55 protein-coding genes, 4 tRNA genes and 1 riboswitch (1 of these 60 cut by a window edge) are annotated in these 56,427 nt (G+C 57.5%); of the genes, 40 read left to right on the top strand and 19 right to left on the bottom strand.

Features of this window, described 5'->3' with window-relative positions; translation table 11 throughout:
* Position 1: 1 nt before the first annotated feature.
* The gene (locus ACEE09_RS06485) at positions 2-394 is read right to left on the bottom strand and encodes a type II toxin-antitoxin system death-on-curing family toxin (RefSeq protein ID WP_449083149.1); all 393 of its coding nucleotides are present in this window, start codon (positions 392-394) and stop codon (positions 2-4) included.
* 356 nt (positions 395-750) lie between these two features.
* Here ACEE09_RS06485 and upp point away from each other — a divergent pair, with 356 nt between their 5' ends.
* From upp to ACEE09_RS06505, 4 genes are all read left to right on the top strand, one after another.
* Complete coding sequence (gene upp / locus ACEE09_RS06490; protein ID WP_449083151.1) at positions 751-1,389, top strand: uracil phosphoribosyltransferase; 639 nt, start codon at positions 751-753, stop codon at positions 1,387-1,389.
* A 453-nt stretch (positions 1,390-1,842) separates the two neighbouring features.
* The gene (locus ACEE09_RS06495) at positions 1,843-2,616 is read left to right on the top strand and encodes a winged helix-turn-helix domain-containing protein (RefSeq protein ID WP_449083153.1); all 774 of its coding nucleotides are present in this window, start codon (positions 1,843-1,845) and stop codon (positions 2,614-2,616) included.
* Between the two features lie 148 nt (positions 2,617-2,764).
* The gene (locus tag ACEE09_RS06500) at positions 2,765-3,544 is read left to right on the top strand and encodes an alpha/beta fold hydrolase (protein ID WP_449083155.1); all 780 of its coding nucleotides are present in this window, start codon (positions 2,765-2,767) and stop codon (positions 3,542-3,544) included.
* Between the two features lie 19 nt (positions 3,545-3,563).
* The gene (locus ACEE09_RS06505) at positions 3,564-4,097 is read left to right on the top strand and encodes a SixA phosphatase family protein (RefSeq protein ID WP_449083157.1); all 534 of its coding nucleotides are present in this window, start codon (positions 3,564-3,566) and stop codon (positions 4,095-4,097) included.
* A 39-nt stretch (positions 4,098-4,136) separates the two neighbouring features.
* Here ACEE09_RS06505 and ACEE09_RS06510 read toward each other — a convergent pair.
* Positions 4,137-4,225, bottom strand: a tRNA-Ser gene (locus tag ACEE09_RS06510).
* Between the two features lie 182 nt (positions 4,226-4,407).
* On the opposite strand from ACEE09_RS06510, the gene ACEE09_RS06515 reads away from it, so the two are divergent.
* Positions 4,408-4,812 (top strand): DUF4190 domain-containing protein, encoded by a 405-nt coding sequence (locus ACEE09_RS06515; RefSeq protein WP_449083159.1) that lies wholly within the window; start codon positions 4,408-4,410, stop codon positions 4,810-4,812.
* Positions 4,813-4,979: 167 nt separating this feature from the next.
* Here ACEE09_RS06515 and ACEE09_RS06520 read toward each other — a convergent pair.
* A tRNA-Ser gene (locus ACEE09_RS06520) sits at positions 4,980-5,070 on the bottom strand.
* 222 nt (positions 5,071-5,292) lie between these two features.
* Here ACEE09_RS06520 and ACEE09_RS06525 point away from each other — a divergent pair.
* The 3 genes from ACEE09_RS06525 (at position 5,293) to ACEE09_RS06535 (ending at position 7,435) form a co-directional block, all read left to right on the top strand.
* Entirely contained in the window at positions 5,293-5,796 is a 504-nt protein-coding gene (locus ACEE09_RS06525) for a dehydrogenase (protein WP_449083161.1), read from the top strand.
* A gap of 122 nt (positions 5,797-5,918) precedes the next feature.
* Positions 5,919-7,085: an acyltransferase family protein gene (locus ACEE09_RS06530; RefSeq protein WP_449083163.1), complete on the top strand. Its 1,167-nt coding sequence runs from the start codon at positions 5,919-5,921 to the stop codon at positions 7,083-7,085.
* A gap of 113 nt (positions 7,086-7,198) precedes the next feature.
* Complete coding sequence (locus ACEE09_RS06535) at positions 7,199-7,435, top strand: hypothetical protein (protein WP_449083164.1); 237 nt, start codon at positions 7,199-7,201, stop codon at positions 7,433-7,435.
* An 88-nt stretch (positions 7,436-7,523) separates the two neighbouring features.
* Here the strand turns inward: ACEE09_RS06535 and ACEE09_RS06540 are convergent.
* Positions 7,524-7,598 (bottom strand) — tRNA-Thr (locus ACEE09_RS06540).
* A 145-nt stretch (positions 7,599-7,743) separates the two neighbouring features.
* Between ACEE09_RS06540 and ACEE09_RS06545 the strand changes: the two genes are divergently transcribed.
* The 4 genes from ACEE09_RS06545 to ACEE09_RS06560 all read left to right on the top strand — a co-directional run bounded on the left by ACEE09_RS06545 (position 7,744) and on the right by ACEE09_RS06560 (position 12,801).
* Entirely contained in the window at positions 7,744-8,880 is a 1,137-nt protein-coding gene (locus ACEE09_RS06545) for a histidinol-phosphate transaminase (protein ID WP_449083166.1), read from the top strand.
* A 151-nt stretch (positions 8,881-9,031) separates the two neighbouring features.
* Positions 9,032-10,204: a thiamine pyrophosphate-dependent enzyme gene (locus ACEE09_RS06550; protein ID WP_449083168.1), complete on the top strand. Its 1,173-nt coding sequence runs from the start codon at positions 9,032-9,034 to the stop codon at positions 10,202-10,204.
* 3 nt (positions 10,205-10,207) lie between these two features.
* Positions 10,208-11,209: an alpha-ketoacid dehydrogenase subunit beta gene (locus ACEE09_RS06555; RefSeq protein WP_449083170.1), complete on the top strand. Its 1,002-nt coding sequence runs from the start codon at positions 10,208-10,210 to the stop codon at positions 11,207-11,209.
* Positions 11,210-11,226: 17 nt separating this feature from the next.
* On the top strand, positions 11,227-12,801 hold the full coding sequence (locus tag ACEE09_RS06560) for a dihydrolipoamide acetyltransferase family protein (protein WP_449083172.1): 1,575 nt from the start codon (positions 11,227-11,229) through the stop codon (positions 12,799-12,801).
* A gap of 417 nt (positions 12,802-13,218) precedes the next feature.
* On the opposite strand, the gene ACEE09_RS06565 is transcribed toward ACEE09_RS06560, so the two are convergent.
* The 5 genes from ACEE09_RS06565 to ACEE09_RS06585 all read right to left on the bottom strand — a co-directional run bounded on the left by ACEE09_RS06565 (position 13,219) and on the right by ACEE09_RS06585 (position 17,473).
* Positions 13,219-14,235, bottom strand: a complete 1,017-nt coding sequence (locus ACEE09_RS06565) for a hypothetical protein (RefSeq protein WP_449083174.1) — start codon at positions 14,233-14,235, stop codon at positions 13,219-13,221.
* Complete coding sequence (locus ACEE09_RS06570) at positions 14,225-15,448, bottom strand: sensor histidine kinase (protein ID WP_449083176.1); 1,224 nt, start codon at positions 15,446-15,448, stop codon at positions 14,225-14,227. The genes ACEE09_RS06565 and ACEE09_RS06570 overlap by 11 nt, the downstream gene beginning before the upstream one ends.
* 147 nt (positions 15,449-15,595) lie before the next feature.
* The gene (locus ACEE09_RS06575; protein ID WP_237185161.1) at positions 15,596-16,309 is read right to left on the bottom strand and encodes a response regulator transcription factor; all 714 of its coding nucleotides are present in this window, start codon (positions 16,307-16,309) and stop codon (positions 15,596-15,598) included.
* 170 nt (positions 16,310-16,479) lie between these two features.
* Entirely contained in the window at positions 16,480-17,256 is a 777-nt protein-coding gene (locus ACEE09_RS06580; RefSeq protein ID WP_449083178.1) for a hypothetical protein, read from the bottom strand.
* A 61-nt stretch (positions 17,257-17,317) separates the two neighbouring features.
* Positions 17,318-17,473, bottom strand: coding sequence for a hypothetical protein (locus ACEE09_RS06585; protein ID WP_449083180.1), 156 nt, complete (start codon positions 17,471-17,473; stop codon positions 17,318-17,320).
* 41 nt (positions 17,474-17,514) lie between these two features.
* On the opposite strand from ACEE09_RS06585, the gene ACEE09_RS06590 reads away from it, so the two are divergent.
* From ACEE09_RS06590 to ACEE09_RS06605, 4 genes are all read left to right on the top strand, one after another.
* Complete coding sequence (locus tag ACEE09_RS06590) at positions 17,515-19,242, top strand: long-chain-fatty-acid--CoA ligase (RefSeq protein WP_449083182.1); 1,728 nt, start codon at positions 17,515-17,517, stop codon at positions 19,240-19,242.
* Between the two features lie 241 nt (positions 19,243-19,483).
* Entirely contained in the window at positions 19,484-20,338 is an 855-nt protein-coding gene (locus ACEE09_RS06595) for a MetQ/NlpA family ABC transporter substrate-binding protein (protein WP_449083184.1), read from the top strand.
* 224 nt (positions 20,339-20,562) lie between these two features.
* The gene (locus ACEE09_RS06600) at positions 20,563-21,615 is read left to right on the top strand and encodes a methionine ABC transporter ATP-binding protein (protein ID WP_449083186.1); all 1,053 of its coding nucleotides are present in this window, start codon (positions 20,563-20,565) and stop codon (positions 21,613-21,615) included.
* Between the two features lie 59 nt (positions 21,616-21,674).
* Entirely contained in the window at positions 21,675-22,274 is a 600-nt protein-coding gene (locus ACEE09_RS06605) for a methionine ABC transporter permease (protein ID WP_449083249.1), read from the top strand.
* A gap of 84 nt (positions 22,275-22,358) precedes the next feature.
* Here ACEE09_RS06605 and ACEE09_RS06610 read toward each other — a convergent pair whose 3' ends face one another.
* Complete coding sequence (locus tag ACEE09_RS06610) at positions 22,359-23,108, bottom strand: HAD family hydrolase (protein WP_449083188.1); 750 nt, start codon at positions 23,106-23,108, stop codon at positions 22,359-22,361.
* Between the two features lie 87 nt (positions 23,109-23,195).
* Between ACEE09_RS06610 and ACEE09_RS06615 the strand changes: the two genes are divergently transcribed.
* The 12 genes from ACEE09_RS06615 (at position 23,196) to ACEE09_RS06670 (ending at position 36,700) form a co-directional block, all read left to right on the top strand.
* Positions 23,196-23,558 (top strand): hypothetical protein, encoded by a 363-nt coding sequence (locus ACEE09_RS06615; protein ID WP_449083190.1) that lies wholly within the window; start codon positions 23,196-23,198, stop codon positions 23,556-23,558.
* 202 nt (positions 23,559-23,760) lie between these two features.
* Complete coding sequence (locus tag ACEE09_RS06620; protein WP_449083191.1) at positions 23,761-24,876, top strand: histidine phosphatase family protein; 1,116 nt, start codon at positions 23,761-23,763, stop codon at positions 24,874-24,876.
* A complete protein-coding gene (locus ACEE09_RS06625) occupies positions 24,876-25,316 on the top strand; it encodes a VanZ family protein (RefSeq protein WP_449083193.1) in 441 nt (146 codons plus the stop codon). Before ACEE09_RS06620 ends, ACEE09_RS06625 begins: the two co-directional genes overlap by 1 nt.
* A gap of 98 nt (positions 25,317-25,414) precedes the next feature.
* Positions 25,415-26,206, top strand: coding sequence for a DeoR/GlpR family DNA-binding transcription regulator (locus ACEE09_RS06630; RefSeq protein ID WP_449083195.1), 792 nt, complete (start codon positions 25,415-25,417; stop codon positions 26,204-26,206).
* Positions 26,203-27,165: a 1-phosphofructokinase family hexose kinase gene (locus ACEE09_RS06635; protein ID WP_449083196.1), complete on the top strand. Its 963-nt coding sequence runs from the start codon at positions 26,203-26,205 to the stop codon at positions 27,163-27,165. The genes ACEE09_RS06630 and ACEE09_RS06635 overlap by 4 nt, the downstream gene beginning before the upstream one ends.
* A 55-nt stretch (positions 27,166-27,220) precedes the next feature.
* Positions 27,221-29,218 (top strand): PTS fructose transporter subunit IIABC, encoded by a 1,998-nt coding sequence (locus ACEE09_RS06640; protein ID WP_449083198.1) that lies wholly within the window; start codon positions 27,221-27,223, stop codon positions 29,216-29,218.
* Between the two features lie 29 nt (positions 29,219-29,247).
* Positions 29,248-30,945, top strand: a complete 1,698-nt coding sequence (gene ptsP, locus ACEE09_RS06645) for a phosphoenolpyruvate--protein phosphotransferase (protein ID WP_449083200.1) — start codon at positions 29,248-29,250, stop codon at positions 30,943-30,945.
* Between the two features lie 123 nt (positions 30,946-31,068).
* The gene (locus tag ACEE09_RS06650) at positions 31,069-31,347 is read left to right on the top strand and encodes an HPr family phosphocarrier protein (RefSeq protein WP_135013272.1); all 279 of its coding nucleotides are present in this window, start codon (positions 31,069-31,071) and stop codon (positions 31,345-31,347) included.
* A gap of 93 nt (positions 31,348-31,440) precedes the next feature.
* On the top strand, positions 31,441-32,802 hold the full coding sequence (locus ACEE09_RS06655) for an AAA family ATPase (protein ID WP_449083202.1): 1,362 nt from the start codon (positions 31,441-31,443) through the stop codon (positions 32,800-32,802).
* Position 32,803: 1 nt separating this feature from the next.
* Positions 32,804-33,292 (top strand): hypothetical protein, encoded by a 489-nt coding sequence (locus ACEE09_RS06660; protein WP_449083204.1) that lies wholly within the window; start codon positions 32,804-32,806, stop codon positions 33,290-33,292.
* A gap of 172 nt (positions 33,293-33,464) precedes the next feature.
* A complete protein-coding gene (locus tag ACEE09_RS06665; RefSeq protein WP_449083205.1) occupies positions 33,465-34,565 on the top strand; it encodes a lipid II:glycine glycyltransferase FemX in 1,101 nt (366 codons plus the stop codon).
* A gap of 80 nt (positions 34,566-34,645) precedes the next feature.
* A complete protein-coding gene (locus ACEE09_RS06670; RefSeq protein ID WP_449083207.1) occupies positions 34,646-36,700 on the top strand; it encodes a threonine/serine exporter family protein in 2,055 nt (684 codons plus the stop codon).
* Here ACEE09_RS06670 and ACEE09_RS06675 read toward each other — a convergent pair.
* Positions 36,697-37,377 carry a uracil-DNA glycosylase gene (locus tag ACEE09_RS06675; protein ID WP_449083208.1) on the bottom strand — a complete coding sequence of 227 codons (681 nt, stop codon included), beginning with the start codon at positions 37,375-37,377 and terminating at the stop codon, positions 36,697-36,699. The two genes, ACEE09_RS06670 and ACEE09_RS06675, sit on opposite strands and share 4 nt — an antisense overlap.
* A 62-nt stretch (positions 37,378-37,439) precedes the next feature.
* Between ACEE09_RS06675 and ACEE09_RS06680 the strand changes: the two genes are divergently transcribed.
* The 5 genes from ACEE09_RS06680 (at position 37,440) to ACEE09_RS06700 (ending at position 43,009) form a co-directional block, all read left to right on the top strand.
* Positions 37,440-37,682: a DUF3263 domain-containing protein gene (locus ACEE09_RS06680; RefSeq protein WP_449083210.1), complete on the top strand. Its 243-nt coding sequence runs from the start codon at positions 37,440-37,442 to the stop codon at positions 37,680-37,682.
* A gap of 104 nt (positions 37,683-37,786) precedes the next feature.
* Positions 37,787-38,581 (top strand): LytR C-terminal domain-containing protein, encoded by a 795-nt coding sequence (locus ACEE09_RS06685; protein WP_449083212.1) that lies wholly within the window; start codon positions 37,787-37,789, stop codon positions 38,579-38,581.
* 334 nt (positions 38,582-38,915) lie between these two features.
* Complete coding sequence (gene groL, locus ACEE09_RS06690; protein WP_449083214.1) at positions 38,916-40,541, top strand: chaperonin GroEL; 1,626 nt, start codon at positions 38,916-38,918, stop codon at positions 40,539-40,541.
* A 149-nt stretch (positions 40,542-40,690) separates the two neighbouring features.
* Positions 40,691-41,827: a 23S rRNA (uracil(747)-C(5))-methyltransferase RlmC gene (gene rlmC / locus ACEE09_RS06695; protein ID WP_449083215.1), complete on the top strand. Its 1,137-nt coding sequence runs from the start codon at positions 40,691-40,693 to the stop codon at positions 41,825-41,827.
* Between the two features lie 93 nt (positions 41,828-41,920).
* Positions 41,921-43,009 carry an isochorismate synthase gene (locus ACEE09_RS06700; protein ID WP_449083217.1) on the top strand — a complete coding sequence of 363 codons (1,089 nt, stop codon included), beginning with the start codon at positions 41,921-41,923 and terminating at the stop codon, positions 43,007-43,009.
* A 45-nt stretch (positions 43,010-43,054) separates the two neighbouring features.
* Here ACEE09_RS06700 and ACEE09_RS06705 read toward each other — a convergent pair whose 3' ends face one another.
* Complete coding sequence (locus tag ACEE09_RS06705) at positions 43,055-43,855, bottom strand: 4'-phosphopantetheinyl transferase family protein (protein ID WP_449083219.1); 801 nt, start codon at positions 43,853-43,855, stop codon at positions 43,055-43,057.
* An 87-nt stretch (positions 43,856-43,942) separates the two neighbouring features.
* Here ACEE09_RS06705 and ACEE09_RS06710 point away from each other — a divergent pair, with 87 nt between their 5' ends.
* Positions 43,943-44,863, top strand: a complete 921-nt coding sequence (locus ACEE09_RS06710; RefSeq protein WP_449083221.1) for an RNase H family protein — start codon at positions 43,943-43,945, stop codon at positions 44,861-44,863.
* Here ACEE09_RS06710 and ACEE09_RS06715 read toward each other — a convergent pair.
* From ACEE09_RS06715 to ACEE09_RS06730, 4 genes are all read right to left on the bottom strand, one after another.
* A complete protein-coding gene (locus ACEE09_RS06715; protein WP_449083223.1) occupies positions 44,860-45,150 on the bottom strand; it encodes a WXG100 family type VII secretion target in 291 nt (96 codons plus the stop codon). The two genes, ACEE09_RS06710 and ACEE09_RS06715, sit on opposite strands and share 4 nt — an antisense overlap.
* 269 nt (positions 45,151-45,419) lie before the next feature.
* The gene (locus ACEE09_RS06720; protein ID WP_449083251.1) at positions 45,420-46,835 is read right to left on the bottom strand and encodes an ATP-binding protein; all 1,416 of its coding nucleotides are present in this window, start codon (positions 46,833-46,835) and stop codon (positions 45,420-45,422) included.
* A gap of 85 nt (positions 46,836-46,920) precedes the next feature.
* Positions 46,921-47,631: a response regulator transcription factor gene (locus ACEE09_RS06725; protein ID WP_449083225.1), complete on the bottom strand. Its 711-nt coding sequence runs from the start codon at positions 47,629-47,631 to the stop codon at positions 46,921-46,923.
* A gap of 125 nt (positions 47,632-47,756) precedes the next feature.
* The gene (locus ACEE09_RS06730) at positions 47,757-48,002 is read right to left on the bottom strand and encodes a hypothetical protein (RefSeq protein WP_449083226.1); all 246 of its coding nucleotides are present in this window, start codon (positions 48,000-48,002) and stop codon (positions 47,757-47,759) included.
* Between the two features lie 108 nt (positions 48,003-48,110).
* On the opposite strand from ACEE09_RS06730, the gene ACEE09_RS06735 reads away from it, so the two are divergent.
* Positions 48,111-48,629: a DUF3027 domain-containing protein gene (locus ACEE09_RS06735; RefSeq protein ID WP_449083228.1), complete on the top strand. Its 519-nt coding sequence runs from the start codon at positions 48,111-48,113 to the stop codon at positions 48,627-48,629.
* 153 nt (positions 48,630-48,782) lie between these two features.
* Here the strand turns inward: ACEE09_RS06735 and serC are convergent, their stop codons facing one another.
* Positions 48,783-49,877, bottom strand: coding sequence for a phosphoserine transaminase (gene serC, locus ACEE09_RS06740; protein WP_449083252.1), 1,095 nt, complete (start codon positions 49,875-49,877; stop codon positions 48,783-48,785).
* 354 nt (positions 49,878-50,231) lie between these two features.
* On the opposite strand from serC, the gene ACEE09_RS06745 reads away from it, so the two are divergent.
* From ACEE09_RS06745 to ACEE09_RS06755, 3 genes are all read left to right on the top strand, one after another.
* Positions 50,232-50,924, top strand: a complete 693-nt coding sequence (locus tag ACEE09_RS06745) for an iron dependent repressor, metal binding and dimerization domain protein (protein ID WP_449083230.1) — start codon at positions 50,232-50,234, stop codon at positions 50,922-50,924.
* A gap of 422 nt (positions 50,925-51,346) precedes the next feature.
* Positions 51,347-51,492: riboswitch (cyclic di-AMP (ydaO/yuaA leader) on the top strand.
* Positions 51,493-51,497: 5 nt separating this feature from the next.
* Entirely contained in the window at positions 51,498-52,130 is a 633-nt protein-coding gene (locus ACEE09_RS06750; protein ID WP_449083232.1) for a C40 family peptidase, read from the top strand.
* Positions 52,131-52,361: 231 nt separating this feature from the next.
* Positions 52,362-52,619, top strand: coding sequence for a hypothetical protein (locus ACEE09_RS06755; RefSeq protein ID WP_449083233.1), 258 nt, complete (start codon positions 52,362-52,364; stop codon positions 52,617-52,619).
* Positions 52,620-52,672: 53 nt separating this feature from the next.
* Here ACEE09_RS06755 and ACEE09_RS06760 read toward each other — a convergent pair.
* Positions 52,673-52,745 (bottom strand) — tRNA-Arg (locus ACEE09_RS06760).
* A gap of 98 nt (positions 52,746-52,843) precedes the next feature.
* Positions 52,844-53,206 (bottom strand): hypothetical protein, encoded by a 363-nt coding sequence (locus tag ACEE09_RS06765; RefSeq protein ID WP_449083235.1) that lies wholly within the window; start codon positions 53,204-53,206, stop codon positions 52,844-52,846.
* A 204-nt stretch (positions 53,207-53,410) separates the two neighbouring features.
* Between ACEE09_RS06765 and pcrA the strand changes: the two genes are divergently transcribed.
* Entirely contained in the window at positions 53,411-56,092 is a 2,682-nt protein-coding gene (gene pcrA, locus ACEE09_RS06770) for a DNA helicase PcrA (RefSeq protein WP_449083237.1), read from the top strand.
* Between the two features lie 81 nt (positions 56,093-56,173).
* A protein-coding gene (locus ACEE09_RS06775; RefSeq protein WP_449083238.1) for a sarcosine oxidase subunit gamma family protein crosses the window boundary here: on the top strand, positions 56,174-56,427 show its start. It continues 343 nt past the right edge of the window; the window shows 254 of its 597 coding nt (coding positions 1-254); the start codon lies at positions 56,174-56,176; the stop codon falls past the right edge of the window.

Genomic DNA, 56,427 nt, shown 5'->3' on the forward strand with positions numbered 1-56,427 from the left:
ACTAGGGCTGTGAGCTGTGGGGTGTCGCCCACTGTTCGAGCTGCTGGGCTATCTGCTCAAAGGTCAGTGAGTGCTCTGCTACCTGAACAACAAACTGTGCTTGCTCGTTATCTTCAAGCACCTCTAGGGGGAGAATATCCCAGTCATTCAGATACATGAACAGGACGGTGCAGGTGTAGGCGGTGCGCTTGTTGCCGTCCGTAAAAGGGTGATTCTGTACCAGCGCCTCTAGGAGGGCTGCGGCTTTGTTGAAGATACCGGGGTAAAGTTCGTGCCCTGCGTAGCTGGTGGCAGGGCGGGCTAGGGCGCTTTCTAGCAGGTGCTCCCCACCGGGTTTGAGGTGCTGGCCCGGTGCTAGGCGGGCGTGTACTGCTAGGGCTTCAGATAGGGCCACATATCGCATAGGGGGGGCGGGTGGGTGCGCTACTGGGTAGCCAGGATAGCGTTTACTCCCTCTAGGCGGTCGAGGACGGTTTCTAGCGCGTTCTGGAAGTCCTGGGTGGTGGCTGTGGTTTGGTGAGCGGTTGTGGTCATGGGGGCGCTCCTTTCGCTGTTGGTCTGCTGGTGTGGGTTAAGCCTAGCGTTAAGGGCGGGGCGGTGGCTAGGTGCTGGTGGTGTGTCTGCGAGCGCTCGCATACGGTTGGGGGTCTGCTGCTCTGCTCGTTGCGGTGGTGTTGGTGACTGGTCGAGGGCTGGGGTAGCTGTGGGCCGGTGGGGCTTGGGTCTGCGGGCCGGTGGTAGTTTTTAAGTATGCGTATTAAAGTTCTAGACCACCCCCTGGTAGACCACAAAATCACTGTTCTTCGCGATGAGACCACTCCGTCCCCGATTTTCCGCCAACTTGTTGATGAGCTGGTGACGCTATTAGCCTACGAAGCTACCCGTGATATTCGTGTAGAGCCACGCGAGGTCAAGACCCCTGTTGCAACTACTATGGGGTCGCACCTTGCGAGCCCCCGCCCCCTGATTGTGCCGATTCTGCGCGCTGGGCTGGGCATGCTAGAAGGTATGACCCGCCTGATTCCTACCGCAGAAGTAGGTTTCTTGGGTATGGCCCGCAATGAAGAAACCCTGGATATCGTCACTTATGCGGAGCGTCTGCCTGCAGACCTGACGGGCCGTCAGGTGTTTGTGCTTGACCCTATGCTGGCTACCGGTGGCACTCTGATTGAGGCGATTAAGTTCCTGCGCGCTCGCGGGGCTGAGCAGGTGACCTGCCTGTGCCTGTTGGGTGCCCCTGAGGGTATCGAGGCTCTTGAGAAGGGTCTTGAGGGCTTTGAGGATGTTGATCTTTTCTTGGCGGCTCAGGATGAGCGTTTGAATGATAAGGCCTATATTGTGCCTGGTTTGGGTGATGCTGGGGATCGCCTTTACGGGGTGGCTGAGTAGCGCCTTGTTGTGCTGTGCAGGGGGTGGCTTTCCTGTGGGTAAGCTGCCTCCCTTTCTTGTGGGGCGGACGAGTGTGTTTGGGGTGGTCTTTGACGGGAAAAATATTGCATGGTGAGATTTTTTCACTAGAGGGTATTGACAAATAATTTTTAGACGTTCTAGTTATTTACTTGCTTTATCAGGTAAAAATATGCAGAAAATCGGGGCTGATATTGCTTTATTTAGACTCTTAGGGTGAAAAAGTATGCTGTTGAATGTAAGGTTTTTCATGTTTACTGGCCCCTATTGAGGGGCTAGACTCAAATTAACGTAAAAAATAAGCGATTGTTACTTGCTTTAAGTACACATTCAGACAACGATTAAAAGCGGACAGTAGGCCTTCTACACAGGGTTTGCTCTCTAGTGGAACCACACACTCATTGCTCAACTCATTACAGGGAGAAGGTAGGCAAAATGTCAGGTGCACCGGGGTATGTTCACATCTCGCAGCGCAACCGTTCTGCCGCTCAGCGCCAACAGGGCGCAGCTGGTCATCAACGTGGTATCGCAAAGCAGCAACCCGCTAACCTTCGCCCTATGACCTATAAGCATGAGCCTCCACGCGTAGCTGCCCAGGAGAACGAGGCTCGCGGTTTCGTTATTTATGTGGGCCTGAGTGAAGAAGCCGCTGCCCAGCAGGGAACTTCTTTGGTGCGTATCGTGCAAGACACCCGTGCTTATGTGCAAGATCAGGTTCCTGGCGCTGAATCCTATGCGGCAGTGGCTCTGGCTCCTGCTGATGCGCAAGGTAGCGACCTTGAGGTCGTCCGTAACGCACTGGGTGACCCTACTGCCGTGCACTACCAGCCGGAGGTGGTCCCTGCGTCCGCTCATCACGGTAGCGAGGACGACAAGCCCACTCACTCTGTGGGTGTCTTGATTGATCTTTCCCGTCGTGAGGTCTACTTGGACGGCGAATTGCTGAACCTCACCTACAAAGAGTTTGAGCTTCTTAACTACCTGGTCGAAAATGGTCAGCGTACCGTAGCCCGTGAGGAACTTCTGACCAGCCTCTGGCACGATGCCGAAGAAATCCCCAACGAGCGCACTATTGATGTGCATATTCGCCGTCTGCGTTCTAAGCTAGGGCGCCTATCAAACACCGTGCGTACTGTGCGCGGTCAGGGCTACCGTTTCTATGAGCACCCCGAGGTTGTTGTCTGGGCAGCACCGGAATACTCCATCTAAACCCAGCCCCCTCAACGTAGCCCCTGCACCGGGGGCGGGCACCGCAACCAGCTCTCCAGCCTGGTAAGCGGTGCCCCTTTTTTTGTGTGAGGACGCCCCCGCTCACCTGCTGGGGGTCAGGTAAGTGAGCGGTAGTAGAGTAGATAGCATGACTGTTCCCACTCTGAAAACATCGCTCGTTGGTTCTGGCCCCCTTAAAACTGTCTTTTTGCATGGTTTGTTGGGGCGGGGTAAGAACTTTACCCGTATCGCTAAAGGCCTGGGGGAGGGCGTGCAAACCCTGCTTGTTGATTTGCCGAATCACGGGGCTAGCTTCTGGACAGAGAGCTTCGACTACCGGCAGATGGCTGATTTGGCGGCTGAAGCTGTTGAAGAGTTCGGGGCCGGTGAGCCTGTGGTGCTCATGGGGCACTCGATGGGCGGGAAGATCGCTATGCTCTTGGCTCTGCGGCACCCGCACCTGGTGAGCAAGCTGGTGGTCATTGATATTGCTCCCGGTGAGTCTAAGGGGAGTTTTGAGATTCTCATGGATTCTATGCTGAATCTGCCGATTGATACGTACACTACCCGCTCCCAGGCGGAGGCTGATTTGGCTGTTAACGTGCCGGTGGCCGGTACTCGGGCTTTTCTTTTGCAGAATTTGACCATGTCCAATGCTGGAAATTCCTGGGAACCTAACCTGACCATGCTGCGCCGTCATTTGCCTGAGATTATGGGCTGGCCAGGGGCTGAGGGTTCCTTTGAGAAGCCGGTCCTGTGGATAGCCGGTGGCGAATCGCCCTACATTACAGATGCTGATCTAGAACCTATGAAGGAGCTCTTTCCCCGGGTTCGCCGGGTGGTGATTAAGGGGGCTGGGCATTGGGTGCATTCTGAGAAGCCGGAAGAGACCATTTACCTGCTCAAGAGTTTTCTGGGGGTCAGCTAGAGCCGAGTAGGATGGTTCTATGACCGATTTCGCCTTGCCTCGTCACGATGCCCGCACCCTCATCATCATGCGTCATGCTGAGGCTGATTGGGGCCTTGATGATTTCAACCGGCCCTTGACCCGCCGCGGCAGTGAGCAGGCCAGGCGGGCAGGGCAGTGGCTGAAGCAGGAGGGTTTGGTGCCTGAGATGCTGGTGAGCTCAGCGGCCCTGCGGACGCGGCAGACCACAACCTGGGTGTCCGATGCTTTGGGGGAGAAAGCTCCTACCGCTAGCCTTGATGAGCGTCTCTATAATGCGCCTGCTTCGGCTCTACTGACCGCTATTAACCGCACCCCTTCAGGGGTGCAGTCCCTGATGTTGATTGCTCATCTGCCCGGTGTGCAGGACGCCGCCCTACAGTTGGCTCGCCCCGATTCAGATTATGAGGCACTTATGGATGCCTCCTACGGTTATGCCCCCTCGTCCCTCACCGTTTTTCAGGTGGTAGGAGATTGGGACCAGTTGGTTGAGGGTGAGGCGCGTCTGACTCATTTTGCGACATTTGGGGAATAGAAAAACCCCGGTTGACCAGGTCAACCGGGGTTTCGTGAGCGGAGACGGGGGGATTTGAACCCCCGGTCGAGTTTAACCCCGACCCTTCATTAGCAGTGAAGTCCATTCGGCCGCTCTGGCACGTCTCCATAGTCTGTGCAGAGGCTCGTCAACGTGGCCTAGCAACACAGCTCTACCCATACTAGCCATAAAAGTAGCCGGGGTCAAAACCTTAGGAGTTAGTTTAGTAAGGCGAACTCTAGGGGCTTAAAAATGTGGACTGGTAAACTAGAGTGGTATCACCCCAAAACCTCACCATCAGGAAATAGGTATGTCAGAGTCTTACACCCCAAACACCCCAAACGCTTCTCAGAACTCCGAGCAGACACACGGCTCCTACAGCGCTCCTGCTCAACAGCAGCCTTCCTCAACTGAAACCTATACCCAGCAGCCTTACGGCCAGTGGGCCCCTGTTAGCCCTGAAGGGCAGAAACACTCGCAGAATGCTCTGCTGTTTGGCATCCTGGGCATCGTCGTCTCAGGTCTTGGGCTAATCTTCGGCCCCCTGGCTCTTTCCCAGGCCCGTAAGGCGGAATCATACGGTGTTGAGGCTACTGCTGGTAAGGTGACCGGCTGGATTGGTCTGGGCCTGGGTATTATCGCCGTACTTTTCTTCCTTATTTATCTTGTCTTTATTGTCGTATTTATTGGTGCAACGGCCACCAGTGGCTACTAACGGGAGCTTATTTAATAGCTAGAGGTGGGGTAGGCGTTAAGGCCTGCCCCACTTTTTGTATCTTGGTCTCTTGTCTCTGTCTTTTTGGCTTTAGCCCGGTAGCCCCATAGTGGGTAGCTTCAGCGAGGGCATGAAAAAACCCGCTCCCTTGCGGAAGCGGGTTTTCGTGGCGGATGGTGTGGGATTTGAACCCACGAGACGGGGTTGCCGCCTACTGGTTTTCAAGACCAGCTCCTTCGGCCGCTCGGACAACCATCCAAACTGTGCTCAAGCACTTCTACAATGTTACACAGCTGTGGCTTTAAAGCAAAATACTAGTGCTTGTGCCCTTGCTCTCCTTAGAGAGCGAACCTGCTTAACCGCTCACCCCTCAAGAGCCTGGCGATGAGGGAAGTCCGAGGTAAGATGCCGTTCCATCCTCCTACCCCAGGGTAGATATTAGAGTAACCTAAGCATGTAGTCCTCGTAAAAGGAGCACCCGTGGGTATCAAAGACTTCCTACACCATCGCAGGGATGACGCCGAACTCGGCAAAGGCCTCTGGCGCCGCGCCCACGACCGCTTTGTGCGAGGCCTCAACCGTTTCCACCAGATCCTTGAACGCATCCCTGCCGGGCCTACCTTCGACCAGCTCGTACCCCTTGCTAATGACCTGGCAGACCTGCTACCGCGCGTCCGCACCATCGCAACCGAGGCACAGCGCCTGGCCCCCAGCGCATCAAATGATATTCCTGCCTCACCCACCGGCATCTACTCCGACCTGCACCGGGCCCTCTCCAAGGCCGGCAATTCCCTAGCCCTTTGCGCTGAAGCCCTGGCCATGTTGCACTGCACCGGTGAGAGCACCGTCTCAACCGCCACCATCGCCCGCCGAATCGAAGCAGTAGAGCAACACCTTAAGGACGCCCAAGCCCACCTAGATGCCGCCCGGGAAGAATCGCTTACCTCAGTGCCCTCACCAGGTGCCATCAGCTCTAGGGTCTAGCTATCCCCTAAAAAGCGCCTGCCCGCCTGTGGCCTGAGCCGGTAAGGTAGTGGGGTGCCCCTTCGCGCTTTCTCAGGGCACCGCTAGACATCGCACCGAAATGAGAAGGGGACTTCTAGGCTATGAACCGCTACGCCCACATTGACGCAATGCGCGCTTTTGCGGTACTTCTGGTGGTTTTCTCCCACGCCGGGCTGACCTTCGTGCCAGGTGGGTCAGGTGTCACGATTTTCTTTGCAATCTCTGGTTTCATCATCACCTACCTGCTCTTGCGAGAACGCGATAAGACTGGTGGCTTTGATGTAGCGGGCTTCTATATTCGCCGCTTGCTCAAGATTGCCCCGCCCCTGATTCTTGCGATTGTGATCCCTACGCTGATATATCGGGCGATGGGTGGGGCCGTCGACACCCTGGACTTTCTAGGGCAGATTTTCTTCTTCTTTAACCTGCGCTACCTAGACTCGCAGATTACGGTGCTACCGGGTACGCATGTGATGTGGTCTCTGTCGATTGAAGAACAGTTCTACCTGGTCTTTGCCCTGATTTGGCTGGTGCTGGTGCGCTGGGGAGCCTACCGGCGGGCCCTGACTGTGCTCGGGGTGGCTGTGGCGCTCTATTCTTCGCTCTCGCGCTGGGTGCTCCATGATGCAGGGGCAAGTGCCGACCGTATCTATTTTGGTACCGATACCCGCATGGAGGCTATCGCTATCGGTATGCTCACCGCCCTCTGGTATCACCGCTATGCTAGGGACGAGATAGTGTTGGGTCGCAAGATAACTGGCCGCCACTACCGGCCAGGTGCCCTGGCCTGGGGCGGACGCACCATTCCGCTTCTAGGGCGCAACTGGGTGTTCTGCGCCGCCCTGGGGGTTTACCTACTGACCTTGGTGATTCGTGATGATACCTTCCGCGATACGGTGCGCTATTCCCTCCAGGCCTGGGCTGCTTCTGCCATCATGCTCTGGGGCTTAGTTGCCTCGCGTCAGCCTCTAGGGGCTGCGGTGCACCGTTTCTTGGCCTGGCGCCCCCTACAGCTCATTGGCCTCTCAAGCTACAGCATCTACCTGGTGCACGATGTGCTCTTCAAAGCCCTAGAACCCCACCTGCACGGGCTACCCAACCCAGCACAGGTTGCCCTGCTGGCCCCCCTGGGGGTAGCTGCCGGTGTGGCTATCTACCTGGTGGTTGAAGTGCCGGTTATGCATTTCAAAGACCGCCACTTCGGGGCAGGGTGGAAGAAAGAGCCCGGGGCCGTTGATACGGCAGGGCCCATGGGCACCAAAAGCTAGTAGGTGCCACGAGCTAGTAGGCAGCAAGATCTAGTAGGTACCCAAGAGCTAAAGTAGCCCCTCACTACGGGCTGCTGCGATAGCTGACCGGGGCCGGCGGTAGGATAGGTGGTGTGAAGAATTACTTTGGTTTCCAAACACGCAGGACACCCGGCGGCGGCTTTTCTGCCGGGTTCTTGCTGCTCTTTGCCCTGCTTCTTATTCCTTCAGGTGCGCTCTGGGGCTTCTACCGTTGGCTTTTTGCTAACGATACTCACCTGCTGGTGGTGCCTTTTTTGGCGGCAGTGACCGCCTGGATTTGGGCTTACCTGATTGGTTATGGGGCTGATAACCACATGGGGGAGGACTAGCCCACCAGCTACCCCAGGCTGAAGGGGGGGCATAAAAAATCTCGCATCGACTTCACCTGAACCGGCGCTTGATGCGAGATTTTAGTTATGGAGCCCCCAGTCGGATTTGAACCGACGACCTTTTCTTTACGAGGGAAATGCTCTACCCCTGAGCTATGGAGGCCTGTTCTCACCCCTGATTGAGGGGGCGAACGAAAGAAAACTTTACCAGATATACAGGCCTGCAACCACTGACTGGGTGTATCACTGGCTGAAAGAAGGGCGCCCCAACCCTAGGTTTTATGGCTCTCACCACTAGAATGGGTGGCATGACAAGTTCACAGCGTTCCGGGCTGAACCCCCGCCCGGTCTTTACCCAGCTCCCTCAGTACGCCGCAGGCAAGCCCCCGGCGCAGGTAGAGGGCCTGACCCAGTACAAGCTCTCATCCAATGAGAACCCCTTCGGACCAGTAGCCTCAGTGGCTGGTCTCTTAGCTGAGTTCGATACTGTGCACCGCTACCCCGACCCGCTCTCCACCGCCTTGCGCACCTCCTTGGGGGAGCACCTGGGGGTTAACCCTGATGATATTGTCACCGGTGCAGGTAGCCTGGGCGCTTTAACCCAGATTCTGGCTACTTTCGCAGGGACCCACGCCGATGGCGTCCAAGACGAAGTGATATATGCCTGGCGCTCTTTTGAGGCTTACCCGATTTGTGTGGGCCTAGCCGGTGCTAAGAGTGTTCAGGTGCCTAACCTGCCTAATGGTGCCCACGACCTTGATGCTATGGCAGCAGCGGTAACTGACCAGACCCGCGTCATTCTGATCTGCACCCCCAATAACCCCACCGGCCCGGCCGTCACTGAAAGCCAGGTGCGTAACTTCCTGGTTAAGGTGCCCAGCGATGTGCTGGCGGTTATCGACGAGGCTTACTTTGAGTTCTGTGCGGCCTCTGAGATCCCTGAGGGGCAGGAGCCTCCCGTCAATGGTCTGGACGTATACCCCGACTACCCCAACGTCGCTATTTTGCGTACCTTCTCTAAGGCCCAGGGACTAGCGGGTCTGCGCGTGGGCTATTCCATCACCCACCCTGAGGTCACCGCCCACCTGCGCGTAGGTGCCACCCCCTTTGCGGTGAGCGCCCTGGCAGAGCGGGCCGCTATTGCATCTATCGAGCACACGGATGAGGTCATGGAACGCGTAGAGCACCTGGTTGCTGAGCGTGAAAAGATGGTTACCGGGCTGAAGAACCTGGGCTACTGGGTGCCAGAAACCCGCGCCAACTTCGTCTGGCTGCCCCTGGGGGAGCACTCCACTGCTTTCGCCGCCCTGGCTGAGGCCAATGCCCTGGCTGTGCGTGCTTTTGCTGGGGAAGGGGTGCGGGTGAGCATCGGTGAGGACCAAGCTAACGCCCGCCTGCTTAAAATTGCTGAAGAGTTCGAAGAACGCACCACCGAGCCCCGCTAAGAGGGCAGGACGCAGGCGGGCGGGGAAACCTGCCCGCCCACCCCTAAAGGTAGGTGCAATTATTCCCTCAAAAGCCTAAAAATAGACTCTTCCTGCCTGCAGCAGGCGTAGGGTTAAGCAAAGGTAGTAACAGAGCAAGACCGGAGACTCCATGTCACAGACGCACACCCCCACCAACCGCTGGGGAACGCCAGAGCGTATCCAGCTCCTGAACGAAGCAGGTGAAGTTACCCCTCACACCAGCTTCTCCACCTATGCCGACGAGCTGACCGGCGACGATCTCAAAGACATGTACCGCACCATGGCCCTGACCCGCCGCTTCTGTGAGGAAATGACCTCCCTGCAGCGCCAGGGGCAGCTGGCCCTGTGGGTTCCCTCCACCGGCCAGGAGGCGGCCCAGGTGGCGTCCGCCCGTGCCCTTGCCGCCAATGACTACATTTTCCCCTCTTACCGGGAGCACGGGGTTCTGCTAGAGCGCGGCATCACCCCCGAAGAAATTACCCCTCTCTTCCGGGGCACCGCCACCTTAGGGTGGGATGCTAAAAAACATAACGTGCACCCCTACACCCTGGTGCTGGCAGCCCAGGTGCTGCACGCCACCGGCTACGCTATGGGCCTGAACCTTGACGCTGAGATTCAGGCAGAAACCGGCCAGGCCCAGACCGGCCAGGGGCAGGGCACCGACCCGGCAGGTGATACCGAGAAACCTGCTGTTGCCGTCTACTTTGGTGATGGTTCCAGCACAGAAGGCGATGTGCATGAGTCCATGGTCTTTGCCGCCAGCTATAACGCGCCCGTCCTTTTCTTTGTGCAAAACAACCGGTGGGCTATTTCTGTGCCCTTTAGCGTGCAATCTCGTGTGCCTATCTCAACCCGCGCCGCAGGCTACGGCTTTGAGGGCCTGCGCGTGGACGGCAACGACGTACTAGCTGTCTACGCTGTCACCCGCTACGCCATGGAAAAAATTAGGGCAGGGGAGGGGCCGGTGCTCATTGAGGCCGAAACCTACCGTATGGGTCCCCACACCACAGCGGATGACCCCACCAAGTACCGCCCCGAAGATCACCAGGCCACTTATGAGCCCCTAGACCCCATGGCGCGCCTGGAAGCGCACTTGCGCTCTACCGGCCAGGCAGACGATGCTTTCTTCCAGGAGATCGCTACCTTCACCCAGGAGCAGGTCAAGGGCGTGCGCTCTTACGTTCTGGCCAGTGAAGCTGAAGATTTTGAGACTTACCTGGACCGCGCCTACGTGGCCCCCCACCAGCAGGTTGAGGACGACCGCTCCTTCTACCGCGCCTACAACGACGGCTTCGAGGACTAACCTATGGCAGAGCAGAACCCCCAGCAGACAACCGAAACCCTGACCCTAGCTAAGGCCATTACCCGGGCCTTGCACGATGAGATGACCACCAACCGCAAGGTGCTGGCCCTGGGTGAGGACATCGGCAAACTTGGCGGTGTCTACCGCGTGACCGATGGCCTGCAAGAAATCTTTGGCCCTACCCGCGTCATGGACACCCCCTTGGGTGAGGCTGGCATTATCGGCACCTCTATCGGCATGGCCCTGCGCGGCTACCGGCCCGTACCTGAAATCCAGTTCGATGGTTTCGTTTTCCCCGGCTTTAACCAGATCACCTCCCAGCTTTCTAAAATGCATGGACGCACCCACGGCCAGTACCAGGTGCCTGTCACTGTGCGTATTCCTTACGGTGGCATGATTGGTTCGATTGAGCATCACTCTGAGTCCCCTGAGGCGCTCTTTACCCACACCCCGGGTCTGCGCGTGGTCACTCCTTCATCGCCTCACGATGCCTACTGGATGCTGCGTAAGGCCATTGCCCACCCGGACCCGGTGATTTATTTTGAGCCTAAGCGCCGCTACTGGATGAAGGGTGAGGTTGATTTTTCAGATACCAACTTTGACCCCTTTAGCGCCCAGGTGGTGCGTGAGGGTGAGGATCTGACAATTGCCACCTACGGCCCGCTGGTTCCGGTGGCTCTAGCTGCTGCCGAGGCGGCACGAGAGGACGGCCACTCTATCGAGGTCATTGATCTACGCTCGCTTTCACCTCTGGATGTTCCCACTATTGAGGCTTCGGTTCAGAAAACTGGGCGTCTTGTGGTGGCTCATGAGGCTTCTGCTTTTGGTGGTATCGGCTCAGATGTTGCTGCTGCTATTACGGAGCGTTGCTTCTACCACCTGGAGGCTCCGGTGATTCGTGTGGGTAGCTACCATATTCCTTACCCTGTTTCTCGTGTTGAAGAAGAGCATGTGCCCGGTATTGACCGCCTGCTCGAAGCCGTCGATCGCTCCTTGGCCTACTAGGGCCTGAAAGGCATACCATGTCACAGATGTTTAACCTGCCCGATGTGGGCGAAGGCCTCACTGAGGCAGAAATCCTGAGCTGGAAAGTAGCCCCCGGCGATACTGTCGGTATCAACGATGTGCTTGTTGAAATTGAGACAGCTAAGTCGGTCGTTGAACTGCCCTCACCCTATGAGGGCACCGTGGAAGAGCTGCTGGTGGCTGAGGGTGAGACGGTTGAGGTTGGCACCCCCATTATTTCAATCGCTGGTGAGGGTGCTGCAAGCGCTCCCCAGGGGGCAGATGAGACAGCGGCGGGCGGACGTCCGGACGCTGCCTCCCAGCCAGCCCCGAATAAGCCTCTCACTGAGGAAGAGGGCGGGGGTAGCGCCCTGGTGGGTTCTGGCCCTAAGGCTGACCCCGTCAAACGCCGTGCCCGTAAGAAGATGGCGGCCTCGGCAGCTACTAGCGCCACCCCGTCGCCTGCTGCGCCTGTTGATACGCCCACCCAGCCTTTGGCTGCCTCTCATGACTCCTCTGCTGATGCCCCTCTGGCTTCTGCTCTTTTCTCTGCCGATAGCCGCCGTCAGATACTGAGCGGCCTGCCAGCCCGCGCAGGTAAGTTGCTGAGCGAAAATGGTATGGGCGGTGTGCTCCGCCGCCTGGGTAACCAGGACCTTCCTGCTGAGACTGGCACTAGTGAGGTGCCGCGCCGCCAGCCCCTAGCTAAGCCTCCTGTGCGGAAGGCCGCCCAGGATATGGGCATTGACCTGGCCCAGGTCACCCCCACCGGTGAGCAGGGGCAGGTCACTAAACGCGACCTCCTCAACTATGCAGCTCACTTGAGCCTCTCTGAGCAGGCCACCGTCACCGATACTGCTGACCCGACCAGCTTCTGGATTCCAGCAGGTGTTGGTGGTGACCGCATCGAGCGGATCAAGGTGAAGGGTGTGCGTAAGGCGACCGCTAAGGCCATGGTTGAGTCAGCATTCAAGGCCCCGCACGTCTCAATTTTTGTTGACGTGGACGCTACCCGCACCATGGAATTTGTTAAGCGTCTTAAAAAATCTCCTCAGTTTGAGGGGGTTAAGGTGACTCCGCTGCTGATTCTGGCTAAGGCCGTCATTTGGGCTACAGCCCGCACCCCGCAGGTCAATGCCACCTGGACTGATTCTGAGATTCAAATTAAGCACTTCATGAACCTGGGTATTGCCGCAGCTACCCCGCGTGGGCTGATGGTACCTAACATCAAGGACGCCCACACCATGAACCTGCGAGAGCTGGCCCTTGCTCTTAACGACCTGACCCTCAGGGCTCGTGAGGGCAAGACTCAGCCTGCTGAAATGCAGCAGGGCACCATGACCATCACCAATATCGGTTCACTGGGTATTGATACGGGAACTCCCATCATTAACCCCGGCGAGGCTGCCATTATCGCCTTTGGCACTATTAAGCAGAAGCCCTGGGTAGTCGATGGGGAAGTTATTCCCCGCTGGGTTACTACCCTAGGTGGTTCTTTCGATCACCGTGTGCTTGATGGTGATCTTTCAGCTAAATTCTTGGCTGATGTGGCTTCAATTCTGGAAGAACCTGCCCTGCTTCTTGATATGTAAGCAGAGAGAAGAAGCGCAGAAGCAGCGTTAACATAGTGAGGCTCCCACCTGATAGGTGGGAGCCTCACAACGTTAAGGTACGAAACCCGGAGTATAATCCGAATTATCTCCCCCAAGAAATCCGAAGCTATGGGCCTTAGGCCCATGGTAGGTTCAGGTCTCGTAGGTTACCTTATGCCCTTGAGGTGCTTTCTATAAAATATCTGGGTCAGTCCCCCAACGTCGCCAGAACACTAAGTCCCCCGACTTAGTGCTAGAGCACTCAAGTTACTATAAATTCTAGCTGAGGTGAGCTGGCCCTGTATGTCCTCATATAGGGCGACACTAGAGCTTAAAGCGTGGGCAGCAAGGGGGAACGCTTCCCTCACACCGCCCACAAAACCTCCCCAAACCAGGGAAGGGCAGCCCTAGAAACGCCTAGAAACGCTCAATCACACCGGTCTGAGAAATCTCAATAGCACTAGGGTCTTCACCCTCAGAATTACCGTCATGCACCAGCATCACAGCCGTATCATCATCAGAGGGGAAAGCCCGCACCGTGATAGTACCGCCTGAGGCGTTATCAAAAAGATCCACCGCGCACTGGGTGAGCGCCGCAGCTACCCGAGAGGGCAAAGCTGAACCGCGCTCGTCCAAAATATCGACCTTCACACCGCGCTGACGAGCCAACCAGGCAGCATCCAGGATCTCCTTATTCACGATATAGCGGCCGCGAATCGTATCGCGCAATTGGGCCTCAGTGAAGCGGAACTCGTCCATCTCAGCGCGGGTGACAGGTGAACCGTTATAGGCGATACGGTGCAACATATCTTCGGTCAGTGTGCGCACTTCTTGCACACGCTGGGTAGCGATAGCACCCATATCAGTCTCTTCAGCACGCCCTGCATCGGCGATAATACGCATACCGCGGGCCTGCCGGGTCTTTGACACCGCCTGCTCAATTTGCTGAGGCACAACCATACTGACCACCATCAGCAAAGAAGGAATAGCGAACTCGGTAGAAAGGGCCAAGCGGGAAGCAAAATAGTTGGTGTGCCAGCTAAGCACCAAGACTACAAACCCAATAAAGAAGAGCCAGCCAAAAAAAGTATGGCGGCGCAAGACCAAGCCCACCGCAAGTAGGGTATAGGCCATGAGAGGCCAGAAGAGATTAGCGAAAGTTACCGAATGGCTCATAGAGCCCAAGGTGGTATCGACCGAGTTCAGGGCCAAGACCAAGATGATAGGCAACATAACATCAGGCAGGGCCAAGCGTTTAGTAGGCAGGAAAACCGGTAAGGCAGCTAGGGCATAGGGGCTTAAAATGATGGCCCAGTGCGGGGCACGGGTAATGGTGTAGTGGTTGTACCAGAAGAAAAAAGACCCCAAAATCAGCAGGGTAACAGTGCTCAAGACCAGGGTGAGAATACGGGAACGGTAGTACTTAGCCAGCATTGGGTTCCTCATGAGGCCATTGGACAACCACCCTCGTGCCCTTTTCCGGAGCCGAGCTGATGGTGACCCTACCGCCGGCCTCCTCCATGGAACGGATCATAGATACACGCACACCCAGGCGACGGAAATCAATATCACTGACAGAAAACCCCTGACCCCTATCTGAAATCGTACAAAGAATATAGGGGCGTACCTCATCGGAGCGGGTGGAGTTGAAAGGGCGGCGCATCTCTGTACGAATCGAGATTTGAGTGGTGCGAGTCCCCGAGTGACGGGCAGAGTTAGAAACCGCCTCGGTCACAGCATGGGTAAAGGCCCGAGCCGCAGTATAGGGGAGGGTAGAGTCAGGGCTGGCTAGGGGGTGCTTTTCAACGGAGTCAGAGACAAAACGTAGACGCTGGTTCCAGGGCTCTACACCCTCTGCTATCTGCTCGGTGAGAGCCTGGAAAGTGATAGGGCGCTGGGGCTGAGATTTAAGGGCCTCTTCTTCGAGTACAGCGATAGCACGGCGGGCCAAGAGGCGGGTGCGCTGGGGGAGTTCACCGGGGTTACGGCTGGCATCGAGTAGGGCGGCCATGACATTATCGTGCACCAGCTTGTCGAAGTCCTGAAGCTCTTTGGAATAGTCGCGGGAACGGTTGAGTAGTAGCTGAGCAGAAAGAGTCTCGTAGTAGGTCTTATCTGATTCTCGTACAGCGTTGAGGGCAAAGCGGGCCAGCCCAGCCAGCAGGGCACAGCAGAAAAGGAGATAAGCTACCCGAATGGTAAGGTCTACGCCATTGAGAGGGGCACCTGTGAGCAGATGAGCTGCCATTGAACTGGCCACAAGAAGCGCAGGAGAGACTAGACAGTGAAGAATACTTGCACGGGGGCTTTCTTCAAAGACCGGCACCAGCATGGCATAGATACCAAAGAGCCAAGACCAGGGGATAGCTGAATGCTCAGCCCCTGCACTAAAAGGCCACAGAACATAAGACCCGTAGCCAATAAACAGCATGAGACTAACGACCTTAGCTGAGACTTCCTTACGGATGCCGTTGAAGGTCAGTAGAGCTGCGTGGATAGTCAGCAAAGGAAAAATCGCTAGAAACCAGTAGGAGTCGCCCCCACGGGTCTCAGAGACATTAGCAAGAGACTGGCAGAGCAGCCCCACAGCAACCAGGGAGTAGATGATTTCCAAGGTGCAGTAGAGGCCGAAGGAGCTCGGCCCCATGAGCCGCTGCTGCCCGGTGGTGAGTGAGAGCGACTTGAAAGAGAAAGAACGGAGGCGGTCCGCCCGCGACGGTTGTAGCGCGTGGGCTAGATCCCGGGAAGCGCCGCCGGTGGTGGTAGACAGGGTGCGTCCTTAAATCTTTACGTCTTAGAGGTTACGGTCTGCGGTGGAGGTATCTTCCATAGAATCAACAAGGCCGTCTTCGATGGCACGAATACGCAGGTCAATTTTGGTGGGCGCAGGGCGGCCTACACGGGCGTACTTTTCGCGGATACGGTCAATATTGGTTTTAACCGCTGACTGCTTGATACCCATGCGGCGGGCTACCTGCACCTGGGCGAAACCTGAGGCGTAAAGACGCAGGGTTTCTTGTTCACGCGGTGAGAGGTTAGCGCGGGAGAACTCGTGGTCACCGTCAATAGCTGCCGCCAGCTCTTTAGTGACCACGGCCTTACCTTCAGCAATGTTCTTGGCTTCTGCCAGGGCGTGCTCTAGGGGCTCTGATTTGCGTACCAGACCCAGGGCACCAGCCTTCAGGGCCTCACGAATAAGGCCGGGGTTCTCACCGATGCTGAAGATGAGCACCTTAATACCGGCACGCTGCAGAATATCGACGTTTTCTGAGGGGCGGGACTTATCTTGCAAGGAGAGATCAAGGAGCACAACATCGCAGTCGCGTTTGAGCTTACCCAAATCAGCGGACGAGGGGTCAGATAGGCTACGGCCTAGAGCAACGAGAAGATCAGCTGCGGTGGGGGCTGCGGCAACCAGTTCGATTTCACTGGCGCCGGCTGCAACTGCCCGCATACCCTCGCGGACGACCTCGTGGTCATCGACAATGCCTACACGTACTACGCTCATATTCCCTACTTACCTGGTGTGCTGGGGCGACCTCCACCGGCAGGTGGCGGCTGCTCGTCGGTTGCGCTGCGTGGTGCGGTGACCCGACTGAGTATTCTTCTTGAAATATTTTACAGCCAAAATGTGCTCTCTGTGCCCAAGTGTGGTGGCTGTGACCTGCTCTTTCTACCCTACTGGTGGTGTGCGTGCACACCGGTAAGAGCCCGATGGTAACGGGTACCCAGCCCCGCCCCCAAGAGGGCGCCGAGCATGGCAAGGACGCAGGCGGCCAGGGCCGTGAGCACACCGGTAGCTGCATCGGGGGTCAGCAAGGGCTGGAGGGCATAGGAGGGCGAGATGGGATGTGTAAAATGTGCCGTTACCCAGGTCAGCAAGGTGGCCAGTAAAGTGCCTAAGATGCTCACCGCAAAGACCCCCACCGCCTGCTTACTGGGGGCCAGGGCCGTCATACGTGAGGCTGTATAGCCTGCACAGCCAAAAGCCAGGGCAAGAAGAAGCGCCACAGTAATCAGCCAAGGCAGGGCCTGGGCGCGGGTAGAGGGAGCAGAGGCCTCCATCACGGCCTCGGTCAGGCCAGGGTAGGTAGAGACTCCTAGAAGCCCCATCACAGTGTTACCCAGAACAAGACCACCCCGAATCAGGGCATAAGCGACCAGGGCACCACAGAAAGCCGGGATGAACTGAACCCGTCGTAGATCATGGGGAGAAGAAGCCGCCCTAGAACCCCACCCGGCTGCAAAAGGAGCGGATGGTTGGGCCGCCTGAGGAGGCTGGGAGGCGCGCTGATAACGAGTAGCCGATACCCCGGCGTCCTCAAAAGAAGAAGTCGGGCTATCTTCAGGAGCCTGCCCGAAGGCAGGCGAGTCTAAAACTCGGGTGGGATCAGAGTCCTCAAAGACCGCCTCCCATTCATCAAAATCACGGCGGTTTTTACCTGATTCAGTCACTGAAGTGCCCCTTTCTTAGAGCGAAGCTGATAAAACCAGAGGGTAGGTAAAGCGCCAGGGTCTAGAGCTGAGGCCCATACGCTAAGGCCATCAGCCCAATAATCGCCACACCAACCCCAATCACAATGAGACCAGCAATAATCATGCGCTTATTAATCTCCCGCATGAGCTCCCGGAACTCCTCAGGGCTAATATCATCTTTTCCACGTCGAGCCATACCCCTAAGTATGTCAGCTCTAACCCCTCTATGGCACAATCATGTGTATGCAGTCAGCCGAAAACTCACCCCACCTCGACCCCGACTTTCCCCTATCCCACCGACCCTGGACCAAGAACTACCTACCCGAAAGCAACAAAGACGTTGAGCTACCTGAGACATCGCTAAGTCACCTCATGGATGAAGCTGTGCGCGCAGTCCCCTATAAGATAGCTCTCGAATTCTTTGGCGCCACCACCACCTACGCCGAAATGGGCGAGCAGATTTTGCGGGTAGCTGAAGGCCTACGCCAAGCCGGTATTCAGCACGGCGACCGGGTAGCCATCGTCCTACCTAACTGCCCCCAGCACATCGTGGCCTTCTACGCCATTTTGCGTCTAGGTGCTGTAGTTGTGGAACACAACCCCCTCTACACCTTTACCGAACTGTGCCACATGTTTGAAGACCACGGCGCTAAAGCTGCCATCGTCTGGGACAAGGTTGCAGATAACATCACCTCCCTGCCCGTTGACATCCGGCCTGAACACATCTACGCGGTCAACATGATCGAAGAGATGCCCATCACCCTGCGCGCCGCCCTTAAACTTCCCATCGGCCGCCTCAAAACATCCCGCGAAAAACTCGAAGGCACAGCCCACCACACCACCCCCTGGCGTCAACTCGTCAAAAGCGCCCCACTTGCCGCTGATCACCCCCACCCCACCGCCCACGACCTGGCCCTTCTGCAATACACCTCAGGCACCACCGGCCTACCCAAGGGCGTCATGCTCACCCACCGCAACCTCGAATCTAACGGGCGCATGGGTGAAGAATGGATCCAACCCGGCGATAACGAAGTAATCTACGCCGTCCTACCCCTCTTCCACGCCTACGGCATGACCCTAGGCCAAACCATCGCAACCGTCTGCAAAGCCCGTCTGGTGCTCTTCCCCACCGTAGATATGGACCTCATCTTCCGGGCCATGAAACGCACCACCCCCACCATCTTGCCCGCCGTGCCCCCGGTCTACCGCCGCATGCTCGAAGAAGCCAAAAAGCGCAACATCTCCCTCAGAGGAATCCGCTACGCAGTATCAGGGGCCATGCACCTGCCCACCGAACTCGTCGCCGAATGGGAAAACGCCACCGGAGGCATGCTGGTTGAAGGCTACGGCCTCTCAGAATGCTCCCCCCTGGTCTCCTGCAACCCCCTCAATTCAACCCGCCGGGCCGGGTCAATCGGCGTGCCCTTCCCCTCAACCGACATCCGCGTGGTCGACCCCAAAACCCTCCGCAACATCCCCGACGGCGCCGAAGGCGAACTGCTGGTGCGCGGCCCCCAGGTGATGAGCGGCTACTGGAAACGCGCCGAAGAGACCAAGAAGACCCTGCTACCTGGCGGCTGGCTACGCACCGGCGACATCGTGCGCCTAGACCACGACTACTTCATCGAAATCGTTGACCGCATCAAAGAAGTCATTATTACCAGCGGCTTCAACGTCTCACCCACCGAAGTGGAAAACGTACTCACACAGCACGAATCAGTAGCAGACTGCGCAGTCGTTGGCCTACCAGATGGCACCGGTAGCGAAATAGTCACCGCAGCTGTGATCCCCGCTGAAGGCCACACCATCGACCCAGAAGTGCTCAAAGAACACTGCTACGGGCGCCTCACCCGCTATAAGGTGCCGAAGAACTTCTACGAAGTTGAAGAGCTACCTCGCTCCATGCTGGGCAAAAACTTACGCCGTAAAGTACGCGAAAAGCTCGAAGCTAAGCACATGAAGTAACCCAGAGGAGCCCCTGCCCCAAACGTCCTTATTTATGACGCTTTATGAAGACGTAACTTTTTGTTGCAGTCACACACATGTCATACGGGTCAGAAAAAGGGTGTAGGGGCTCCGCAATGGTCTAATAGAACATGACGCCACCCACGGCGCCAGAAACCACATCAGCACACCAAGAGCTCGATGCGGTGCCGCTGAGCTGTGGCCGCACATATCATCTACCCCAACAGAAAGATTCATAGCCGTGAAGAAATTTGTTGCCACCTTGGCTCTCGTACCCCTCGCACTCGGTCTTGCAGCCTGCGGCTCTTCCTCCAGCGACGACGTCGTCAAAATTGGCGTAGTAGGCGCCGACCCTGCCAACGAAAAACTCGTTGAAGTAGCAAAGGCAGAAGGAATCAACATCGAAATCGTTGAATTCTCCGACTACACCCAGCCCAACCCTGCCCTGAGCTCCGGCGAAATCGACCTCAACTGGTTCCAGCACATCGCCTACCTCTCCAACTACAACGTAGAAGCAAACGACAACCTACAAATCGTAGGCCCCACCGTCATCTACCCCATGGCCTTGTTCTCCAACAAGCACGACTCCATCTCAGCCCTACCCCAGGGTGCTGAAATCGCAGTCCCCAACGACACCGTCAACGAATCCCGCGCCCTGCTACTGCTTGAAGCTAACGGCCTGGTCTCCTTCACCTCAGAGACCACCACCCCCACCGTTGACGATATCGACACCGCAGCATCCAAGGTCACCGTCACCCCTGTAGACGCAGCCCAGACCGTGCTCGCCCTCGAATCTGTTGACGGCTCAGTCATCAACAACGACTTCCTCAAAGATGCTGGCTTGAACCCCAAGGCCGCCCTGGCCCAGGACGACCCCGCCAACGAGTCAGCCCGCCCCTACGTCAACCTCTTCGTCTCCACCGCTGATAACGCCGACAACGAGACCTACAAGAAAATCGTAGAACTCTACCACACCGAAGCCGTGCAGGCAGTGGTCCAAGAAGACACCCAGGGCACCGCCGTTGAAGTCACCACCGACCTCCCCGAACTGCGCTCCACCCTGGCAACCCTCGAAGAGCAGAAGCGCAAGGGCTAAAGAAGCTCGGCAAAAGTTCACCTTTGAGCCAGCTCACGCACCTCAACAGCGGCAGCCAACCTGCGGTAGGCTAGACACTTCGGCCCCGTCCGGTGCCAGCTCTAGCCCCGCACAGGCTGCCGCTTTTGCGCCCACCCTCAGCAGGTGCGTCCGCGCGCTACCAGCGCAGGCACCCACCGGTGCCAGCCCGCCGCCATAGCAAGCCCCCAACCGAAGAAGAAGACATGACCGAACAGCCACTACAGCCGACCGGGCCCCAGCCCATGGTCGTGCTGAACAACGTGACCAAAGAGTTCAAAGTCGGCAAAAAAACCGTCACCGCCGTCAACGGTGTAGACCTCAGCATCAACAAGGGTGACATCTTTGCTATCATCGGCTACTCCGGTGCCGGCAAATCAACCCTGGTACGCCTGATCAACGGCCTAGAATCCATCACTGAGGGTTCACTCACCGTCGACGGTTTCGAAATCGCTGGCAAACGTGAATCCCAGCTACGCCAGGTACGCACCAACATCGGCATGATCTTCCAGCAGTTCAATCTCATGAACTCCCGCACCGTTGCCGGTAACGTCGAATTTCCCCTCATCGTTGCAGGCTGGGACAAGGCCAAGCGTGCCGCCCGCGTCACCGAACTCCTAGACTTCGTAGGGCTGGCAGATAAGGCCAAAAACTACCCCGACCAGCTCTCAGGCGGGCAGAAGCAGCGCGTAGGTATCGCCCGTGCACTGGCCACCTCACCCTCCCTGCTACTGGCGGACGAGTCCACCAGTGCCCTCGACCCCGAAACCACCGCCGAAGTGCTGGACCTGCTCAAAAAGGTCAACGCCGAGCTGGGCATTACCGTCATCGTCATTACCCACGAGATGGATGTCGTCTCAACCATCGCCGACCGGGTAGCCGTCATGGAAAACGGCCGCGTAGTCGAAACAGGCAAGGTCTATGACGTCTTCTCCAACCCACAAACCGAGGTTGCCCGCCGCTTCGTAGGTACCACCGTCAAGTCCCTTCCCGTAGGGGACGAAGCAGCCGAACTCAAGGCCCGCCACAAGGGTTACCTGATTAACATCGAAATCGCCGAAGGTAATAAAGGCATCGGCAAGGTGCTCTCTTACCTGGGCTCCCGCAACGTCTCCTTCAACATTGTGCAAGGTGGCCTAGAAACCTTACAGGGCAAGAGCTACGGTAATCTCACCCTTGAACTTTTGGGTGATGTCACCAGCCTTGATGCTGTAGTTGCTGAGCTTAAGACTGTTACTCGCGTGCAGGAGGTACGCTAACCGTGGATTCAACCTTCGTCAGCGATAAGCTCATCCCCGCCCTGGGCGACACCCTCTACATGGTCTCATTGACCATGCTGCTAGCCGGTGCCCTCGGTCTGGTCTTTGGCCTCTTGCTGTACACCACCCGCCAGGGCAACATTCTGGCGAACCGCTTCGTTAACATTCTGCTCAACGTCGTGGTCAACGTGGTACGGCCCATCCCCTTCATTATCTTGCTGGCAGCTCTAGGGCCGCTAACTCAGATGGTGGTTGGCACCCGCCTAGGTGTCAATGCTGCTATCTTCGCCATGGTCTTTGGTGCAACTTTCGCCATTGCCCGTATCGTGGAGCAGAACATGGTCTCTATCGACCCTGGTGTGATTGAAGCAGCTCGCGCCATGGGCGCTTCTAAGATGCGTATTCTCTTCACCGTCATGATTCCTGAGGCACTTGGCCCCTTGATCTTGGGGTACACCTTCTTGGTGATTGGTGTGGTCGATATGTCAGCTATGGCCGGTTACATTGGTGGCGGCGGCCTGGGTAAGGTCGCCCTGGTGGACGGCTACCAGCGCTTCAACGAGGTCATCACCTGGTCTGTTGTCGCCGTCATTATTATTCTGGTGCAGCTCATCCAGCTGGTCGGTAACATGCTGGCCCGTAAGGTCATGCGCCGATAAAGAGCGGTTCGAGAGGCTGCGGGGTGAGCGGGGTGGGCATCTTTGCCTGCCCCGCTCACTGGCTTTAAGCGCCTGCCGCTCTGCTTAGGGTTTTCTCTGGTCGCGGTCGGGCAGGTGCCCCACCCAGGCCTCAAGCTGGGCGAGGAAGGCTGGGTCGGTGAAGGAACTGAACCGCCCGATACCTGCCGTCAGTAGGGGAGTGGGGGTGGCGGCGTCCGGCTCTGCCTGGTATATGAGGCAGTTGGTGCCCGCACTGGTGGCTGCTCGCATGCCGGTGATGGAGTCTTCCACGGTGAGGGCCTGCTCTGGTGCAAACCCCAGGCGGCGGACGGCTTCACGGTAGATATCTGGGGCGGGCTTGCCGTTTTCGACGTCGTGGAAGGAGACCCAGGTGTCCAGGTAGGGGGCGTAGCCGAAGCCGGTAAGTTTCTGGGTGAGTAGTTTACCGCCGGAGTTGGACGCCACCGCCACGGGAATCTTGGCTGAGAGCAGTTTGATAGTTTCGAGGGCACCGTCAATACGGGTGACGCCGCGGCTGACGACATCGTATTCGGTGGTGGTGATGGTGGTGTAGACGCTGTCACGGAAGGCCTCGGGGGAGCCGTCGAATTCGGACGCCAATGGGGTGAGGGCTGCTAGCCTGTCGGCCAGATCCCCGGCGGAGATACCGACCAGGGAGGCCTCGAGATCGGGGGTGAGAGGCACCTGGTAGCGTTTGAACATGTCGGCCTGGATTTCGCCCCAGAGGGTTTCGGAGTCGAGTAGGACGCCGTCACAGTCAAAGACGGCACAAGCAGGGGCAAAAGGGGTGGGGGCTGAGTGAAGTTCAAACATGGTTCTATGCTCTCATACCGGGGTGCCCGCGACATATTAAGAAGAGGACGCCGGGCTCAGTGGATGAGAGTGTAAGGAGTAATGTAAGTGAATAGCGAGAAGCCATTAGAAAACGGAGCTGAGAAGAAAGCTAAAAAGCCTGTTACTCGTGGTGAGCTTATTCGGGCGTGGATTTTCCTATTGGTTGTTATCTTACCTGCGTTCTACGGTATGGCCACGGTGTTCTTCTCTACGCCTTTTAACCGGGTTTTCAACTACGAGAAAGAATGCACCATCGCCTGGGGTGCCGTAGGCTCCTCTGGTTCTAAGTCCTATTCTGGTAGTTCTTATGTTTATGTTGAAAGCCCTGACTGCGGTGGCATGAGATACGTAGGGAAGCGTCATGGGCTGACGCATAAAGAGGTTGCTGATCGTGTTGATCTTTTAGAAGGTCAGAGGGTGACTCTTTAAGCCCTTCTAGGTTAGAAGCCTCAACGGTCAAGCTGGGGAGTATCGTGTAGTAACAGAGCAAGTTGATGGTGTTGAGAGCGTGCGTCGTCAGAACTTTCAACCCAAACAATGGCGTTGTCAGTAATATTCAGGGCCCTTCGGGGGAGGAGATCGATTTTACCTCTGACTAGAACCCCCGTATTCCCGTGGGATAATGAACCCTATGCCTAGCGTACTTATTCGACACGGACAGACCGACTGGAACCTCGTACACCGCCTACAAGGCTCCAGCGATATACCCCTCAACGAGACTGGCCGCGCCCAGGCGCTTGCTGCTGCCCACAACGTCCTCCAATACGCCCGGGCACAGGCGGATGCCCACCTCGGCTTCACCTGGCACGGCGTCGTCACCTCCCCTCTTTCCCGCGCCCAAGAAACCGGTGCCATCATCGCCGACGAGCTGGGCCTGCCCGTCCTTGGCTCCTACCCGGGCCTAGCAGAGCGATCCTTCAAAGACCTCGAAGGGGTGCCTAACAACCCCGCCCTGTGGGAAACCATCGAGAACGAAACCGCAGACATCGAACCCCTCGATACCTTCCTGGCCCGTGTTGAGGCTGCCCTCGACCAGGTTGAAGCTGACCACCCTGGTCAGAACCTGATTATCGTGGTGCACGGTATGCTCATTTCCCGCCTGCAAACAGCCCGCACCGGTCAGAAAGTGCTAGTGCCCCACAACGGTGAGGTAGTGCCCCTAGCCCCTGTCCGCCGGGCCTCCTCCATCATGCTGATTCGTCACGGCCAGACCGACTGGAACAAGGCCCACCTCATGCAAGGCACCAGCGACATCCCCCTCAACGCAACCGGCCGCGCCCAGGCCCATGAGGCCGCGGCCTCCCTCAAAGCCCGAGGCTTCGAGTTCGACGTGGTGGTCTCATCCCCGCTCTCTCGCGCCTATGAAACTGCAGAAATTATTGGTGCCGCCTTCGGCCTGAGCCCTGCCCGCACCTACGAGGACCTAGTAGAACGCGGCTACGGCGAAGCCGAAGGGCTGAACATCCCAGTGGCGGCCCGCAAAGAGCCGGACGCCTACTACAGCGGGGTTGAAAGCGAACGCTCCGTCTACCTGCGCAGCATCAAAGTACTGCGCCAGATCGCCCGCGACTACCCCGGCCAGCGCGTCATTGTTGTGGCCCACGGCTCCCTGATTCGCCGCGCCCTCTCCGCTACACACGGCCGAGAATTTGGCACCATCGCCAACGCTGAACCTTTTGAAGTAGATTTGCCGGGCCTGAGCCGCTGGGTAGAAACCAAGGAGCCCCTGCTGGTAGGTAAACCCTAGTGGGGCGCATCGTCCTTTGGGTTCTTACCTGGCTGTACGTGGTAGCGGTCGCCATCATTGTGCTCTGGCCTACCCACGTTGACTCCGGAGAATCGGGGCAGACCCTAGCCTGCATCCTTGCAGAAGGCCACACCCGCGGCTGGCTACCTGGCTGGTTCGGCTACCCACAGGTGGAATGGCTCTCTAACGTGGTCATGTTTATGCCCGGTGGTCTACTCTTTACCTGGCTGCTGCGCCCGGCCCGCACCTGGCTTGTGCCTCTAGGTGGGCTAGCCTGCACCCTGGCTATCGAAACCACCCAGCATTTCATGCCTGGGCGTACCAGCTCACCCCTGGACGTCCTCGCCAACGCCCTAGGCTGTGCCATCGGTTGGGTTTTTGCCCTGGCCCTACTCAGGACACCCCGGAAACCCAACAAGAGCACCGAAAAACAGTGCTAATGGTGGGGTTTACATTGCGTGCCCACAGGAACCCACATAAAATCAACAGTAGATAGGGTCACCCGGCCCACCTTCCAGTTGTATAAGGTGATAAAGACATGTTCGCTGAAGAACGACGCGCCGAAATCGCGAAGCTCGTAGCTTCTGCACGCCGCGTCAACGGCGCAGACCTCGCTAGACGCTACGAAGTCACAATGGAAACTGTCCGCCGTGACCTAGCAGCCCTCGAAGCTGAAGGTAAGCTACGCCGCGTGCACGGCGGTGCCGTAACCGTAGAGCAATCAACCTCTGTAGAGTCCTCTATCGCCCTACGCCAAAACCTCAACACCCCCGAAAAACAGAGAATCGCCCAGCGCGCCTATGAGCTACTCAGCGATTCGGACGCCGGGGCGGTAGTTCTGGACGCAGGCACCACCACCGAAATCCTAGCCGACCGCATCGCCGCCACAGACTTCTCCCTCAAATCAGGCGCCGACCGCCTCATCATCACCCATGCCCTTCACATCGCCGTGAAACTCGCTGAAGCTGACGGGGTGGTACTCGACATGGTCGGCGGCCAGCTCCGCAAAATGACCTGGGCGGCAGTCGGAACCCGCGCCGCCGCCCACTTCGAAACCATCCGCCCCGACATTGCCTTCATCGGCGTCAACGGCCTAGACGCCGAATTCGGGCTCTCCACCCCCGGCCCCAACGAAGCAATCGTCAAAACCGCCATCGTCAAATCAGCCCGCCGCGTCGTGCTCCTCTGCGACTCAGCCAAATTCGGCCAAGAGGCCCTGGTACGCTTCGCCGGGCTAGAAGACATCGACACTCTCATTACCGATAAAGCGCCCGAAGGTGAACTCGCGGCAGCGCTTGAAGAATCTAACGTAGAGGTGCTTATCGCATGATCGTTACCCTAACCGCTAACCCCAGCATGGACCGCACCGTGGAACTCTCCCACGCCATCAAACGTGGCGCCGTCCAACGTGCCATCGCCGCCGCCTCAGACCCCGGCGGAAAAGGCGTCAACATCGCCCGCGCCCTCAACATCTCCGGCTTCGAAACCGTGGCAGTGCTACCCGGCGACAACGAAGACCCCGTACTAGCCAGCCTCAAAGAAGACCAAGTACCCTTCGTCAACATGCCCATCGGCGTACCTATCCGTTCCAACATCACTGTGGTCGAACCCGACGGCACCACCACCAAAATCAACGCCCCCGGCGAGCCCCTCAACGACGTAGCCCAACAGCAGCTCACCCGCCTCATGATCAAAGAAACCATCGGCGCAGCCTGGCTCGTACTAGCAGGCTCCCTACCGGCCGGCGTCCCCTCCGACTACTACGCCGTAGTAGGCCGCTCCATCCGCGAATCCCTGGGCGACAAAGCCCCCCGCATCGCCGTAGACACCTCCGGGGTAGCCCTACGCGACGCCCTCGTAGGTCTAGATGGCATGCCCAACCTCATCAAACCCAACTCCGAAGAACTCGCTGAGCTGGTCGGTAAAATTGAGATGGCGGACGAACTCGAAGCCAGCCCCGAACTCACCGCAACTACCGCACAAGAACTAGTTGACCGCGGCGTGGAAATGGTCCTGGCCACCCTGGGCGGGGGAGGGGCCGTACTCGTGACCGCAGAAGGTGCCTGGCACGCCGTCCATGCCCCCATCAAAGTACGCTCCACCGTAGGGGCAGGCGACTGCTCCCTAGCAGGGTTCCTCATCGCCCACGAACAGGGCAAAACCCTCCCCGAATGCCTGGTACAGGCTGTCGCCCACGGCTCAGCTGCCGCCTCCCTACCCGGCACCCAGGTGCCCACCCTCGAATCAACCACCCCCCAAGCAGTCACCCTACGCAAACTGACCCTCTAAACCCCCACCAGAACCGCACCCTCAACCCCCTAAAACACAATCTGAGGAGGAGCACATGTCTGCTCTCATCACTGCGGATCTCATCAGCCTCGATGAGAACCTTGGCGGCACCCGCTTCGACGTCATCGAGCATCTAGCTCGCGCCGTCGTCCGTGCTGGCCGCGCCACCGACTTTGAGGCCCTCTACGCTGCTGCGCGTGCCCGCGAGGAAAAAACCGACACTGGTATTCCCGGCGGTATCGCTATTCCCCACTGTCGCAGTGAAGCAGTCACCGAACCCACCCTCGCCATGGCCCGCCCCAACCCCGCCATTGAATTCGGGGCAAAGGACGGCCCCGCCGATCTCATCTTCTTCATCGCAGCCCCTGCCGATGGCGGCGAAGCCCACCTGAAGATTCTCTCTCAGATGGCCCGCTCCCTCATGAAGAAAACGTTCACCACCGCCCTACGCGAAGCCAAAACCGCTGACGAAGTAGTCGTACTCGTTGAAGAAGTCCTGGGCCTGCGTGAAAAGGCCGCTGAGGCACCCGCCGCGTCCGGCTCCGTAGCCACCACAGACGCTACCGAAACAGAAGCACCTACCCGGCGTAAGAAAATTGTGGCTGTCACTAACTGCCCCACCGGCATCGCCCACACCTATATGGCAGCCGACGGCCTCAAATACGCCGCCGAAGAACTGGGTTATGAGTTCAAAGGCGAACCTCAAGGCTCATCAGGGGGCGAAAAACTCACCCAAGCCGAGATTGACGAAGCAGACGCCGTCGTCTTCGCTGTCGCTCTGCCCGTACGCGGTCGCGAACGCTTCGCCGGCAAACCTTATGTTGAGGCTTCGGTCAAGCGAGGTATCGACGAGCCTAAGACCCTGATTGAAGAAGCTCTCGCCGAAGCCCAAAACCCCAAAGGCAAGCGCGTAGCAGCCGGTGCAGCTGACACCTCAGAAAGCGCGGACGAAGGCGGCTCCTGGGGTACACGCATCTACAAGGCCCTCATGACCGGCGTCTCCTACATGATTCCCTTCGTAGCAGCAGGCGGCATTATCCTAGCTATCGGCTTCATGCTCGAAGCCATCACCATGCCCAACCTAGGTGACGTAGACACCCAAGCTATCCTCTCAGGGGCCTCCCTGACCAACCTGGGTGACACCCCGCTCTCCCTCTACCTGGGAGCGGCCCTACACACCATCGGGGCCTTTGGCCTAACAGCCATGGTCCCCATCTTGGCAGCCTATATCGCCTACGGGCTAGCACAGCGCCCCGGCATCGCCCCCGGCTTCATCGCCGGTTCTGTCGCCGTCATGGTTGGCGGCGGCTTCCTCGGCGGTATCGTCGCAGGTCTGCTCGCTGGCCTGTGCGCCTACTGGCTCTCCCTGCTCACGCTGCCCCGCTGGCTCGCCTCCATGATGCCCGTGGTCATCACCCCGCTAGTTGCCACCCTCTTCGCCGGCGGTCTCATGTTCTTCCTGCTCGGCGGCCCCCTAGCCTGGGTTACCAGCTCCTTAGAGAACTGGCTGAACTCCATGACCGGTACCTCAGCTATTCTTCTAGGCATCATCCTCGGTGCCATGATGGGCTTTGACCTTGGCGGGCCCGTCAACAAGGCAGCCTACCTCTTCGCAACCGCAGGCCTCTCAGCCGGAACCCTGGCCTCCCAGCAGGTCATGGCAGCCGTCATCATCTCAGGTATGGTTCCCCCGCTAGCGATGGCCCTGACCACCGCTATTCGCCCCAAGCTCTTTAGCGCCCCCGAACGCGAAAACGGCAAGGCAGCCTGGTTATTGGGTGCCTCCTTCATCTCCGAAGGCGCCATCCCCTTCGCCACCGCCGACCCCCTGCGCGTGGTCCCCTCTTCAGTGATTGGTGCTGCCGTGGCCGGTGCCATCTCCATGGGCACTAGCGTAGCCTCCCCTGCACCTCACGGCGGTATCTGGATCCTTGCCCTAGTTGAGAACCCTCTCATGTTCCTTGTGGCAGTTATCGCAGGTACCCTAGTGGGCTCACTCATGTATATTGTTCTCAAGTCACTTGCAGGCCGTAAGGCCACGGCAACCGTCTAATCACTTCAACCCCTTAGAAGGAAAACTCTATGACTACCTACCAGGGTGTCGGCGTCTACGCCGGCCGCGTTATCGGCAAAGTCCTTCAGATGCCCGAGCCCATCAAAGCTCCCTCCTCTTCCCTGAAGCTCTCAGCTGACGAAACCCCCGAACAGGCCGCCGAACGCATCAAAGCCGCCGCAGAAGCCGTCAAAAAAGGTCTACTGGAACGCGCCGAACACGCTAGCCGCGACGGTAAAGCCGTGCTCAAATCCACCTCACAGATGGCAACCGACCGCGCCCTCCTCAAGAGCGCCATCAAACTCGTCGAAAAGCAGGGCAAAGCCCCCGAACTAGCAGTCTGGGAAGCAGCAACCGGTTTCGCCGACCAGATGGCAGCCCTAGGCGGCTACATGGCCGAACGCGTCACCGACATCCACGACGTCCGCGCTCGCATTGTTGCCGAGCTCACCGGCCAGCAGGCCCCCGGTATTCCTACCTCTGCTGAGCCCTTCATCCTGGCAGCTATCGACCTGGCACCGGCAGACACCGCCACCCTAGACCCCCAGCAGGTCATCGCCCTGATTACCTCCGACGGTGGCCCCCAGGCCCACACCGCAATTCTGGCTCGCGGGCTTGGCCTACCTGCCATCGTTGCCGCCAAGGGCGTCACCGAGATTGAAAACGGCACCAAAGTCTACGTTGACTCCAACGAAGGTACCGTCGAGACAGAGGTAACCGACGAACACCGCGAACTGGCTGAAAAATACGCCAACCGCAAGGAACTACCTGACTTTGACGGCACCGGCATCATGGCAGATGGCACCCATGTGCCCCTCTACGCCAACGTTGGTGACGGCAAGAGTGCAGAGAAAGCAGCCAGCCTCAAAGCTGAAGGTGTGGGTCTGCTCCGCACCGAATTTGGTTTCCTAGGCCACGACGCTGAGCCCTCAGTAGAAACCCAGACCGCTAGCTACAAGGCCGTCTTCGACGCTTTCCCCGGCCAGCACATCGTTGTACGCACTCTCGATGCAGGGGCAGACAAGCCCCTGCCCTTCCTCAACGTCAAGGAAGAAGAAAACCCCGCCCTGGGTGTGCGCGGTTTCCGTACCGACACTGCTGTGCCCGGCGTGCTTGAACGCCAGCTCAAGGCCATTAAGGAAGCGGCTGAGAGCACCGATGCTGACATCTGGGTTATGGCCCCCATGATTTCAACTACTTCAGAAGCCCGCCGCTTCAAAAACACAGTAGACAAGATTGGTCTTAAGACCCGTGGCGTCATGGTCGAAACTCCCGCAGCAGCCGTCAACGCTGAGGCAATCCTTGGTGAAGTAGACTTCGTCTCCATCGGCACCAACGACCTCACCCAGTACACCATGGCAGCAGACCGCCTACTCGGCGATCTGGCCCACCTCAACAACCCCTGGCAGCCGGCCGTGCTGAAGATGATTAAGCTGACCGTTGAAGGTGCTAAGCGGGCATCATCGAAGTCTGGTGTGAAAAAGTACGTCTCTGTCTGCGGTGAAGCAGCAGCCGACCCCGCCCTGGCTGTGGTGCTGGTAGGCCTGGGTGTAGATACCCTCTCCATGAACGCCGGTGCTATGGCCGCCGTATCTGCCGTGCTCAAGTCAGTGACCCCTGAAAAGGCACAACAGATCGCTAACGATGCTCTGGACCAGATTTCCTCTGCAGAAGCTAAGGAAGCAGCCCGCAAGCACCTGCCGATTCTTGACGAGCTCGGCCTCTAAGCCAAGAATCTATTTCTGAATAAATCACACCAAAATAGGTGATTAACGCGAGCGAAACCGTCGCGCCCTGATTTAGACTCAGTAGTGGACAAAAATCCGCACCCCTTTATTAAGGAGAACCCCATGGCAGAACGTATTGCCACCATCGCAAGCCGTGTTGGCCTGCACGCCCGCCCCGCAGCGATTTTCGCTGAAGCAGCAGGCGACCTCCCTGTTGAGGTCACCATCGCCGCTGAAGGCGAGCCCGCAGACGAGGCAATGGACGCAGCTTCCATCCTCTCCCTGATGTCACTCGGTGCTAAGCACGGCGACAAGGTCGTTCTGCGCGCAGAAGGCGAAGGCGCTGAAGAAGCACTCGACACCCTGGTCAAGATCCTCGAGACTGACCACGACGCCGAGTAGTTCGGTTTTACTCTGAAAAAGCCTGCCACCGTGTAAGTGGTAGGCTTTTTCTTTTCATTGAGCGATTCTCAAACCAGCTAGTAAACTAACTCTATGGGAACGACCGCAGAACTTAAAGAACTTCATCTGACCTCATTTAAGGGCTTTGAAGAGCAGACTCTGCCTATAGCTGATACAACTCTCCTGATTGGGCGAAACAGCACTGGAAAGTCTAATGCTTTGGACGCTTTAGATGCCCTGAGCCGTTTGGCTGGCGGTGAGTCTATCAATGATGCGCTTGACGGGCGCAGACGGGAGGGCGGGGCTATCCGCGGTGGTAGCGTCGGTCTAGTCCCCCATGGAGAAGAATCTTTTACCTTGGGCTGCCTAGTTGAGATGGATGGGGCAGACCATAGATACAGCCTGACCATTGGTGTAAGCCATGAGGGCGAGTGCAGGATTCTTAGTGAAGAGTTAACCGGTCCCGCACTTCCATCCAGTGGAAGGGTATGGGAAGAAAAAAGGCAGCTGTTCAATGCCCACTCTTGGCAAAAAGAGAGAACAGGTAGCCTTGAAGCTTACTACCATAACGGAAAACAAGGCTACAATCCTAAAACACTTTTTGCGGACAACCGGCTAGTTCTGACACAGTTCATTGATCGTTTCCAATACAGTGACGAACTGGGTGTTCGTTCGGCAGTTGAGGGCGCCGCAGCTGTGCGTGAGGCTCTTCTCTCCGTCTTCCATCTCGACCCGGTACCTTACCTTATGCGAGATTACGTCCGAGAGCACCCGCGTTATATGGAGCGTACTGGTGAAAATATCTCTGCCGTCTTGCTAGCTTTGAGTAAGCAAGACCCTACTACTTTTGACCATATCCAGAAGCTGGTAGGTGAAATTGTGGATGACGGTATCACAGGCATTAATTTTGTGAGGACCGAGCTGAATGAGGTAATGCTAGCTCTTCAGGAAAAAGAGTTTCAAACTCCTGCTCGGGAGATGAGCGATGGGTTGCTGCGCTTCTTGGCCATAGCCGCTACTTTATTACCTGCTAGTGAAAGCCTTGATATCAAAGCCGGAACTGTCCAAAAGCTGGGGGACAAGAATAAGGTAGTACAGGGCGGGGTGCTGACCGTTATTGAAGAATTGGAAAATGGAGTTCATCCTTCCCAAGCTTCCCGGCTACTTCACATGGTTGAAGAAAGCGGCAAAAGACCAAATTTCAAGGTTTTGGTAACTACACATAGCCCGGCTCTCTTAGATGCGGCAGAAGGCCGACTCAACGAGAGCATCGTCGTCTGTTATCGGGACCCGGATACTGGAAAATCCCTCCTTAAACCCTTGGTAGATTTCCCTGATTTTGAGCAGGTTCTTGCAAGCAAAACCTTAGGGAAGGCTGTAGCTGCAGACGAGTTTCGAGATACTGAGACACCACAACCTGACTACAGAGCTCTTAATGACTTGCTAGGGATTTAGCATGAAACAGACTGTGTTTATTGATACGTCCATTCTTTGTAACTTGCTGATGGTTCCGGGCAAAGACCAAGATAGGCAAGAAGTAGCGGAAGATTTTAAAGCCCTGCAGAAGAAGGCTGGCTGTCATTTTATTCTTCCGGTAACAGCCGTTATCGAAACGGGAAATCACATAGCCCAACTGTCGGATGGAAGGCAGCGCCGAACACTTGCAGAGAAGTTTCAAGGATGGTTGAAACTTTCTTCCCTCTCGCTGCCTCCCTATATTTTGCATAATTTTGAATGGAATGCAGATTTCATCAACAAGTTCTTGGAGGGGGCGGGGAGCGGAATCTCCTATATTGACCATGCCCAAAGTGGGGTAGGAGCCGGCGATGTCTGGATTTTGACAGAAATTGAAAGTTACCGGGCACGAGTCGGGAAACAGGCAGATATTAGGTTATGGACTCTAGATACTGGACTAGGGGCTCATTGTATCGGCCCTGATTTTTAGTCCCTATATACTTGGGGTTCTACGACATATAATTCTTTGTCGATGTAGACCACAGCAAAAGACAGCCCATCTCACGCTGTTAAAGGATGCACACCTTGCCCCACAATCGATAGACTTGGAAGCTGAAACCTTTCCCGCGCCCCACCGCGCATTGAAAAGAAAAAGAGGGACCTTGCGACAGTTCACAGCCCGCTTCGCTACCGACGCCGAAATCGCATCCTGGGATGAGCACGTCATCGCCAGCCCCGGCGGCGGCAACCTGCTGCAGTCAGCGTCCTTTGCCTCCGTGAAGGCCAAGCACGGCTGGAAGCCTCTCTACCTGGTCTATGAAGGCACCACCGAGATTAACGGTGAAGAAGCACCCTTTGCCAGCTACAACCTGGTACTCGAAAAGTCTGTGCCTGCCCTGGGTAAAATCTGGTACATGATTAAGGGCCCTGGGGTGAACTCTGTTGAAGAAATCCCCGCAATTCTTGAGGCCAATAAGAACTTCATCAAGCGTGAAAAGCTGGGTGTTTTTGCGGTCAAGATTGAGCCTGACATCATCGCAGATGACTCCACCAACGCTTTTATGGCCAAGACCGGGCTAGTGAAGAGCTGGAACATTCAGCCCAACGACTCTACCGCTATTCTTGATACCGACAAGAGCGAAGACGATGTGCTCAAGTCCCTCTCATCGCGCGGACGCAACGCCGTGCGCCGCTCCCTGCGCGAGGGCTGCGAAGTGGAGCGGGTGCCCCTGACTGAAGAGAACATGAAGAAGATGTATGCTCTGATGGACACCGTGGGCCAGGGTAATGCCAACGTACGCTTGCGCTCCTACGACTACTACCGCGACTTCTGGGCCACCTTCGAAGAGGCCGGCCAGGGCCGCCTCTACTTCACCTACGAGGACGGCGAGCCATCCGTAGGCGCGTACGTGATTCGCTACGGCCAGAAGGGCACCTATAAGGACGGCGGCTCCAAGCCCCGCCGTAAACAGTACGGTGACTCTCACCAGGTTCAGTGGACTGCCCTGACCGACCTGATGAAGGAATTTGAGATTAAGAGCTACGACTTCTGCGGCACCCCGCCTAAGAGCGAGCTCAAGAACAAGGACCACCACCACTACGGTTTGGGCCTTTTCAAGACCTCCTTCACCAAGGACGTCATCGACTATGTGGGTGTCTGGGATCAGGTGCTTTCACCGGTCAAGTACAAGGCCTGGAACCAGGCTGTTGAGAAGATTATGCGCCAGCTCTGGGTGCGTAAGACCGGCCAGCCTTTCTACTAAACAGACCCCGGTTCACACTAGGTACAGCGGTTGTTGTGCCTGAACATCTTTCACCGTAAGAGGCGGAAGGAGTAACACCTTTGACCCCTAGCAAGACCCCCTTGCAGCAGAAGGCTTACCCTTCCGCCTCTGCTTTTGATCTGGCCCCTGCTGAGGAAGATACTGGCGCAGGGGCTTTTGGGCAAACCACCCTCCTGCCGCGTGTGGCACCGGGCGAGCACCCAACGAGCGGGCAGGGTAAGGGAGCGACCCAGGCCCCTGCCCAGGGTACGGACGCCGGTGGGCAGGGTGCGGGTGCCAGCGAGCCAGGCGCAGACTCTGGTGGGCAGGCCGCGGACGCCAGTGGGCAGGCCGCCCCCTCCTCTTCGACGGCACCGGGTTGTTGGGGGCCCTTGCCGGTGGTCTCCTTAGCCGAGGTGCGGGACCCACAGCTCCGTGACCGCCTAGCCCACCTGGGCCAGGGAGAAATGGGCCAGGGAAAATCAGGCCAGGGTGCGAGCGCCTTTGACCCCCCTAGGGTCGATGAGCCAACCGGCCTGCAACAGGCCTCTTACCCCTCTACCTCTGGCCCGCACACTGTGGCTATTCCGGCTGCCCCGCGCCGTCCGGCTTCTAAACGTCCTTCGCGGGTGCGTTCTTCTTTGAAGTCTTTTGTGAGCACGGATCAGTCGCTAACTAAGCCTATGCGTGGTGTCGCCCGCCTGGCTCAGCGTCCTTTCAATATTGCTGGTGCTCACCGGGCTGAGTATGTGCGTGAGAAGGAGGCTGCCCGTGAGGTGCTTAATTTTTCTTTGCGGCTGGCTGAGACTATGTTTCATTATGGGGCCGATACTGTTGATGTGGATTCGGCTATTGTGGCAGTGTGTGCGGCCTATGGGTTGGATGATGTTGAAATTGATATCACTAACCAGTCGGTCATTATTAACTATGTTTCAGATATTGATGAGGTTGATGATCGTACCCGTGCCGTCAATCTGAGTGTGGTGGGGGAGTCTTCTGCGGGTAAGGAGCGGTTTAGCCATACGGTCATGCGTGTGGTGCGGTCGTGGTCAGCGAATTACGCGGCTCTTGACGATATTTATCAGCTCATTAATGACATTACTGCTGGCGGGTTGCCGCGTCATCGGGCTGAGCGTCGCCTGCATACGATTAATACTGCTAAGAAGCCTTATTCGCCTATGGTGATTATGCTGGCTAATATTGTGGCGGCTTTTTCACTGGTTTTAGCTGTGGGTGGGTCGCTTGCTGCGGGGGCTGTGGGCGGTATCGTTTTCTTGGTGATTCACTTTGTGAATAGTCTTATTTCTAAGTTGAAGATGCCTGGTTTCTTTAATCTGGCGGCGGGCGCTGGTGTGGTGACCTTCGCAGCTATCTATATATCGGATGAGGCCTCTCTTTTTTCTCAGGTGGGCTTTCATGTTTCCGCGCCTCATATTGTGACTGCTGGGCTTATTATGCTCTTGCCGACTGCCCGGCTGGTATCAGCGGTGCAGGACGCCCTTAACGGCTTTCCGCTCACTGCGGCGGGTAAGTTTGTGTCTACCGGTATGTCTTTCTTGGGGATTGTGGTGGGCTTGGCTTCGGCGGTTGCGGCTCTGTCGGTGCTGGGGGTGAGTGAGCTTGATATTAATGAGACCCGGTTTGTGGGTGCCAGCCTGGGGGCAAGTTATGTTTTCTTCATGCTGGCGTCTTTGGCTTTTGCGGTTACTACCCATGCCCGCTGGCCTACCCTCTTGTGGATTTTGTTGATCGCTACCTGCGGTTTTTGGGTGTATCAGGGGTATACGTTCATTTTTGGTAGCGGTGCTGGGCGGGCTAATACGGCTTTTGCGGCTTTGGTGATTGGTCTGATGAGTACTTTTTTGGCTTACCGTTTGCATGCTCCGGCGTCTATTTTCTATGTGCCTGCCTTGACCTTTTTGCTCCCTGGTTTGTCGGTGTTCCGTGGTCTTTATCTTTTTACGGTGGAGGCTAATTCAGATGCTGGTGTGCCGGGTATGGTGGCGGCTATTGCCATTATTCTTTCCATGGCTTCGGGTGTGGTGCTAGGTAGCTATCTGATGCAGTACCTCATTCAGCGGTATCTTAGCCCGGCTCTTGAGGGTAGTGAACAGCAGGAGAAGCGGGACCGCTAGTGGGGTAGGGCCCAGTCCACAGGTTGCGCCCCTTGCTGTATGAGAAGCTCATTGACCTGGCTGAAGGGCCGGGAGCCGAAGAAGCCTCGTGAGGCTGAGAGCGGTGAGGGGTGGGGCGACTCAACGCAGGGGTAGCCGCCCAGTAGGGGCTTGCATTTGCGGGCGTCCGCTCCCCACAGCAGGCCTACCAGGGGCGTGCCCCGCTGTGCTAGTGCCTCGATAGCGGCGGTTGTGATGTGCTCCCAGCCCAGGTTGCGGTGGGACCCTGCTTGGCCTGCCCCGACGGTGAGCACCCGGTTCATGAGCATGACCCCTTGGGCGCTCCAGGCGGTGAGGTCCCCATGGGGTGGGGGTACTATCCCGGTGTCGGCTTGGAGTTCCTTGTAGATATTTTGTAGGGAGCGGGGCAACGGGCGCACCTCGGGGTGGACTGAAAAGCTAAGCCCCATGGCATGGCCTGGGGTGGGGTAGGGGTCCTGGCCAATCACTAGTACCTTGACTTCGCTCATGGGGTAGGTGAAGGCTCGGAAGATATCGTGGCCTGGGGGTAGGGTGGGGCGTCCTGCCTCGTGTTCTGCCCTGAGGAAGTTGCCCATGACCCGGATTTGGGGTTCGACGGGGGCTAGAGCTTGGGCCCAGTCAGGGGACATAATTTCATGCAGGGGACGGGCAGACACGGCACTCCTTGGGCGGGGTAAGGTATTCTCCCTACTAAGACTAGACCACCGAGAGGGAGCAGATGAGCAGCGAGAGCAGTGAACCTGATGAAGGCCTGAGTGAGAGCGAAGCGGCTATTCTCGCGCTGGAGAAAAAACGCTTCAAATACCAGGGTAGTAAAGAGCAGGAAATTACCCGCGCCCTGGGGCTTACCCCGGTGGCTTACTATCAGCAGCTCAACGCCCTGATTGATAACCCGCGTGTTATTGCCGCTGAACCGGCGCTGACCCGTCGGTTGCGGCTCAAGCGCGATGCCCTAACCTGATCAGGCCTAGGGGCGCCTTCCCCTGTAAGCCCGTGTACCGCCCTGTAAGCCCGTGTACCCTAGTAACTAGAAGCCCGCCACCGCCCATGATGATGAGGACGCCTGTGAACCGCTACCCCCGCGATGAGTTCGACGATATTGACGAGAGCACTGCCCGCCGCGGCGCCTACCGTGGTGCCGTAGTCGATACGGCAACCTCTCGCGCTGGGCTACTGGCCATCATTATCAGCGGTGTGCTGGCCCTTATGGTGGGTGGCCTCATGTATGTGGTCTCACCGCGCACTGCTGCCCCTGACGCTGCAACAAGCCCAGATACCGCTGCCCCAGCCCCTGCCGCCGCTGAGGTAAGCCCTAGCCCAGAGCCTACCCCCACCACTGACCCTTCCAGTGTGAAGGTTGAAGTGTATAACTCTAGTGCTCCCTCTGGTTCTGCCGCCCAGGCTGCCGCAGTCCTTGAAGAAGAAGGCTATAGCGTAGTCTCTACCGCTAACTGGGCTGGGGCTTATGCTGCTGAGTCCATGGTGTACTTCGCCACGGGAGCCTCATCAGAAGCCAATGAGATAGCCGATACCCTGGGCCTGCTCACCATCGCCCAGGACTACCAGGCAGAGACCGGCCTGATCTACCTTGTGCTTGGGGCCGACTTTGACCCCGCTAGCCTGGGCGGGGTATCCTCTTCACCTTCAGACGCTACCAGTGTTCCTGCTAGCGATTCCATCAGTGCTCCTGCCAGTGCTCCTGCTAGTGGAGGCCTCGGGGCAGGGGAACTAGCCACTAACCCCGCCCTGCCCACTACTACCGAGCGTTACAGCTATGACCCGGCCACCGCCACCTTCTACCTGGACCCGACCGGTGACTACATCTACGAGACAGCTACAGGCACCTACCAGCTGGGCTAGAATTCAGCTGGGCCAGAACTCAACTGGGCTAGGACTCAATACAGTTCCGCCTGCCCGACTTGTGCGCTGTGGGCGATTAAGGCTCACTTGAAGGAACAATAGGTTTGCGCCCCTACCGCTCAAGTGCCAAGATTGGTATTAGCACTCAGAGGCTTCGACTGCTAAATCATGTGCTAGGTTTAGCGGCCGAACCGCTCTTGAGTAAAACACCTGAAGCGATGCTCTGGTGAGGCCCACCCCACCTGCCCCATGGCAGCACACCGGGGTGTGCCGTCCGTCGCGGGCACCGAAGAATCGCGCTCAACCCGAATGTTCCAGAAGGAGCGAAAGCCATATGGCAAAGCTGATTGCTTTTGATGAAGAGGCACGCCGCGGTCTAGAAAAGGGTCTGAACACCCTAGCAGACGCAGTGAAGGTAACCCTCGGCCCCCGTGGTCGCAACGTCGTACTGGAGAAGGCCTGGGGCGCACCCACCATCACCAACGACGGTGTCTCCATCGCCAAGGAAATTGAACTCGAAGACCCCTACGAAAAGATTGGTGCAGAACTGGTCAAAGAGGTCGCCAAGAAGACTGACGACATCGCCGGTGACGGTACCACCACCGCAACCGTCCTCGCCCAGGCCCTCGTGCGCGAAGGCCTACGCAACGTCGCCGCTGGTGCTGACCCCCTCTCCCTCAAGCGCGGTATCGAAAAGGCTGTAGAAGCTGTCACCGCCGAGCTGCTGGAGTCAGCTAAGGAAGTTGAAACCGAAGAAGAAATCGCCGCTACCGCATCTATCTCAGCAGGCGACCCCGAAATCGGTAAGCTCATCGCCCAGGCCATGGAAAAGGTTGGCAAGGAAGGCGTCATCACCGTCGAAGAGTCCAACACCTTCGGCCTGACCCTGGAACTGACCGAGGGTATGCGCTTTGATAAGGGCTTCCTCTCAGGCTACTTCGTCACCGACGCAGACCGCCAAGAAGCTGTCCTCGAAGACCCCTACATCCTGATCGTTAGCTCCAAGATCTCTAACGTCAAGGATCTTGTACCCGTCCTTGAGAAGGTCATGCAGTCCGGCAAGCCCCTGCTGATCGTCGCTGAAGACGTTGAGGGTGAAGCCCTGGCCCTGCTGGTGCTCAACAAGATGCGCGGCTCCATCAAGTCTGTAGCTGTCAAGGCTCCTGGCTTCGGCGACCGCCGCAAGGCCCAGCTAGCTGACATTGCCATCCTCACCGGTGGCCAGGTCATCACCGAAGAAGTAGGCCTCTCCCTAGACACCGCAACCATCGACCTGCTCGGCCAGGCCCGCAAGGTTGTTGTCACCAAGGACGAAACCACCATCATCGAAGGCGCCGGCGACGCTGACGCCATCGAAGGCCGCGTAGCCCAGATCCGCGGCGAAATCGCCAACTCAGACTCTGACTACGACCGCGAGAAGCTGCAGGAGCGCCTGGCCAAGCTAGCTGGCGGTGTTGCAGTGCTCAAGGCTGGTGCCGCTACCGAGGTTGAACTCAAGGAACGCAAGCACCGCATCGAGGACGCCGTGCGCAACGCAAAGGCAGCCGTTGAAGAGGGCATCGTCCCCGGCGGTGGCGTCGCCCTGATCCAGGCTGGCGTTAAGGCCTTCGAGAAGCTGGAACTCTCTGGCGACGAAGCAACCGGTGCTAACATCGTCCGCGTCGCTATCGACGCCCCCCTCAAGCAGATCGCTTTCAACGCTGGCATGGAGCCTGGCGTCGTTGTCGATAAGGTCCGCAACCTGCCTGCAGGTACCGGCCTGAACGCTGCTACCGGCGAGTACGAAGACCTCATGGCCGCAGGTATTAACGACCCCGTCAAGGTAACCCGCTCTGCCCTGCAGAACGCTGCCTCCATCGCCGGTCTCTTCCTGACCACCGAGGCCGTCGTTGCTGATAAGCCCGAACCTGCAGCAGCAGCCCCCGCCCCCGACATGGGTGGCATGGGCGGCATGATGTAACCACCCCTACTCCAGGGCTTGAAACCTTTTGAGCCCCTGAAGTATTTGCCTCAACCGGCACCTGCACCAGCAGGTGCCGGTTCCGCGTTTTAACAGACCAGGCACCCCTCCTATGCGCCTACCCCTGCGGGCTGTAAAATAGTGAAGCTATGCGTTGCCACTACTTCGAGGCCGGCCTCTGCCGCTCATGCTCCCTGATTGAAACCCCCTACCCCCACCAGTTAGCGGGCAAGCAGAAGGACGCCCAGACCCTGCTCGAACCCTGGGGCACCCTGCACTGGCTCGACCCTGTACCCAGCGCTGACCAAGCCTTCCGCAACAAGGCCAAACTGGTGGTCGGTAGCACCTCCCAGCACCCTACTCTCGGTATTCTCGACCGGCAGGGCCAGGGCATAGACCTGACCAACTGCCAGCTCTACCTACCTGCCATAAGCCGGGCGATTCCCGTCCTGACCCAGCTCATCCAAGGGGCTAACCTCACCCCCTATAAGGTTCCGCAGCGCAAGGGTGAACTGAAAAATATTCTTGTCACAGCCTCGGATTCCGGTGAGCTCATGATCCGGTTTGTTCTGCGCTCTAAAAAGCTGATTGTTGCCCTCAAACAGCACCTGGACTGGCTGCACCAGCAACTACCCCAGCTAGCTGTGGTGAGCGTGAACCTGCTGCGAGAACACGTGGCACTGGTAGAGGGAGAAGAAGAAATCATTCTCACCGAGCGCACCACCTTGCCCATGCAGGTCAATGGCATGACCTTGCACCTGCGCCCCCAGAGCTTCTTTCAAACCAATACCCCTATTGCCGCTGCCCTCTACCGCCGGGCACAGACCTGGGTGAGCCAGGCCGCACCGGCTAGCCTCTGGGATCTTTACTGCGGGGTAGGGGGCTTTGCCCTGCACGCTGCCGCAGTCATGCCCCAAGGTGCCACCGTCACCGGTATCGAAATTAGTGCTGAGGCTATTGCCTCTGCCCAGCGCACCGTTGCAGAACAGGGCTTACAAGGGCTTACCTTTATCGCCCAGGACGCCCCTGACTACGCTATAAGCAGTGGCCAGGTACCTGAGATGCTCATTGTTAACCCGCCCCGGCGGGGGCTAGGGCCAGACCTTGCCCACTGGGTCGAGAAGAGCGGAATTGAGCAGGTGATTTACTCTAGCTGTAACCTGCGCTCCCTGGTCAAAGACCTTGAGAAGATGCCCTCGATGAAGCCCTTGCAGGGGCAGGTGATGGACATGTTCCCCTACAGCAGCCACTACGAGACGATTATGCTCCTAGAGCGGCAGCAGTAAAAGACCCCTGTACGTTTAGGCTTCTTATAGCCGGTGGAGTAGGGTAAAAGGGGCCCTGCCCCCACTGCTCAACTGTTTGTGAAAGAAAGTAAAATGTCCCATTTGTCTGCTTTGCCTTCGCCTTTTATGCTGGCCGAAGGCACTACCGTAGTGCGGGCCGAAGGTGCCTTGACTCCGGTAGACGAGGCGGACGCCCTGAGCCTAGCCCAGCGCCGTAACTCAGCGGTGGTGGGGCTCATCCCCTTTGACCCGCACGCCCCTGCCCAACTTGCTGTACCTGAGCGTTGGGTGGCAGAAGAAACCCCCCTGCCGGTGCTCAAGTCAGTAGAACAGCCTGCCCCTTCCCACCTGGTGGGACTCGACAATGAGGGTTACCGGGCTTCTGTGGCCCAGGCGGTGGAGCTTCTGAACCGGGGCCAGCTCGATAAGGTCGTCTTGGCCCGTCTGCTGCAGATAAGCTACGACCAGGAGCTTAACCTACCCCACCTTTTTGATACTCTGCGGGTCCAGCAAGAGCGGGCCACAGTTTTTAGTGCCCAGCTACCTAACGGCAACTACCTCATGGGTGCTTCTCCTGAGCTGGTACTACACACCAAGGGCACCTCTTTGAGGACGGTTCCTCTCGCTGGTTCTGCTGCCCGAACTGCCACCCCAGGCAGCACCGATGACGCCCACGTTGGTGAGGCTCTTCTGCGGTCGGCTAAAGACAGGGCAGAACACGCCACAGTGGTCAGTGACATCCGCCAGCGGCTAGGAGCCCTGACCGTGCAACTGCATGTGCCCCCTGTTCCTTCCCTACTGGCTACACCTCAACTCTGGCACTTGAGCACACCGGTGACCGGGCAACTACTGCCAGGTGTTTCTTCCCTCCAGGCAGCCAGGGCAATTCACCCTACCCCCGCCATCTGCGGCACACCCACAGATTTGGCGCGAAACCTGATTGAAGAGTGTGAACCTTTTGACCGCGGCTTCTTTGGCGGGCTAGTAGGGTATATGGACGCCTGCGGGCAGGGCAGCTGGTACCTGGTCTTACGCTGTGCCCAAGTAGCCCCCCACACGGCCACTCTCTTCGCTGGTGCCGGTATCGTCAAGGATTCCACTCCGGCCGGTGAACACGCTGAGACTGCTACAAAGCTAGGGACTTTCGCCCGCGCTCTTGGCCTTGATGTGGGCTCTTTATAGCTTGAGGTTCCTAGTCGTTTGAGGTTGCCTGCAGTTCTGGGCTGTTTATACTGCCAGCACCCGCCGCACCATAAAAGGTGCTGTGACCCGGTGGCTAATAAGAACATGAGGCTGGTCGCTGGCCACAGCCAAGAGGTGGGTGCCCTCAAAAACCTGCCAGGTCACCCAATAGGTGCGGGGCTCCCTTTCACCGGGTAGCTGGGCTGAGGCCATAGCGGTAAGCCCGTGAGCCTGAGCTAAATCGCTGGGCAACGGAGGCAAAGAAAGCATGACCTTACGAGGCTCCAAAGCCAACCCGTAGCCGGTAGCTTTCAGCACCGCCTCCTTAGCACACCAGAAAAGGTGCCTAGCTAGTGCCGCCTCTAGGTCGGGTAAGGACGCCACCACCCGCTTTTCGTAATCGGCTAGAGCAATAGAGTCAAAGCTGTCGTAGTAGCTGCCGCGTACGGTCATCACATCTACTCCCAGGCTGAGCCCAGTAGGGCCAGTGACTCCCACCGCTAACCCTAGAGCCCGGGCCATATTGAGATTGACCCCCTCAATGCGGGGCTTACCGTGCAACTGCCCGCTCTCACACAGGGAACAGGTGCGATCAACCTCAATCTCTGCCGCTAAGTTCGCCTTCACATCCAGCAAGGCCGCTGCCATACACCGCATTAAGGTGTGTTGGGCTGCAAAGGCCAGGGCCTCGTCCGGGTTCTTAAACTCCGCTGCCCTCACCTGCTCTTCTAAACCAACATGGGCCAGCCAGCTCACCCCATGACCTGAGCGGAGTGTCTCTGCGGGCATGCAGAAAAGAGTGAGCTGGGCGCTCGCTGAGACATCGGGTGTTGAAGGGTGAACCATGATGACCATTCTAGCGGTGATGGTCCAGGTGAGAGGGCGCGTAGAATGAAATGCGCCTGCACCCTAACAGTTTAAGGTTTGAGGACTATGACAGAAAAAATCGTTGCTGCCGCTGACGGCTCTGCCCTGGGCAACCCTGGGCCTGCTGGCTGGGCCTGGTATATCGACGAGGATAACTGGGCTGCTGGTGGCTGGGAGCACGGCACGAATAATATGGGTGAGCTCAAAGCCGTGCTTGACCTTTTCGAAGCAACCGCAGACCGAGCAGATCAGCATCTGCATGTTATTTGCGATAGCCAGTACACCATCAACTCCATCACCAAATGGATGCCGGGGTGGAAGAAAAAGGGCTGGAAGAAAAGCGATGGTAAACCTGTGCTCAACGTCGATTTGATGCAGGCCCTTGACCGGGCTACTCAGGGCCGGAGCTATTCTTTTGAGTGGGTGAAAGGGCACACCGGCCACCCCCTTAACGAGGCTGCTGATGAACGGGCCAACCGGGCTGCCCAGGCCTATCGTGATGGTACTCCGGTAGAGACAGGCCCTGGTTTGAAGGGCACAGGGCAAGAGGCTGTTGAGAAGAGTGTTGAGAGCCCTGCTGAGAGCACTAGCTTTGTTGAGAACACTAGCCTTGTTGAGAGAACTAGCACCGTTGAGAGCCTGGTGGACCCTGTGTCTGAGGCGCTGGCCTGCGAAAGGCAGATGCTTAAACCTTCTATATACGGGTCAGAAAAACTGGTGGGGGCACTCTTGCACCCTGAGGTGAGCTGGGTGGTGCCGACCGGGCAGATTATTGATAGGACAACCGTCCTGGCCTACCGGGAGAGGGCCTGCGCAACGACAGATGAACCTGAACTGGTCTCTTCCCTTGCCTTAGGGCAAGATTCTGCCCTTCTGGTCTCAAAGGTTCCCACCGCACGCGGTCGGGTGGTTCGGTCGAGCACCTGGGTGCTCACCGGCGGTAGCTGGAAGCTCCGCTACCGCCAGGACACCGCGCTTAGAGACTAGCCGACAAACATGGCAGCGTTAGCCATTTCGGTTTCGGAGTAGTTCACACCGGCGCGTGAGAGCGCCTCGTTAATCTGGGCAATTGACTCTTCTACCTGGCGCTGGGTGGCCCGCCAGTTAGTGAGCACACCCTGAAAGTTAGCGGACGCCGCGCCGGTCCAGGAGCCCTGAAGGTCCTGGAGTGAGACGGTGAGGGCATTGACGTCTGAGACGATGGTGTCTACCTGGGCGCGGGCCTGGGCTGACTTGCTGGCAATGAGGTCTGCATCGACATTGAACTGGGCCATGAGGCTCTCCTTGTGAATTTGGGAAATAAGAGGGTGTTTCAGGGATTCCCTGATGGGTGCCTGATGTCTCTGAGCCTACGGGGTGCTTGTAGCTGGGGGAAGAAAAAGAGAAGCTGTGGAAAACCCCGCCTGCGCAGTTAGGCTGCTAGGGCGGGGTTTCCCTATCAAAGGGGAGGAGGGCGGGGTGCACCTATGACGCTTTCATGACGCTTTCTCACTACTATCCACAGGGTGCGTGAACCGGGGTGAATCTGGCCCTAAAGCCTTATCTAGGCTTGTTCCTCTGCCGTCAGTCGAGGTGGCCCAGTGTGGTCACTGTACTGGGGGATGCGGATGGTAAAGGTTGCCCCGCCCCCTTCGGTTTCTTCAACCCGCACGGTGCCATCATGCTGGCCCACAATAGCTGCCACAATAGCCAGCCCCAGGCCGGTACCGCCTGTCTCACGGGTGCGGGAGGTATCTGCCCGGTAGAAGCGCTCAAAGACGCGTTCGGCGTCCTCACCGTGAATTCCGGGGCCGTGATCTCGTACCTGTAGCACCGAGGTCCAGGTGCCATCAATACCGGGGACTGAGCCGACCGCAATCTCAATGGGAGAACCAGCCGGGGTGTAACGCAGGGCATTGGTCATCAGGTTAGCAATCACCTGGCGTAGACGCTGCTCATCACCCCAGACCAGGGCGGTAAGGGCCTGGGCGCCCTCTAACCCCACTACCTCGATGGTGCGATCGGGGGCTGAGGCGAAGGCGTCATTAGCTGCGTCCGTAGCTAGCTTGAGCAAATCTACCCGGGCATTTTCAGCTACCCGGCGCTCATCGAGACGGGCCAGGGTCAAGAGGTCTTCTACCAGCTGACCCATGCGCTTAGATTCTGACTCGATACGATCCATGGCCAGGGCTACGGCCTCCTCGTTGGGTAGGCCCCCCATTCGGTAGAGCTCAGAGTAGCCGCGAATAGAGACCAGGGGGGTGCGTAGCTCATGTGAGGCATCGCCAACAAAGCGCCGCATCTTGACCTCTGAGCGTTTTTGAGCGTCGAAGGCCTCTTCAATGTGCGAGAGCATGGTGTTGAGCGAGGTGGTCAGGTGACCTATCTCGTTATAGGGGCTGTAGTTTTCGATGCGCTGGGAGAGGTCTCCTGCGGCAATCTGGGCGGCGGTCTGCTCCACCCTGGCAAGAGGTTCAAAAGCTCTGGTGACGATCACCCATGTCAGGGCAATAGAAGCCAGCAGGGTGGCTAAACCAAAGAGCATGGTGAGACCACCCACGATAGCTACCGTCTGGTTGATTTGGGTCAGGGGCGCTGCAATGACCAGGGTCTGGCTGGTATTCTCTACAGGGAAGGCGATAAGACGCCATTCGGTGTGCCCACTGGCTGAGTGAACTGTTATTGCCGTCTTGTTATAGCGTTTAACGTTCTCAGCAGTTAGCCCTGAGATAACCGGGGAGGAGGACTCGTCAGCCAAGGTCGCCACCGGCCTCACAATATTTCCTGCGCTATCTAAAAGATATGCTTCATAGGGTATGAAGGTCCCCTGGGTCTGGGAGAGCTGCTGGTCAGCGTAGACAGCAGTGACTAGGTAGCTATAGCTGGCGGTAATCTCATCATCGAGTTGGTCCTTCATCTTGCCTTGGATCGCTGAAATAGCGACTAGAGACATCACCGAGATAGCCAGAGCTAGCAGCATGGAGGTTAAAAGCACCAGCTGGGTTCGCAAGGAGAGCGAACCCAGCCGGTGCACAGAGAGACGAGAGCGCAAACTCGTGACCCCTTTAGTTTTTGTGGGCGGTACGCAGCAGATACCCCACACCGCGCTTGGTGTGAATCAGCGGGGGCAGGTTCTGATCGTTATCAATCTTGCGGCGTAGGTAAGAGATGTAGGACTCCACGATGGAGGCGTCGCCGTTGAAGTCGTATTCCCACACATGATCTAGAATCTGGGCTTTAGAGAGCACCCGGTTGGGGTTGAGCATCAGGTAGCGCAGGAGCTTGAACTCGGTGGGGGAAAGGTCGATTTCACGGTCGCCGCGGAAGACCTCGTGGGCATCGTCATCGAGCACTAAGTCGTCTACGCGCAGGCGTGAATCTTCTTCGATGTGGGGCTGGGTTCGGCGCAGAACAGCACGGATACGGGCTACTACCTCATCCAGGCTGAAGGGCTTGGTGACGTAGTCATCGCCGCCTACGGTCAGACCGGTGACCTTGTCTTCGGTGTCGTCCTTTGCAGTGAGGAAAAGGACGGGGAAGAGTCGGCCGGAGCTGCGGAGCTTGCGGGTGACGGTAAAGCCGTCCATATCGGGCAGCATCACATCAAGTACGGCTAAGTCGGGTGACTCAGTTTCAGCCTTTTCAAGGGCCTCACGGCCGTTAGCTGCGGTGACAACCTCAAAGCCCGCAAAACGCAGGGAGGTTGCGAGGAGCTCTAGAATGTTAGGTTCGTCGTCGACGACCAGCAGTTTTGCTTCAGGTTCTTTGGTATTCACGTTTTAATTGTGCTCCCGCTACCTGTGCACTAGCTGGGTGCAACTGTATGTTCAGCTGAATTTATATCAGGTGTGTTGGGAAAACACAGTAAATACGCCATCAGCTAAAGGCCGGTGGCCTGGGTTTAGCTGGCTCGGCGGCGAAGCACAGTAAAAAATAAGGCTCCCGCCAGTGCTAGAAAAGCCAGGGGCACAGCAATTAAGGGGGTGACACTCAAAAAGTGGGGTGCTTGCCCAGTGGCCCATTTGAGCAGGAGCATGGTAACGCCGCAGATGGTTCCTACCAGCATCAGGATGGCGGCGCTCACTCCCAGCGCCCGAATAGCCCCGCCGTAGGGTAGCTCTAGAATTTCGGTGTGTTCAGAAGACATGCTTCTACGCTACCAAGGCTAGCGCTAAAGGCACCTGAAGAAGCGCCCTTATTACGCCAATGGGGAGCGCGGCGACCATAGGCCCCGCAGACCTGCTTTAATAGGGGTATGACTGAAGAGGTAAAAGACGAGCTAACGGCCCCCGGCGCTTGGAGCGCAGAAAGCTGCGAACAGCCCGGTCTTGAGGCCACCGCCACCGAGCAGGCTGAGGAGCCTGTGCCCCGGCTCACCCTGGGCCAGCCTACTCGCCGCCGCCGTACTAGCAAGGTTGATCCTGTTCTTGCTGAGGCGCGAGAGGTTGCTCTTGCCGGCCTAGCTGATATTGCCCCTGAACATTCCATTGGTTCCCTCCATCATCTGCGGGGTGAGGAAGAGCGTCTGACCACTCACCTCTTTGAGTGCACCCTGCCGGGCTACCGTGGCTGGTTCTGGTTTGCTACCCTCTCGCGTGCTCCCCGCTCAAAGGTGGCCACCGTCTGCGAAATTGGTCTGCTCCCTGGGGACGATGCCCTGCTTGCACCTGCCTGGGTGCCCTGGGCAGAGCGTGTGCTTCCTGAGGACCACGAAGACACTGACTACGAGGGCGCTGACTTTAGCCCGCAAGAGGGTGAACCTGCCGAGGACTAGTGGCATGCTGCCGCTGGTGCAGTAACTTATGTCGTTGAGCCCCATTGGGGGTAAGAAAAAGGACGCCGCTTCACCTCTTCTCTGCCGCGGGGCAGGGGAGTGGTGGGGCGGCGTCCTTAGTCTTTACTGAGGTCCTTAGCCTTTACCGGGGGACTACTTGAGCTTTTCGACGACGTAGTCGATGCAGCCTAGCAGGGCTGAGATGTCCTCAGGGTCAATGGCGGTAAAGGTGGCGATACGTAGCTGGTTGCGCCCTAGCTTGCGGTAGGGTTCGGTATCTACGATGCCGTTAGCGCGCAGGGCCTTAGCAATAGCAGAGGCGTCGATGCTCTCATCAAAATCGATGGTGGCAATGACGTTAGAACGCTCAGCCGGGTTAGCGACGAAGGGGGTGGCGTACTCTGAGGTCTCAGCCCAGGTGTAGATGCGCCCTGCTGAATCAGCGGTGCGTGCTGCTGCAAAAGACAGGCCGCCCTGCTCGTTCATCCACTTGAGCTGCTCGTTGAGCATGATCATGGTAGCCAGCGCCGGGGTGTTGTAGGTCTGGTTGAGACGAGAGTTGTTAATAGCGGTCACCAGGTTCAAAGAATCGGGGATCCAACGGTCAGAGGCACCAAGGCGCTCGGCACGCTCAATAGCAGCAGGTGACCAGAGGCCCAGCCACAGGCCACCGTCAGAAGCAAAGTTCTTCTGGGGTGAGAAGTAGTAGACGTCAGATTCAGCCACGTTAACATCTAGGCCACCGGCGGCGCTGGTGGCGTCAATGAGAACTAGGGCGTCCTCTGAGATACCTGCGGGGCGAGTGACCGGGGCAAAAACACCGGTTGAGGTTTCGTTGTGGGGCCAGGCGTAAACATCTACGCCTTCTTCTGCACGTGCCTCGGGGCGGGTGCCAGCCTCAGAAGAGATGATGGTGGACTCAGCCAGGAAGGGGGCAGCCTTGGTGGCAGAAGCAAACTTAGAGCCAAATTCACCAAAGGTTAGGTGCTGGGCCTTGTTCTCTACCAGACCGAAAGTTGCGGCGTCCCAGAAAGCGGTGGCGCCACCGTTGCCCAGAACTACCTCGTAGCCATCGGGGGCAGAATAGAAAGTGCGTAGACCCTCGCGGATCTCACCTACCAGGTTTTTGACCGGTGCCTGACGGTGAGAGGTGCCCATCAAAGTAGTTGCGGCGGCAGAAACTGCGGCAACCTGCTCGGGGCGTACCTTAGAAGGGCCTGCGCCGAAGCGGCCATCGGCAGGTAGCATCTCGGCGGGAATCACGGGAAAGTTGGTCACTGAATAACTCCTAGACATGAGCAGGAGGTCAACCGGGGCGGCTATGCGTTGATGTGAGGGAAATAAGGTGCCGCTGGCGTCCTGCTCTTTCTATTGTGCAACCTGAGCCTGCCAGTGGGGCTGACCAAACCCCGCAACCGCCAAAAAATGGGGCATAAATTTGAAAAAGTGAGGTGGAACAAGTCAAATGTAGGTGGGAACACACCAGTGAGCGAAGGCAGAATCAAAGGGGCTATGCCGGGTGCGAACGCATACAATTAAGGGCAACACTGCTGCACCTATAGCCCATTATCGCGGGGCAGGCCCAAGGAGATTCGAGAAGGCATGACTGACCTCATTGATACCACTGAAATGTATCTACGCACCGTGCTGGAACTTGAGGAAGAGAATATTGTTCCCATGCGAGCTCGCATCGCAGAACGTCTTGAACATTCGGGGCCAACTGTTTCTCAGACTGTAGCGCGGATGGAGCGGCATGGTCTGCTGACTGTGGCTAGCGATCGTTCTTTGCAGCTGACGGACGAAGGCCGCCAGAAAGCGGTGGAAGTAATGCGTAAACATCGCCTGGCTGAGCGTCTTTTAGCTGATGTTATCGGTCTTGATTTGGAGTATATCCATGAGGAGGCTTGCCGCTGGGAGCATGTGATGAGTGAGCGGGTGGAGCGCCGACTGCTGGAACTGCTGAACGAACCTAAGTTCTCCCCCTATGGGAATGCTATTCCGGGCTTGGAAGAGTTGGGGGCTGAGAGTCAAGAGAATGATGGGCGCACGGTTACTATGTCTATTGCGGGCCGTGACTCCTCTGAAGATGACCGCTTTACAGTCTCTCGTCTGCCTGAATTTATTCAAACGGATGTGCAGTTGTTGAGGCTTTTGGCGGATGCGGGAATTGTCTATGGGGCAACGGTATCAATTGTGGGGAACAGGGACGGTTCGGTGCTGGTTCATGCTGATGGTGAGGACGAATCGCTCACCTTAAGCGCCGAGGTCGCCGAGTCAATCATCGTCAAAAGATAACATTTCGGTAACAAATAAGGGGGTTCGCCTGTTGGTGGACCCTTTTTTGTTGCTAAATCGTGATGTTTTGGGAAGGGCTTGCAGAGCGAAAGGTCCTTAAGTGGTGGGCTTCTCAGTTAAAGGGAGATTGATGAAACCTTGGTGGTAAAGAAGGGCGAAAACCTTCTTGCAAGACGGCAAAGAGTCTCTATTTTGCCTAGTCAAAGACCTGTTTGAAGGGGAATCTTGCCCTTGCTGGGTGCGTCCTGACTATCCCACAAAACAATCACCCTACTTTCTAGTTTGGGGCTCTTGTGGTGAAATCGTGACCAAAACGTGACAAACCAAGAGAGCCTGTGTAATGTTCTGTTCCGTGCTCGTCACTGGTCGGATTAGCACCCTGCGAACAGAACCGCCTAGTTCTGCCACTGTTCACAGGAAACAAACACAATAGAATCACGGCAGAAGCGGGGGACCCACCTTACCGGGCTCTCCACCGAGAGCCCTAGGGGTAAAGTCGCAAACACTGCGACCGAGCGAACTTCATGCTCGAACCCGACAGCTCACCTCGTTCGGCAATGGAGGAAAACACTCATGGCTAAGTCAAACGTCACCCGCACCGCAGGTATCGTCGCAGCATCAGGCGCCATGCTCGCCGCAACCGTTGCACCTGCAAACGCATTCGCAGTGGCTGAAGTATCAGCACCCGCCAACGCAGCACCCGCTCTGGCAGCGTACTCTTACACCACCTGGGGCACCGAAGTTGCCACCACCATCGAAACCACTGTCGTTGAAAACACCGCAGTTGAAGCCCCCGCAGCTGTCACTCCCCAGGCAACCATCACCGCTGAAGTTCCCGCCAACGTTAACCTCTCAAACGCCCGTGAAGCCGTACTGGCAGGCGCCTACGACGGCATCGGCGGCGCCTACATCTGGGGCGGCAAGGCCTACAAGGGCTGGGACTGCTCTGGCTTCGTCTCCTACGTCTACGCACAGGCTGGCATCAACCTGACTCCCTACACCTACGCCATGGCAGCAGAGCTGACCCCCACCTCAAACCCCCAGCCCGGTGACATCGTCTTCACCAACGGCTACGCACACGTAGGCATCTACGTCGGCAACGGCCAGATGATCTCAGCTCTCAACCCCTCACAGGGCACCCAGCTGACCTCTGTTGACGGTGGCGGCTTCATGCCCGTCGACGGCTTCTACACCGTAGGCTTCTAAAACTTCTCACACGGCCCAAGGCAACCAAACCCCGCCCCCAGCCGGTGACACTCACCAGCAGCTGGTCAGATCCTGCTGAAGAGTGAAAACTACAATTCCTACCACACACAACACGGTATGGAACCCCTGTGAACACTACGTTTACATATGCGCACCAGACGACCAGCTGGGGCGCATTTTTTATGCCCTCCCTTCGCCTCCCCAGCCCAGGGCACCGTTAGGATTGAAACTATGTCGCAGAAGTTAAGCAGCCCCCACATCCAAAAACCCACCAGCTCCTCAGACCAAGAATTCACCTACATGGCCATTGGCATGGTCGCCGGGGCCGTACCCGGCATCATCCTTGGCCTCATCATCTCCCTCTTCTTAGGCCACGCCGCCATGTGGGTATCCATCACCGGCGGTATCGGCATCGTCCTTGGCCTCATCATCTCCCACCTGGCCTACCGCGCCAAAGAAAAATCACACCCCACCCCACCCCACCAATAAAAAGAGAGAGTATGCCTGCGCTTAGCGCATAATGGCATACTCCCTCTTTTTTGTGCCCCCGAGACGATTCGAACGTCCGACACCCGCTTTAGGAGAGCGGTGCTCTATCCCCTGAGCTACGAGGGCGCAATCCCACTAGTCTACACTATGAAATATTCGATTCAACCCACTACGATGACACCCCACTCTGCCCCGGCAACTCACCACGGCTAAAAGCACTCACCTTACCTCTCACCAGCCGTAAGGCCAGATAGCCTAGCTGCACCAAACACAGAATAAAAAGCAGCCAGCGGGCCGTCATCAAGAAAGAAGCCAGCCCAGTAGCCCCCCAAAGGATCAGCTAAAGCCAGATCAAGAGCAAACCCACCAGCAATAAAAACCAGGGCATAGGCCACCGGCAGAGTCAGCATCAGCCTGCCCACCAGCAGCTCAAACCGTGCAGCACGCACCATGTTCCACCAGGTAAAAGCAAAAATTAGAGGCAAAATCAGGCCCGTTGAACGGTGAAACACCTGGTAAGCCTGCAAACCCTCCACACCCAGGCCTGCTGCCACAGACTGCAGATGCTGGGCATCAAAACTCAGCATGAGTTCCGGGGCGCGGACGTCCGCCCCCTGCTAGAGGTGGACTGGGCAGGGGAGTGCGCCTGCGTGTGCTCGCCGTAGAGGCGTTTCTTCTGACCTTTTGAAAGACCCATGCTGACTATCTTATCTGTCAGCTCAATCGGGTGTAGGCCCTGGCCTCCTCGCCTAAAATGGGGTGTTGACGGTTGATTTTTGGAAGGTTCTTCTATGTTTGATGACGACGATTTTATGCCTGCCCCCGCACCCAAGCGCCCAGGGGCACCAGAGGGCCAGCCCCTCGTGGAGGAACCTCCTTTTGACCCCTACTACGATGCGGCGCCCCCCGCTGAAGAGTTCCTGCCCCCCGCCTACCAGGTGGGCGGGTTTATGCCTGCCTTTGAGGACGCCCGCCCTACCCCCAGCGTCAGCCCCGAGACGCTGGTGGCCGGTCTGAACGAGCACCAAGCTGAGGCTGTGAAACATGCCGGCAGCCCCTTACTGATTGTGGCCGGGGCCGGGTCTGGCAAGACCCGTGTGCTCACCCACCGCATCGCCTACCTGTTGGCTACTGGCCGCGCCCACCAGGGGCAGATTTTAGCGATTACCTTCACCAATAAGGCAGCCGCTGAGATGCGAGAGCGTATCACCGCTCTGGTGGGGCCGCGGGCCCAGAGCATGTGGATTTCAACCTTCCACTCCTTCTGCGTGCGGGTGCTGCGCCGTGAAGCTCAGGCCTTAGGGCTCAAATCAACGTTCTCGATTTACGACTCGGCTGATTCTCAGCGTCTGCTGACGCTCATTATTAAGCAGATGAACCTTGATACTAAGAAGTTCACCGCCAAGGTGGTGGGCAACCGTATCTCTAACCTTAAAAATGAGCTGGTGAGCGCCCAGCAGTTCGCTGCTGAGACTAGCCCCACCGACCCCTGGGAGGGTGTGATTTCTAAGGTCTATACGGCGTACACTGAGCGCCTGCGGGCTGCTAACTCCCTGGACTTCGATGATCTTATCTTTGAGACAGTCAATCTTCTTAAGAATCACCCGCAGGTAGCTGATTACTACCGCCGTCGCTTCCGCCATATCCTGGTCGATGAGTATCAGGACACCAACCATGCCCAGTACCAGCTGGTGCGGCAACTGGTGGGGGGCGCGGCGCCCTTGCGCTCTGTGGCAGACCCCACCGACCAGGGCCCCTACCCCGATGCCTACCCGCCGGCTGAGCTGACGGTGGTGGGCGACTCTGACCAGTCCATCTACGCCTTCCGTGGGGCTGACATCCGCAATATCACCGATTTTGAGGAAGACTACCCGGCCGCCCACACTATTCTTTTGGAGCAAAACTACCGCTCGACCCAGAATATTCTTTCAGCGGCTAACGCCGTGATTGAGCGTAACCCGGGCCGCCGCCCCAAAAAACTCTGGACAGCCAGCGGGGACGGCGCCAAAATTACCGGTTACGTGGCAGAATCTGAGCACGCCGAGGCCCGCTATATTGCCCAGGAAATTGACCGGCTGCGTGATGAGCACGGTACTGCACCGGGTGATGTGGCTATCTTCTACCGCACCAACGCCCAGTCTCGCACCCTTGAAGAAATGCTCATGCGGGTGGGCTTACCCTACCGGGTGGTGGGTGGCACCCGCTTTTATGAGCGCAAAGAAATTAAGGACGCCCTGGCCTACCTGCGCGTGCTGGTTAACCCCGATGATGATATTAACGTCCGCCGTATACTCAATGAACCTAAGCGCGGTATCGGTGCTAAATCTGAGAGTGTGGTTGCCGACCATGCCCGCGCTAGCGGTATCTCCTTCATGGCTGCCCTGCGCCAGGGTAGTGAAGTGCCTGGGCTGGGTGCGGCGGCTGTCAAAAAGATGACGGCCTTTGCCCAGATGATAGATGATTTGGCGCAACTAGCTGCCACCGAGTCAGCGGCCACCTGCCTGGAGGCTGTGCTAGAGCAGACCGGCTACCTGGCCGCCCTGCGGGAGTCTAAGGACATTCAGGACGAATCCCGGGTAGAAAACCTCTCAGAGCTGGTGGACGCTGTGCGCGAGTTCGAAAGTGATAACGCCGGGGCCAGCCTAGAAGACTTCCTGGAGCATGTTGCCCTAGTTGCTGATGCTGACCAGATACCTAATAAGCCTAAGGCTGAGCAGGCGGGCGGGCCGTCTGCTGCCCAGATTGCTGCTGAGGTTGCAGAGGCCCGCTCCCAGGGCGTCATTACTCTTATGACCTTACATACCGCTAAGGGTCTGGAGTTCCCTGTGGTTTTCTTAACCGGTATGGAGCACGGCCTCTTCCCTCACCAGAGGGCTTTGACCGATGATTCTGAGATGAGTGAGGAGCGCCGTCTGGCCTATGTGGGTTTGACTCGCGCTATGGAACGCCTTTACTTGACGCGTGCGGAGAACCGTTCCATGTGGGGCCAGAGCCAGTTCAACCCGCCTTCGCCCTTCCTGGAAGAAATCCCTGAGGAGCTGATTGACTGGAAGCGCACGGGGTCTTCTTTTAGCGGTTATTCTGGTGGCGGCTATGGGGGCGCTTATGCGGGCGGACGCGGGGGCTGGGCTGGTGGACGCACCGGCGGCAGCTCATCGTATGGCTCTTCTACCTATTCGAGCCGTTTTGATGAACCGGCAAGGCGGGGCGCCCGTGAGCCTTCTACCAGTGAGGTGAACGGCTCAGCCACTTATGGGCTGAAGGCAGCAGCCCGTACTGTTTCTCGTGTGCAGCAGAATAAGGAAATTCCGGCGCTGGCGGTGGGTGACAGGGTTGAGCATGCTAGCTTTGGTGAGGGCCGGGTGACTGCGGTTGAGGGTGCTGGTGATAAGACTGTGGCTAAGGTGCGTTTTGCTCATGAAGAAAAGCGTCTTTTGTTGCGCTACGCACCGTTGACTAAAAAAACCAGCTAAGATGAGAGGGGCCTGGCACTATGAGATGTGGTGCCGGGTTTTTTCTGCCCGATCCAGTCAAGGACACCTGTGGAACACCTTATGACTCTTCCCACCGTACCCGAAGAATTCGTGACGGCAATGGATGAGATGACCGATACTCGTGTACAGCTTCGAGAAAACTCTGACCTATCGCTTTTCCGTATCGAAATTGACCCTACTACTTCTGTTGCCCGCCGTATTGAAAAGGTATTGGGTGTCGTTCTACCGGCTGCGCGCGGGCAAGTCACAGGCGATGCAACTGCCCTGCATCTGCTCTATGGCACTCGGCAGGTTGTAGCCTGCCTGTATGTTGA

This window comes from Rothia sp. 88186D007BW, from assembly GCF_053544215.1.

Bases quoted from the DNA above. Each gene is read 5' to 3' on its own strand.
- ptsP (WP_449083200.1), top strand. From the start codon at position 29,248: ATGACTACCTACCAGGGTGTCGGCGTCTACGCCGGCCGCGTTATCGGC.
- ACEE09_RS06635 (WP_449083196.1), top strand. From the start codon at position 26,203: ATGATCGTTACCCTAACCGCTAACCCCAGCATGGACCGCACCGTGGAA.
- ACEE09_RS06765 (WP_449083235.1), bottom strand. From the start codon at position 53,206: ATGCTGAGTTTTGATGCCCAGCATCTGCAGTCTGTGGCAGCAGGCCTG.
- serC (WP_449083252.1), bottom strand. From the start codon at position 49,877: ATGCTACCTGCCGATGGCCGCTTCGGCGCAGGCCCTTCTAAGGTACGC.
- ACEE09_RS06590 (WP_449083182.1), top strand. From the start codon at position 17,515: ATGTGTATGCAGTCAGCCGAAAACTCACCCCACCTCGACCCCGACTTT.
- ACEE09_RS06710 (WP_449083221.1), top strand. From the start codon at position 43,943: ATGACAGAAAAAATCGTTGCTGCCGCTGACGGCTCTGCCCTGGGCAAC.
- ACEE09_RS06545 (WP_449083166.1), top strand. From the start codon at position 7,744: ATGACAAGTTCACAGCGTTCCGGGCTGAACCCCCGCCCGGTCTTTACC.
- ACEE09_RS06735 (WP_449083228.1), top strand. From the start codon at position 48,111: ATGACTGAAGAGGTAAAAGACGAGCTAACGGCCCCCGGCGCTTGGAGC.
- ACEE09_RS06730 (WP_449083226.1), bottom strand. From the start codon at position 48,002: ATGTCTTCTGAACACACCGAAATTCTAGAGCTACCCTACGGCGGGGCT.
- ACEE09_RS06515 (WP_449083159.1), top strand. From the start codon at position 4,408: ATGTCAGAGTCTTACACCCCAAACACCCCAAACGCTTCTCAGAACTCC.
- rlmC (WP_449083215.1), top strand. From the start codon at position 40,691: ATGCGTTGCCACTACTTCGAGGCCGGCCTCTGCCGCTCATGCTCCCTG.
- ACEE09_RS06605 (WP_449083249.1), top strand. From the start codon at position 21,675: ATGGTCTCATTGACCATGCTGCTAGCCGGTGCCCTCGGTCTGGTCTTT.
- ACEE09_RS06600 (WP_449083186.1), top strand. From the start codon at position 20,563: ATGACCGAACAGCCACTACAGCCGACCGGGCCCCAGCCCATGGTCGTG.
- ACEE09_RS06755 (WP_449083233.1), top strand. From the start codon at position 52,362: ATGTCGCAGAAGTTAAGCAGCCCCCACATCCAAAAACCCACCAGCTCC.
- ACEE09_RS06715 (WP_449083223.1), bottom strand. From the start codon at position 45,150: ATGGCCCAGTTCAATGTCGATGCAGACCTCATTGCCAGCAAGTCAGCC.
- ACEE09_RS06630 (WP_449083195.1), top strand. From the start codon at position 25,415: ATGTTCGCTGAAGAACGACGCGCCGAAATCGCGAAGCTCGTAGCTTCT.
- ACEE09_RS06550 (WP_449083168.1), top strand. From the start codon at position 9,032: ATGTCACAGACGCACACCCCCACCAACCGCTGGGGAACGCCAGAGCGT.
- ACEE09_RS06655 (WP_449083202.1), top strand. From the start codon at position 31,441: ATGGGAACGACCGCAGAACTTAAAGAACTTCATCTGACCTCATTTAAG.
- ACEE09_RS06745 (WP_449083230.1), top strand. From the start codon at position 50,232: ATGACTGACCTCATTGATACCACTGAAATGTATCTACGCACCGTGCTG.
- groL (WP_449083214.1), top strand. From the start codon at position 38,916: ATGGCAAAGCTGATTGCTTTTGATGAAGAGGCACGCCGCGGTCTAGAA.
- ACEE09_RS06565 (WP_449083174.1), bottom strand. From the start codon at position 14,235: ATGCTGGCTAAGTACTACCGTTCCCGTATTCTCACCCTGGTCTTGAGC.
- ACEE09_RS06585 (WP_449083180.1), bottom strand. From the start codon at position 17,473: ATGGCTCGACGTGGAAAAGATGATATTAGCCCTGAGGAGTTCCGGGAG.
- ACEE09_RS06700 (WP_449083217.1), top strand. From the start codon at position 41,921: ATGTCCCATTTGTCTGCTTTGCCTTCGCCTTTTATGCTGGCCGAAGGC.
- ACEE09_RS06500 (WP_449083155.1), top strand. From the start codon at position 2,765: ATGACTGTTCCCACTCTGAAAACATCGCTCGTTGGTTCTGGCCCCCTT.
- upp (WP_449083151.1), top strand. From the start codon at position 751: ATGCGTATTAAAGTTCTAGACCACCCCCTGGTAGACCACAAAATCACT.
- ACEE09_RS06555 (WP_449083170.1), top strand. From the start codon at position 10,208: ATGGCAGAGCAGAACCCCCAGCAGACAACCGAAACCCTGACCCTAGCT.
- ACEE09_RS06610 (WP_449083188.1), bottom strand. From the start codon at position 23,108: ATGTTTGAACTTCACTCAGCCCCCACCCCTTTTGCCCCTGCTTGTGCC.
- ACEE09_RS06620 (WP_449083191.1), top strand. From the start codon at position 23,761: ATGCCTAGCGTACTTATTCGACACGGACAGACCGACTGGAACCTCGTA.
- ACEE09_RS06650 (WP_135013272.1), top strand. From the start codon at position 31,069: ATGGCAGAACGTATTGCCACCATCGCAAGCCGTGTTGGCCTGCACGCC.
- ACEE09_RS06575 (WP_237185161.1), bottom strand. From the start codon at position 16,309: ATGAGCGTAGTACGTGTAGGCATTGTCGATGACCACGAGGTCGTCCGC.
- ACEE09_RS06495 (WP_449083153.1), top strand. From the start codon at position 1,843: ATGTCAGGTGCACCGGGGTATGTTCACATCTCGCAGCGCAACCGTTCT.
- ACEE09_RS06530 (WP_449083163.1), top strand. From the start codon at position 5,919: ATGAACCGCTACGCCCACATTGACGCAATGCGCGCTTTTGCGGTACTT.
- ACEE09_RS06660 (WP_449083204.1), top strand. From the start codon at position 32,804: ATGAAACAGACTGTGTTTATTGATACGTCCATTCTTTGTAACTTGCTG.
- ACEE09_RS06705 (WP_449083219.1), bottom strand. From the start codon at position 43,855: ATGGTTCACCCTTCAACACCCGATGTCTCAGCGAGCGCCCAGCTCACT.
- ACEE09_RS06560 (WP_449083172.1), top strand. From the start codon at position 11,227: ATGTCACAGATGTTTAACCTGCCCGATGTGGGCGAAGGCCTCACTGAG.
- pcrA (WP_449083237.1), top strand. From the start codon at position 53,411: ATGTTTGATGACGACGATTTTATGCCTGCCCCCGCACCCAAGCGCCCA.
- ACEE09_RS06640 (WP_449083198.1), top strand. From the start codon at position 27,221: ATGTCTGCTCTCATCACTGCGGATCTCATCAGCCTCGATGAGAACCTT.
- ACEE09_RS06505 (WP_449083157.1), top strand. From the start codon at position 3,564: ATGACCGATTTCGCCTTGCCTCGTCACGATGCCCGCACCCTCATCATC.
- ACEE09_RS06570 (WP_449083176.1), bottom strand. From the start codon at position 15,448: ATGGGGCCGAGCTCCTTCGGCCTCTACTGCACCTTGGAAATCATCTAC.
- ACEE09_RS06680 (WP_449083210.1), top strand. From the start codon at position 37,440: ATGAGCAGCGAGAGCAGTGAACCTGATGAAGGCCTGAGTGAGAGCGAA.
- ACEE09_RS06720 (WP_449083251.1), bottom strand. From the start codon at position 46,835: ATGCTGCTAGCTCTGGCTATCTCGGTGATGTCTCTAGTCGCTATTTCA.
- ACEE09_RS06750 (WP_449083232.1), top strand. From the start codon at position 51,498: ATGGCTAAGTCAAACGTCACCCGCACCGCAGGTATCGTCGCAGCATCA.